The sequence below is a fragment of the Bradyrhizobium sp. CCBAU 53340 genome (assembly GCF_015291645.1).
GTDB lineage: Bacteria > Pseudomonadota > Alphaproteobacteria > Rhizobiales > Xanthobacteraceae > Bradyrhizobium.
Genome location: NZ_CP030056.1, coordinates 919505 through 977175, shown reverse-complemented (window position 1 = coordinate 977175; position 57671 = coordinate 919505). Strand labels below are relative to the sequence as shown.

Genomic DNA, 57671 nt, shown 5'->3' with positions numbered 1-57671 from the left:
CCGCTTTTTGCCAGCGGCTAGGACGGCGGGCATACTCGCCGCTGTGTCAATATTCGGCACTTTCCGCCAGAATTGACCTAGCTGGCGCACACGTGTGCTCAGCAGCACGTAAGATAGAATGCCGACCGCGGCGCCGACACCCCCGACCACGATCGCAAGAAAGGTGGCTGACGTGAACTTGGTCGGGTGGATCGAAGCAGCTGCTGGTGCAGAGAACATCTCATGCTGCGCTCGCTCAACCGGCACGAAAACGACGGCCACCTTGTCGTATGATAGTCCTTCAATGCCATTGGCGACGAGCATCTTGATTTGGGGCAACAAGGCTGAGAGGTTCGCATTGGAACCATGTCGAATGAAGACCGACGCCGAGGACGGGGTCGCATCCTGTCGCAAAAGGTCGTTCTTCGGCAAGACAACATGAACCCGGGCGGAGAGAACCCCATCGATATCATTGATTGTGCGCGACAATTCTTCGCTTAGGGCATAAACGTAACGAGCGCGCTCCTCAACTGGGGACGCAACCAGGCCGGATCCCTTGAACACCTCCCCAAGATTCTTAAACACCTGGCGCGGCAAGCCCTGGCCATTCAGCAGTTCTATCGAAACGGCCAATTGCTTTTCTTCGACCTGAATCGTGCTGCTACCGTCCTTAGCGACAACACGGACTGCATCGACACCCTTACTAAGGAGAAGGGCAAGCATCTCGTTGGCTTCACGCTCCTGAACTTTCGTATAGAGATCGGCCTTGCAGCCGGCTAGCAACAGCACAAGCGGCAATAGGAGAACGGCATGCACCTGCCTTCCAGAAGTCGCGCCGCGACCGATCTTTCTTTGCGCGAAAAGAACCATCAACCGCCGCTCAGCCCGCTGATAGCAGCTTATTCAGAGATGAACCGACGGCGCCAGCACTCTTGGAGATGAGCGAAACCTGAATGACGCCGTTGTAAACATCCCGCAGATTCTGCAACGTCGACTCGAAATTGTCGGCACCTTCTGGTTTTCCGATAACATGGACATCGACTCCGTCCAAGCGCGAGATAGGCCGCGCGGCGGGCCCAAGCTGGACGCTCTTCGAAGGGCCCGGCTCGCCGATCGAAGGGAGTCCGGTCGAAGGATATGGTTTGCCTAAGTGCGCTCCAAAAAGATTCTGCAGAATGCGATCGCCCAGTGGACCTGTCTGCGCGACTGCACGCTGAACCTCCGGTACAGGTGGCGCCAACGCGCTGTCGGCCACCAAAGAGGCGGCGCCTTGTTTCGATGCCGCCTTTGCAAGATGCTCATGAAAGTTGCCCGGCGCCGATGAACACCCCTCGGTGAGACACTCGCCGAGGTTGGCAGAGATCGGCATCGCGCCAAACATCACGGAAGGAATCATTGCTCTCGCGTCTATTAGCTGTCGTTGCCGGGAACGGCTCGGCACCCTAGCGAGCCGAGCTGACCAAAACCTGACGTGGATCAAGAGCTACGTCATCCAAAAATCACGATTGGCTTCCAATTTGCGACGAAGTTCGTCTTCCAACTTTGGAAGAGTACCAGCGCATGACCGCCTGGAATACTCAACCACACCACGAGGCTGCACACGTTGAAGAACATTCTAATTGTTGGTGTTTTCATCTCCTTGAGCGCGGTTAGGGCGCTCGGCGCCACTCTAGAGCTGCCATCCACGCCTTATACTTACACAGTTCTGGATCAGGATCTCGCGGCCGCACTGCAGGAGTTCGGCAACAATTTGAATATTCGAATCAATGTCAGCACCCATGTAAAGGGGCGGATTCGCGGGCGCATGCCGGATCTCGCGCCGCGAGATTTCCTCGAACGCGTGACCACTCTTTATAATCTTCAGTGGTACTATGACGGGCTGGTGCTGTACGTATCCGACGCGCACGAGGCGGAAAGTCGCCTGCTTGTCTTAAACCCGGTCACTTTCGATGCATTCAAGGCGGCACTCGATGCACTCAAAATTTCCGATGAACGCTACGTCGTGAGAGCCGCACCGGAAGATGGACTGGTCTTCGCTTCTGGTCCGCCTCGCTTCATCGCGCTCGTCGACCAAATGCTCAACGGCCTAGTGGCGGAGGCCCAGGCGCGACGAACTCTTACGACAACCGCAAAGCCGGCGCCCGCGTCGGTCTTGATGTTGTTTCGGGGCTCCTCAAGTACGGTTATTCGTGATGGACGACCGGAGGGACCTGTTTTGCCCGAGGCGACGCATCAAGATAACGTGGCTCACGCGCCCGGCCCAAGCCAGAGATGAATTGGACAGCAAAAGTCGCTTACAACGGCGCTCAATGCGGTCGCGGCTTTCTTTGTGAGCATGTTGAAAGCTGATGCTGTCGGCATGAGAGCCCGAGACCTAGACGGTGATGCCTTCAACTGGAAAGGTGGGCAGCATCATTCTTGCGCTGGCTACGGCTTTAGCTCCACTCAACGATCGACGATCTCAACCGTTTGAGTACATTTGCCGGCAAACGGTGACTGATCCCATAATGCTTCATGGCGCTGACGGAGCAGACGCTAACCCTCTCGTAACGGGCCGTAAGCGCGCCCACTCGCCATCGCCAGACGACGCGGCAGTATCATTTAATTTTGTTGCACGAACCCGCGCCGATCTTCCGCGGATTGCAGGCCCGAGTTCCCATTTTTGCCATCTGCCGCGTGAGGACGCGACGGAGTGGCAGACACTTTTGGGGGGATGCGGGTATTGCGCAACACCGCATTCATGTCCGTTCGCGCATTCCGCTGAGCGCCGTCAGCTTCTCGAAAGCTAACTCCCGCTACTATAAAAGGGGGTGAATATCTAGCAGGCAATGAGCCTGTTGATCGGGACCTGAGCACTGGACGCTCACTCAGCCGCCGGGAGCAGCCGCCAGGAGTTGTTGGATCTGCCCATCAACACTTGGTGTTCGTCGCGAACTCGGGCTGCACGGTGTGACAGGACGGTGGCGCAATCTCACAGCACAGGATGTATAATGTCAGTCAACAACCTATCCCTCGCCGCCAACTCGAACGTGGCTTTGTCCGGGCTTGCCCCCGGGCTCACTCCGGCGCAAGAGCTGTCAAGTTTCGAGGCGGTGCTTGCGAGCTACGCCTTAAATGACACGACCGGCGATCATTCCGCACCACAGGATTCGGCCTCGGAGTCGACTAAGAACCTGACGGAGGAGCTCATACAGCTGACGGGGAATATCGTGCCACCCGACGTTAGGGCTGCATTGGACGCAGAAGCGTATAGCCAGCCCCCGCAGTCAACCTCTGCTGCGGCCTCCACTGCGATTGCAGCGGCGCCAGTACCCAGCTCACGGATTACATGGAACAGTGGCACTCTGACTGACACCGAGTTGCAGATTGTGTCGGTGCTGAACCGTCATAAAGATAAATGCCCCCTAGATTGGAAGTCGCTCGTAGATTTGGCGACGGACCCCTCCACACCGCCGGATCTGAAGACGGCGATCGAAGCATTGCAGCAGGATCCGGAGCTCTTCTATGCGATAGGCTCACAAGGCGATGGCCGCTGCGGGGGGACAATCAAGGCAGGAGATCTCTCCGGCTTCTCCGATCATCACTCACAAGTGGCTGCATTCCAGGAGCAGCAGGCGCGGCGCTACGAGCATAACTACGTTCCGTCGGACGGCACCGGAAACGGCCAGCCCTGCGTTATGACCCAGACCGACGCACTGCGTGAGCTCTATCGCTATTCTGATAATTTGCCCAAGAACCTGAGCCTCGCGGATTTCAGGCAGATCGTTGATGGCGAGGCTAAAACGGGTAAATGCCCACCTCAGGTTCTCGCAGCCGCGAGATACTTCCTCAATCATCCAGAGGAATGGAAACAGTTGTATGGCGGCTCGGTAGATAAGGTCCACAAAGAGGACTTCTTGCAGATGGCTTCGTCATCGATGAACCTCACGCATGCCGAGTTGGATACGCTAGGTACGATCAATAAGAACCAAGCGGCTTTTTTCGGGAAGGGTGACCTGACCCGGGAGACGCTCACTAGTATGGTCGATGACAAGAGTCTCGCCCCGGACGTGCGAAAGGCGGCCTCCCAGCTGTTGTCGGATCCTCTCTTGTTCGGATTGCTGAACAACTCGATCACAGGCTACAAGACCCACCACAAGTTCTTCGACTTCGGCGGCGGCCATACGGTCGATTCCGGCAACATCAGCAGTAACGATTTCACCCATTTCTTCAGCAACATGTCCGGCGCGAACCGCACCGCTCACCAATTGAAGCAGCACGCTGTTCAGCCGGCTGCCGACCAGGCGGCCGTCAAGGACATGATGACGGGCGTGGCGGACCAGCCGGACGTCAAGTCACCCAAGAAAAACGGAGGTGCCTTCATGCACGCCTTTGATGAAGTGCTCAAGGTGGGCTCCAACGTGCTTGACTGGGCTGCGACGGCAGTTGGTGTACTCGGCTTCATTCCAGGTTTGGGGGAATTGACCGATCTCGCGTCAATGATACTCGAGAGCGAGGCGCAAGCAGCAAATCTTCTGCACACAGCCATCACAGGCGGCAACATAAAGCAGGCGCTGGAAGAAGCGGGACTCAATCTTGCGGCACAGGCGGTGGGTTGTATCGGCGGCCCGGAGGTCAAACTAGCCATGCGCGAAGGCTTGACGAAGCAGGCAATTCAAGAAGCCGCGACGGCCGGCGTCAACCTTCCGGTCTCGATGGCACAATCTTACGCGGAGGACTATTTGAACTCCCTAAAGGAGCGGATTGAGTCCGCGGACATGCAAGCTGCAGGCGTTTACAGCTAGTCAGAGTGACTTGGGGCTCTCGGCTCACAACTGCGTGGCTAGACGAGCTTGCGCAGCCCTCGTGCGGTTGGGTCTCCACTCCAAACCGGTAGGGGCTCGCAAGCTTTGCCAGCATGTTCGAGCTCCTTACCCACATCCGACGACTTTGCTTCGCCGGTTTTCACCATGGCCCGCTTTATGTTTGGCTGGACTCGACCGGTGCTTCGAGAGCAGCCCCAAATGCGGCACGTCGTCGCAACAGTTCGATAGGCGGCCGTCCGGTTCCAACAGCCGACGCTGAACTTGTCGACTTTCTTAACACCGGGACAGAACGAGATGATGTCGACGAGAAGGCACACGCCGCACTGAGATGCGCAATAGGGCAGAACGAATGAGACCAAGGGCGACCGCTCGAGGCTTGCCCTTTGCCCGCTCAGCGGGAAAGTGCTCGATGACGCTGAGGGCTTAGCAGACTTGGCGGATTTGCCTTGACGCTCTAATCGCTTCAGCACGCTTAACATTCCAGGTCGTGTTTGATCCGATCTAGGCACATCGCCGCCTGCGCTTGGCAGGGAGAAATGTCTTAATGCCTTACCTGATGGAGATGCCGCCGGCGACGGCGAGCGGGACGTTATAGCATCTCGGCCTCAAAGCCTGATGATCAACGAGACCGCCCGATCAACCGGCTTCATAACATGATCGTCTTTCTTGGTGCCAACTGTCTGATCTCCACACGTGGCCGATGCACCAATCACGTCGAATTCGTTAATCCGCCAAAACCGGTTGAATTTCTGAGATCCGTCAGCTTGTCGAAAGCTAATGCTCGCACAGTGAGGAAAGCCACGACGGCATGACCACCTTGACATAGGAGACGCCTTTAATGCGCATTCCGAGTTCAAGCGCCACTGCGCGCGTTGCTCCTGACTTCCATGCTGCTCGTGGTGACAAGAACGGCTCCCGCACACCCGACGACAATGACAATCATGGTCAATCGCCTGGTACAAGCAGCGCTGGAAATGGCACGTCAACTCCGGACAGTAGCTCGCAAGAGGCCGCGTTGCGCCAAGCATTCAACGCCGCTCTCGGAGCCGCGGCTGTCCAAATGGCAAGTAATGCAATGGCTCGTTTCCATGAGGCCATTAGCGAGGAGGATTCCTGACGCCGGATGTTGCGGCGTCGGGAAATAGGAGCCGCCAGGAGCGGCGACACCCGAACACACAGGAGAACAATATGCCTTCTAAAATTGGTGCGACTACTGCCTCGGTCGCAGGGGGGGCCGCTGGCACCGCTACGGCCGCAGTTGGTGCTGCAGCTGCTGAAGTCACCGGAGACGCCGCTTGGCACGCCCAAATCGCCGCTCTGACTGCTGAAACCACCAAAGCGACTGAGAGGGATGTGCAACTTCGCATCGTTTCAACAGAGCTCACGACGATCAAGAAGGTCGCCGACGAGCGGGTGCAGTAACGGAGGAGGTGGGACGACGTCGTCGTTCCACCTTTCTTCGCCTGCGTAAGCTGCAAAGCTCGCAACGAGCCGTACGGCTCTCTCGCTGTTCAGGAGACCGTCGACCGTGAATGAACCACACTCCCTGCATTTCGAGGTGCTGTCGGGGCTTTACTCCGGGCTGACCGGCAAATTGGGCTTTGGATCGAGCCTGATTGGTAGCGACCTGGATGCTGACTTGGTTTTCATCGAACAAGGGCTCGAACGTCATCACTTTCGTATCACCCCCCATCACAATTCGATTGAAATCGAGCCTCTTGCGCCGCAAGTAAGGATAGAGGGACAACGGGCACTTCTCCCGAACGAGCGCGTTGCTGTTTCTCTTCCCGCCGTCATCCATGCGGGCGAGATGTCCATCCGTTGTTCCATAGAGGATTCCAAACAAGCTGGCTCCATCAGCCGCTGGCTCGGATCGACCGCGGTACTCGCCTCTGTCCTGATCAGTTCCGTCGCGGTCGGCGCCGTCTCAACGAGTTTCGTCGAGACGGACAGCGCTGTTGACGTGAACGCCGACTTGCACCGTAACGTCGACGTTGCACCTAAGCTGGCGCCCAACGCTCCTGATGCTCCGACCGCCGAAGCAGCTGCCACACGGCTGCAAGAGGAAGTTGATCGAGCGGGCCTTTTTGATATCAAAGTCCGATCTGAGCCGGGTGTTGTCGCTGCTGACGGTACCGTAACGCGCGCTTCTCTCCCAAAGTGGCGGGAAGTTCAAGAATGGTTCGATCGCGATCGAAAGGACGCATATGTTCTCGTCAATGCAGTCGCCATCAGGGAGGAGAAGACGCCGTCCTCGATTTCCGTCGAAGCCGTTTGGCGAGGAAGTGAGCCATATCTGGTCATCGCTGGTCAAAAGTATTTCGTGGGCGCGCTGTTGAATAACGGATGGACCGTCAATGGGATTGAGGAACGACGTCTGCTGCTGAGCAGGAACGGCCGGCTTGTTGCCCTCCCCTATTAGAGTTTCAGCCCGCGAATAAGGAGGAAAGACTCATGACTAGGCTGTCTGAGCATTCGCTTGAGCCCGGCGCCTCTTTTGAGGAGCTCAAGGTCGACGACAACCCACCTGCTATTACGCCGGCGACTGCTAGAGCCACGGAATCCGCAATCGAGAGAACTCATGCAAATGGTGGCAAGAGCTTCGCGATTTTCCAGGATGATCCCCCGCAAGATCTGCCTGTTGTCTCCGCGATCGTAACCGCACTGGACCTTACCTCTATTGATCCCGTTTCGCGCGTCAATGTCAACGAGGCGCGCGGCGAGATTGGTGAGATCAAGCCAGGCTCAGAACTTGCTTGGCTTAATGGTCCCAGTCTCGCGGACAACCTGCTCTCCTTTGTCACGCCGCGCCTATTTCATTCGCATGTTTTGCGCCCAGAGAAGCAGGGCATTCTTCTCGAGCGTTTGGCCGATACGCTCTCGGCCGCGCCAGAGAGTTCGGTGTCTCGTGAAGACCTCGCGATTGTGCAGTTGGAGCTGCGACGGTTAATTCTGCTCCGGCAGAATGACAACGGTTTAATCAAAGGCTAGCAATGGCCGCGCCTGACGGAGAGCAACACCTCACACCTGCTCCGCCGCCACACTTATCACGTGCCGGTGAGGTTTTGCACATCACAAGAAGGGAGCGTGATTTGCTCTGCGCGCTTTCGTATGTCCATCTTGCCTGCGGTCAGAGCGCACAGAGCCTGGCTCTGTTGCAAATCGTAGCTCACGAACATTCTTACGACGTCGAGCTGCTCCGCATTCTGGTCTACGCTCTGATCTCGGAGGGCCACGGTGACGACGCATTGGCGGCACTGGACAGGTTAGACAAGCTTGACGACGACCCGTCTTCGCGCCTGCCTTTGATGGTCTTGCGCAGTCATGCGCTTCGTCAGGCCGGCCGCATGGCCGAGGCACGCGCACTCTTCAAGAGCTATGTTTCATTGCGGAGCGCTGCTCCAATCAAACAATAACAGGCTTCTCATGGCCAATACCCTGCATAGTCTCATCGTGCGCGCACCAGCTAACCCAGATTTGATGGTCGCGTTGATGCTTCTTCTGGCGATCGGAATGATGATCATGCCGATCCCGATCGTATTGATCGACATGCTGATCGGCTTCAACCTCGGCTTTGCCATACTGCTGCTGATGGTGGCCCTGTATCTCAAGACGCCGCTTGACTTTTCGTCCTTGCCAGGCGTCATCCTGATCTCGACCGTCTTTCGCCTAGCGCTTACCGTCGCGACGACGCGGTTGATTCTTGCGGAGGGGGATGCCGGCAGCATCATACATACATTCGGCGATTTCGTTATATCCGGCAATATCGCTGTTGGCATCGTCATATTCCTCATTGTGACCATGGTGCAATTCATGGTTCTCGCCAAAGGCGCAGAACGGGTCGCAGAAGTGTCGGCGCGTTTCACGCTCGACGCGCTTCCGGGCAAGCAGATGGCAATCGACGCGGAACTGCGCAACGGGCACATCGATCAGAACGAATCTCGCCGTCGGCGAGCGGCGCTGGAGCAAGAGAGCCAACTTCACGGCGCTATGGATGGCGCTATGAAATTTGTGAAGGGCGACGCCATCGCCGGGCTCATAGTTATCTGCATTAACATGCTGGGCGGCATCACAATCGGCTTGCTCTCCAAGGGCATGCCCCTGGAGGAGACGCTGCATCAATATACGATCCTCACCATAGGTGATGCGCTAATTTCGCAGATCCCGGCTCTGCTGCTGTCAATTACGGCTGCAACCATTGTCACTCGTGTCAATGGTCCTTTGCAGCTCAATCTGGGTGGCGATATTGTCAGCCAACTGACGGCCAGCACGCAAGCGCTGCGGTTGGCCGCCGGCGTCCTGATTGTGATGGGGCTCGTACCGGGTTTCCCTTTGCCTCCGTTCATCATGCTGGCCGTACTCTTCGGCGCGGCGAGCTTTGTCAATGTTGGCGTGCAGCGCGCCAAGAACGCCGCCAAGACGGAGGTCAGTAGCGCCGGTACGCCTCAAGCTCCATCGCAGGGTCAGAAACAGACCTTGCCTGCAGAGGCCCTTCCAATCGCGCTGTTCCTCGCACCAAACCTTGCAGGTGCAATCGACAAAGAGGAACTCGAGCAGGCAATCGTGCGAATATCGACACTGGTCTCATCTGATCTTGGTATCACAATTCCGCGCATACCAACCAAGATAGACCAGCTTTTACCTGAATCGCAATTCAGGGTAGACGTTGAGGGAGTGCCCGTTGGGCGAGATTTTGTGGATCCGACGCAACTCATGCTCAACGACGACGTAGCGAATATTGAATTGAGCGGTATCCCCTTTCGGCAAGACGTAGAGACAAATCGGATTTGGATCGAACAACTTCATGCGCCGGCTCTCAAAGCAGCCGGGATAGGGTATCACCGTCCGAGCGAAGTCGTCGCCTTGCGCGTCCAGTCGACATTGATGCGCTATGCACAGCGCCTGGTGGGCATTCAGGAGACCCGACAATTGCTGGGCCGAATGGAGCAGGAATATGCCGATCTGGTGAAGGAGGTGCTGCGCACGATGCCGGTTCCCCGGATCGCCGATGTCCTGCGCCGCTTACTGGACGAGGGCATCCCAATTCGCAACACTCGCTTGGTCCTGGAGGTGTTGGCAGAATGGAGTGAGCGCGAACAAAATGTTGTGTTGCTTACCGAATATGTTCGCTCCGGTCTGAAACGGCAGATCTGTCATCGCTATGCCAACGCCCACCGTGTCGTGGCAGCCTTTATCGTAGAGCGCCACACCGAGGATATCGTGCGCGGTGCGGTGCGCGACACCGCCGTGGGTCCTTATCTCGTTTTGGACGATTGCGATAGCGAGATGCTGCTTTCGCAGTTTCGCAAGATCCATTCGAGCATCGCACGCGGTCAGAGCCAACCCGTCATTCTGGGTTCGATGGATATCCGGCGTTTCGTCCGGGGTTTTCTCACCCGCAACGGGATCGACCTTCCTGTTCTTTCGTATCAGGATCTCGCTGCGGATTTTACGGTTCAGCCGATTGGATCCGTCAAGCTAGAGGCTTCACAACATAAGACTTCCCCAGGAGAGCGTCGTGACCCGATCGCCGCAACCAGCTAACAAAGGCACAGCAGTGGTCGTGAGATAGCAGTTGAATTTATGTAAAATGAATGTCTGGCGGCGGTTGTTCTCACTTGATCCGAAGTTATACTCAGCCATCCTCGCTCCGCTTGCCATTCTGCTACTCGGAGGCTGCGCGAGCTCGCCTAAGCCCAGTCCTTCATCGCAGCAAGAGACCGCTCCAGAACGCTAGGCGACAAGGATATCGATCCTGCTATGCGCGACCGCATTGCCTACGCTCTCCAAGCGGACGCTGACGAGGAGACTTTTCGCGAAACGTTGAAACAACAACCGGGCAAGGTCAATGCGGCGATTCCTCTGGCGCGTGCCCTGCTGGTGCGCAAGCGCCCGGATGAGGCGCTTGATGTCCTCGACAAGGTCTTGCTCGCGGTCCCTGCAGACCTGCGCGCCCTGAATTGCGAAGGGAGTTGTGCTTGACAGTGAAGGACGTCACCGTGAAGCACAAGCGCTATATCGGCAAGCTCTCGCAACGACCCTCGATAATCCGATGCTGCGCAACAACTTAAAGCTGTCGCTCGTACTTAATGAGAAGGCCAAAACAGGAAGCGCGAGCCTACAGCAGTTTTAGCCGCCCATCAGGGGGCGCAATCTCGCTAGCGCCGTTGCTCGCTAACGATACATTTCCTGCAGGGTTTGGTAGGTTGAGCACGGCTCAGCCTGCATCCGCTGGGGTCCTTTTTCGGCTAACGGGTTAGTCGCGAGTCAATGTGCAGATGCTCTCTTATCCCCGAGGCTTGGGATTGCGTGTGCTGGTTCTGACACTCATGTCTGTCTTCCAGCGACCTAGTGTATGCGATGGAGAGAGCATTTGCTGGTTTTTCTCTACAGCAACGCCGAAGAAACATTACGCACGACGCAAGCAATTCGCATTGCTTGTCGCACCGGCCGCCGACGAACAACTTGATGGTATGCTCAGCACGAGGTGGCTCGACATCTCTCCAGATTTGGCGTCTTCGATCGAAACGGCCGAAGACACACCATCAGATTCGCTCCTCAAACGGAAATCACTTTGGACCGTTCTGATGGTGGACATTGGCGCACACCGCGACTGGGCTGGAAACCGGCACGATGACGCGTGGCCCCCATGGCGTCAATCCGCGAATGATTCCTCCTCTCCGGATGCAAATGGAAAGCCCCGGCTCGAAGCCGGGGCTTTTGTTGAGCTATCATCGCCGCGCAACTCTCATAGACCACGGTGCGGTTGTTACCAGGGATCTCATCCGGTCAAAGCGGTCGGCTTCGACCCGCCGAGGACTCAACGTAAGCCGACAATGTCGACTTACGTTGCTCCACCGCCCGCCGCGACACGAACGCTTGCAGATCCGCGCTACATAAAGTCACCGTCCTCGTCGGAATCTGCTGCAGCTTCAGTATCACTGTCCGCTTTGGAGAGATAGCGCCGAGAACTAGTTGCACGTTGCCATTCACCATCGCTGTTTAGCTCCCACTTTCCGGACTGGGTGGGATCGAGCACCATGTCGTCCTCATCCACTTCAACGAACCCCATTGCTTGCGCGCGGGCTTTCGCTTCTGGATTAGCAGGACGCCAATTCACCAACGGTCGTTCGCCGTCTTGCCGAAGTTGGTGCTCGAGCAGAATATCGCCAGCATTCGTGACAAGCGGATGAGCCACCTGAAAGTCGACAACTGAGGTGACTTCACTTCTTCCGGGGAACTGGTCTCGCCACCTACCGCTTTCGAACTCAGTCATGCTGAATCCGCGTTCAGTCCTTTGCAGGCCGACGCTCATATTTCCTAACTGGTAGCTGTAGTATCGGGCGTCCTCGGAATCTCTTCTGACGGCGTACTTCTCGGCAACCTCTACCGTGCGCCTTGCTCTTTCAGATACAAGCTCAGAGTATTCGTGAGGATTGTTGGCGATTCGATTGATAGCTTCCCCATGATAGTTCCGCGCCTCTCTCCTGAATGTCGCTTGATCGATCTCAACCACGGGTGGCCTTGCAAGGAGGGCATATTGCGGATGCGAAGATGAGCTGCCGGCCGAATCTTGCAACTGCATTCTAGCGAACGCGTCCGCGAAGTCTTGGCTTTCGCAATTCGAATGCTCCGCATCTTGCCGATAATAAGTTTCGTTCTCGGAAAAATTGTTGATTCGACCGTACATGATGAGCACTCTCCTATGGTTCACATGTCTTGCATTGTGTCGGGCCGCTGACCAACCCACTCGTAGACCCCTAAGCTGTCCATACTCTGACACCAGCCTATAAATGGAAGGGACCTGCTGCTGCGCGGTGCTGGTCAGCGAGTACAGTTTCGGCGCCATGCCTCGGAACCGGTTGATGAGCGCCGTAACGAACAGGCCTCGCCTCCGCTAGGGCGAGGACCTTCCGAATAGAGTTGCATCATCCAAGCTCGCTCCTCCTCAGCATAGGATTAAATCAGACAATTCCCCTCTGACGATGTCGATTCGGGAGAAACAACAGGCTCTAGATCGAGATCTTACTTGGCCTGTTTGGATCGTGGTCGAGTAGCTCAGCCATTTGGCTTTCGCCCTCACAGATCCGGGCAGGCGGCTTTCCCGCACCCGGCTCTTCCCGAGAGTAACCCGCGTCATATCCGCGCCTGCGCCCAAGTGCGAGTGATGCCCGGACCGGGCAGACGGAAGTGTGTCGTCAGGGTCTCGAACTCCGACCAGCCCATGCGCCGACTTTTCTGGCTACGCCGTCTCAGACAGCGCATCCACGTCCGACGCACTTCGCGGTAGAAGCCGTTGAGCGCTGGATAATTGTGCGGCCTGCCGTAGTAGCCGTAGTGTCCACGCAGAACAGCGGCGAACCACTGGTGCTGCGTGGCCAGTGACTCGTGCATGAGCCGCCAGGCGTCCTGGCGCAACGCCGTCAGCTTGCGCGTCAGGCGTTTCCCGTCCGTCTTGTGCTTCACCATGAACCGGCCGTCCCGGGTCCGCCCGCAGTAGTGGGTGAAGCCGAGGAAGGCGAAGGTCTCGGGCCGCCGCTCGCCGCGCCGCTGACGCGAGAGGGCCTCAAACCGGCCAAACTCGATCAGCCGCGTCTTGCCCTCATGAAGCATCAGGCCAAAGCTGGCCAGCCGCACCTTGAGGGCCAAGAGCATCTCCTGCGCATCCGCCTTACTCTCGAAGCCCATGACGAAGTCGTCGGGCATAGCGCACGGTGCGACCGCGTGCATGGCGACGGCGCCATTGGTGGGCCCAGAGATCGAGGACGTAGTGCAGGAAGACGTTGGCGAGGAGCGGGCTGATGCCCGCCCCTTGCGGAGTACCCCTGTCCGTTTCTTGCTTCTCGCTGCTCTCCAGAACACCGGCCCGCAGCCACAGCCCAATGAGCCGTAGAATGCGAGGATCGGCGATCCTGTGCGCCAGCATCCGCAACAGCCACTCGTGGTCGACCGAGTCGAAGGAAGCGGCCACACACTACCCATCGCCATGATATCCCAGCTTCGGTGACGATCACGCGCAAGCGTCACGCATTCGAAGGTCAGGCGTTGGCCGTGATCGGCACCATTAGGCGGCGCGGCGTCCGCTATCTCCTCACAGTTCTGCCAGATGGCAGTCGGTCGTTGATTCCGGCGAGTTGGACCGATTGGAAGGTTGAGCCGCTTGGAGGCACGCCGCCGACCGATGACGCTGTCCACGATCTCGGCAGGCTCGGTGATTTGCTCCACTTGCGCAAGCTCGTCGACGCTCTTTGCATCGGGGGTGCCGAGTCGGCGCCGTGCAAGGAGAGTCGCCATGCAATTGAACCTGGAGTTTTTCGATCAGCCCGATGTTCCACCAAGCGCGCCAGCAGCGTGGGACCAAATCGACGAAGCCGCCCGCATGGCGGCAATCGAGATTCTGGCGCGCCTCATTGCACGCCTGCTCCCGGACGACCTGGCGATGGAGGCAAGCGATGAGTGAGCGCGTCAAGATTACGTCAAGTCATCTCTCTCGACAGGCTTTCGTCTATCTGCGCCAATCCAGCGCCGCACAGGTCGAGCACAACCGCGAATCAACCGACCGGCAATATGCGCTTGCCGGCAAAGCGCGTGACCTCGGCTGGCCCGATGAACGCATCATCGTTATCGACGAGGATCTTGGCCTCTCCGGTTTGGGCTCGGTGGCGCGTTCGGGCTTTGCCCGCCTCACCGCCGAAGTGGCGCTCGCGCGCGTGGGCCTGGTGCTCGGTCTCGAAGTCTCGCGGCTCGCGCGCAATAACGCCGAATGGTACCGCCTGATTGATCTGGCCGGATTTACCGACACGCTGATCGGCGATGCCGACGGCATCTATCATTCGGCCGTCTTCAACGATCGCCTCTTGTTGAGGCTCAAAGGCACGATGAGCGAAGCCGAACTGCACGTGCTGCGGGCTCGCCTCAACGGCGAATCCGCAACAAGGCGGCGCGGGGTGAACTGCGCCGCGGGCTGCCGGTCGGCTTCGTCTGGGGCGAGGCTGATGGCGAGGTCCGCTTCCATCCTGACGAAGCTGTCGTCATCGCCATTCGCAGTGTTTTTGCACGCTTTGCCGAGATGGGATCGGCGCGTCGCGTTTGGCTCTGGTTTCGTTCCGAGGGGCTCACGTTCCCGCTGCAGCTGCACGCCCGTGCCCAGATCCGTTGGGTCGAGGCAAGCTACACCGCCATCCACCAGGTCTTGACCAATCCCGTCTATGTCGGCGCCTATATCTATGGCAAAACGCGTCAAGAGACGATTCTCTTTAGCACTGGTGCCCGCAAGAGGCGGATTCGATTCTTGCCGCGTTCCCAATGGCAGGTTCTCATCCCCGAGCATCATCCAGGGTTCATCGACTGGCAGACCTATGAAGCAAATCAGCAACGTCTCGCCGCGAACACGCGACCCCAGCCGCACAAGGGCGGCGGCGCCGTGAGAGAGGGCAACGCCCTCCTGCAAGGTCTTGTCAGTTGCGGCCATTGCGGCCGCCGCCTGCACACCCACTATCGCGGACGCAATTCTTCGCCAGGTTATCACTGTGCTGGCAAAGTGCTGGTCGAGAACCGAGGCGTTTACTGCCTCAATATCGGCGGCGTTCAGGTCGATGACGCCATCACCCGGGCGTTCATTGCCGCGTTGGAGCCCGCCAAACTGACCGCGACACTCACCGCCGAGAGGGAGGCGACGGGAAGTCTAGTGTAGTGAACACCTAACTTTCGTGCGCTAGTGTCGGGGGCCGCGTGAGCTGTCGTTGTGTGAGTGAGCAAACTGCTCGTAGATCGAGCTAATCAGCTCAACGGGGATGATATCGAAGCGGTATGGAAATAGCGAATGCTGCCCAGTCTCCGGGTCAATGGCTTCGAGAAAGTCCGCAACCGAACAAAGTGCTTATGGCGCAAGCGGCTCATTGGCATGGAGGCTGGAAACATGTCTCCGTTGAACGTGGCGCGAAGCCATGCAAATAACGCGTGCGAAGACGTCGTATTGCGTAAGGCGTCAGGCAACGTGTCTTCGCCGCAATGTTTTTTGAGCTTGCGCTTATCTACGATACCGCGGTCGACGAGATACTGGGTAAATATTACTCGGCCGATTAGACCTTGAGCGATGCCTCGCTCTAGGTCATCAGCGACGAGGTCCCGCTCGAGAGCGCTTAGATCGGACAGAAGCCTTTGATCGACGGTATTCTTCCGATTGATGGAATCGTTTCGAAGCCAGAATTGGCCGCTCTCCATTGCGAGGCGCCCGGCGAGTTCGTCCAGCGCGGTTAGCTCGCTAGCGATGATCTTGAACGTGTGGAGTCGGTTAGCTTCCGCATCGCCTTGTGCAAGCGGCCGGCCAAAGCCGTTGTAAAGCTCGATTGTGCTCGGGCTGACGATCCACAGGAGGGGCGTGTCGTGCCCATGGCGTCGCCAGCCTCTCAAGCTCGCTCGTCGATCACGCGAAGTCAAAGGAACTTGCCGTTCGCACCAGGGACGTCGCGTTACCAACGGCCCCGAGTAGAGCAGTTGTTCAATCGGTTTCCTCTTAAGCACGCAAGATGCGCTGAAAGCGCCCTGGCGTTCACCACAAGTCGGCAGCCGACATTTATCGGAAATTGAACGGTGATGGGTTGCGCCGGCTCGCCGCGAACAGAAGCCCTGCGTCCATTCCGAAGCCGAGCTTTTGAGTGTCTGCCTTTCGCAAGAACCGTTAGTTGCGGGGATACGCAACACCCGATTGTTGCGTTTGGTAGAACAGGAAATTCCGAGAGCCTCTGCATAACTGATCAGAAATGGCGACTCTGCGCCCCAACGCCTTCTAAGCTGTTGATTTAAAAGGTAGTTCATCGCTGCGCAGGTTGCTCGACCTGCTTCGCGAGCGCTAACCGGATCTCTCGGCCGCTCGAGGGACGGAATGAGTGTCACTTCGCTGGGGACATCGCAAGGCGCGGTCGGTCGCCACAAAGCGCTCGATCATGGGAGGAATCAATTTAGGGGGCTCTGTTGGCGTCGCGCTGCGGTTCCGTGTCAGAATTTCCGCGTTGTCCGGCCTCTAACGGGGCTATTTCATGCCTGTGATGTCTGGTTGCTAAGACGGTCGCCGGACATCCACACGATGACGAGGTTGGCCGAAGCGTTGAAGGAGGTCTTATCCTAGTGTCTTGAACCAGAAGTTCGCAACATCGGGTCTTGTTTTTCCGGGGCGCTGTAACGACAGAAGCGCTCGATGGAAGCAAGGATGTCGTCGGCGGATTTGGTCCATCGGAACGGTTTCGGATCGGCGTTGTGTCGTTCGATGAATGAGGCGATGTCTGCCCTGAGGGCGGCTACGCTGCGATAGACGCCGCGCCTGATCTTCTTATCGGTAAGAAGCGCGAAGAAGCGCTCGACCTGATTGAGCCATGACGAACTGGTCGGGGTCAGGTGCACATGCCAGCGCGGCCGTTTAGCCAGCCATTTCCGGATCAGCGGAGTCTTGTGGGTGGCATAGTTATCCATGACGAGATGGACGTCGAGTTGGCGGGGCACAGCGGCCTCGATCTCGTCCAAGAACTTGCGGAACTCGGCGGCACGGTGCCGTCCGTAGCACTTGCCGATAACCCGTCCGGTCGCAATGTCGAGGGCGGCGAACAGCGATGTGGTGCCGTGTCTTTTGTAATCGTGGCTCCTTCGGGCCGGCTGGCCGGGACGCATTGGCAACATCGGCTGACTGCGGTCCAACGCCTGGATTTGCGACTTTTCGTCTACACACAGAACGATGGCGTGTGCCGGCGGCGAGACGTAAAGGCCTACGACATCGCGCACCTTGGCCACGAAGTTCGGATCGGTCGAGAGCTTGAACGTCTCCATCCGGTGCGGCTGGAGGCCGAAGGCCCGTCAGATGCGTTGTACCGTCGATACGGATAGGCCGCTCGCCTTCGCCATGTCCCGGGAGCTCCAATGAGTGGCGTTCTCAGGGCAACTCTCCAACGTTCTCACGATCACGGCTTCGATGCGGGCGTCGTCAATCGTGCGAGGCGCGCCGGAGCGCGGCTCATCATGCAGCCCGGCCACGCGCTGCTCCACAAAACGTCGTCGCCACTTGCCTACTGTGCCCCGCTCCAGGCCTAGCTTGGCCGCCACGTCCTTGTTCTGACCACCTTCCGCGCAGGTCAGCACGATCCGGGCTCTCAAAGCCAGCGCCTGCGCCGTCTTCCGCCGCTTCGTCAGCGACGTCAGTTCGGCGCGCTCGTCATCGCTCAATATCAGGGGGGCAAGTTGCTGGACCGCCATCGGAGACTCCGTCGCTGTTTGCCGCCATCTTTGGCACAGCGACGCGAATCTAATGCGAATCTACGATTGCGAACTTGTGACTCAGGACACTAGAGTTTTACTTCACCGATCTGGCGAACAGTCGTTGCAACGCGACTGCAAAAAAAGGGAGGCTGCCAACTGCGCGGGTGTGAATTGGCCGGATAGCTCTCGACTTAAGCAATGGTTTCCACGATTTCATAGCGCCGGATCAGCGGTCCGATCCCCTCGTTGAGCAGGGTCAGGACGTTCTGCGTTGTCGGAGCGAGGAGTTCAATCCGCTCGATGCGAACTGGACTCCATGAAGGCTGCTTGTCCTCATCCGAGGCGATTTCCTCGCGGAGTTCGAGAACGATCTGTCGCACCTCTTCCAGCTCTGCAAAAAAGAAACTCTGGATTCCTGTGTCTTTCCAGCGATCTTCGTTCGGCTCAATCTCGCGTGAGTAGGTATATAAGATCATGGTTCCTCGCCTGCATGGGCGGCGGCGATCAAGGTGAGACCTTAGCGACAATCAGGATGAGACTGCGCGGATGGGGACGGACCGAAGGGAGGGCGTAGCCCGACCGGAGGACCGTTCCCATCGGCGTCGCGTTTTTCGGACCGGTCTGGCGGCTGGGTGCGGCTGGTGCAAGCTGTTGATTCGTCTCGACAAGAGGGAATCGATGCCTTGCCTGGCCTTCACATCACCGACCACCAGATGAGATGGGATGGTTGCCGCCCTCCCCAGACGGCATCGTAATGTGCCAAGAACGCAGTGTTTGAACCCCGAAGCGAAGAGGACGGCAAATTGATGGATACGGTGATCGGAGTGGATCTAGCCAAGAATGTGTTTCAGCTCCACGGGGCGTCAATGGCGGGACACTTGAAATTTCGAAAGAAACTGTCGCGGCTTCAGTTTCGGAAGTTCATGGCGGGCCACCCATCGGCAGTGGTGGTGATGGAAGCCTGTGGCAGCGCCCACTATTGGGCACGGGAGATGGTCAAGCTCGGCCATGAAGTGAAACTGATCGCTCCGCAATATGTGAAGCCTTTTGTGAAACGCCAAAAGAACGACGCGGCTGATGCCGAAGCAATCGTGATCGCGGCACAGCGCCCCGAGATGCGCTTCGTCGAGCCGAAATCGGAAGAACAGCAGGCCAGGGCAGTGCTCTTTCGGGCTCGGAAGCGCCTTGTTCATCAGCGCACCGATCTGGTGAATGCGCTGCGTTCTGTTCTCTACGAATTCGGCCATATCATCCCGCAAGGAATCGAACAACTTAAACGCATTGACGCAATCCTCGAAGATCCGAACAGCGATCTACCAGAACTGGTCCGCGAGGAATGTCGGAGTCTCATTGATCAGATCGCCTACAAGACGGAGCGGATCGATGCCAAGGCAGAGCAGCTCAAGAAGTTGGCGACGCGGACGGTCACGGCGCAGCGGCTGCAGACAATGCCGGGGGTCGGCCCGCTGACCGCACTCGCGATCGAGGCTTTCGCGCCCGACATGGCGGCCTTTCGACGTGGCCGAGACTTCGCGGCTTGGCTCGGCTTGGTCCCACGGCAACATTCCTCAGGGGGAAAGGAAAGGCTCGGACGCGTTTCGAAGGAAGGACAGGCGGACATTCGCCAGTTGCTCATCGTTGGGGCGATGTCGCGGCTGAACTGGCTCGGGCGCAAGTCGATCCCTAGCGGATCCTGGCTGGCGCAGATGCTGGCGAGGAAGCCGCGCATGCTTGTGGCGATCGCCTTGGCGAACAAGATGGCTCGGACGATTTGGGCCATGCTCACCCGGAAGGAGGATTATCGGAACCCAGCGCAGGCAGTGACGGCATGACTGCATGCAGCACGAAATAGCCTGACGTTGGCGAAGGGGGTGTGAGAAGGCGACGACCCGAATGGGCGCAACGATCGAACAGATCTGGATCAGGAAACCAGCTAGAGCCAAAGAGCCGACGTGCTCGGAGATGAGAATTGGACCTGGTCCGCGGATCACCATACCGGCCAGCGGCTTCTGAAAATGCCGTAAAGGAAGGCCTGACAGAAGACCGCACTCGATCACACGCCAAAGGGTCAGAAACTTCTTGCATTGCGGGCGGCAACCACAGAAGGCTGTACATGACCTACCGACTGACATTGTCTCCCGAGGCCGCGGCGGCCAAGGCGGGGTTCTCGAAAGCGAGCGCGTATCGGATCGAGGACGATTTGCGCCTGCCATCGCAGAAGAAGGTGCCGAGAGGCCGGCGACGGTCCGATCCGCTCGTGCCCTATTGGGACGCCGAGATCGTTCCGATCCTGAAGGCTGCGCCCGGCATCCGCGTGATCGGCGTGCTGGACGAGCTGCGCCGTCGGCATCCCGACCTCAACCCCAACATCCGACGCACGCTGGAGCGGCGCATCAATGCCTGGCGGGCGCTCAATGGCCCTGAACAGGACGTGATCTTCCGCCAGGAGCACGAGCCCGGTCGTCTGGGTCTGTCCGACTTTACCGATACAAGCCCGCTCGGCATTGCCATTGCTGGTGAGACGCTCGATCACCGGCTCTACCACTTCCGGCTGGCGTTCTCCGGCTTTGAGCATGCCCATGTCGTGCTCGGCGGCGAAAGCTTCGTCGCCCTGGCCGAGGGCTTGCAGAACGCCCTGTGGGCGCTCGGCGGCGTTCCGCGGGAGCATCGCAGCGACAGCCTGTCGGCAGCATTCCGCAATCTGGCGGCCGACGCGCGGGAGGATCTGACACAGCGCTACGCCGCGCTGATGGGCCACTACGGCATGGCGCCAACGCGCAACAATGCGGGCATTGCACACGAGAACGGCTCGATCGAGAGCGCGCACGGTCATCTCAAACGAGCGCTGGAGGATGCGCTGTTGCTGCGGGGCACGCGCGACTTCATCAGTCTCGATGCCTACCGGGCTTTTGTCGACGAGATTGTCGGCCGGCGCAACGCCAACCTCGCTAAGCGGATCGCGCTCGAAAAGGAAGCACTGGCGCCACTGCCGAAAGGCCGCACGACCGACTTCGAGGAGAAGGTGATCCCGGTGACGTCGTCAGGCGGCTTCATCCTGCGGCGCGTGTTCTACACTGTGCCTTCAAGACTGATTGGCCATCGCCTGCGTGTGCGCATCTTCGACGACCGGCTCGAATGCTTCCTCGGCGTCACGCCGGTCGGGACGCTGCGGCGCGGGCGGCCTGTGTCGGAGAACCACGGCGGGCATGTCGTTGATTATCGGCACGTCATCCATGCCCTGCGGCGCAAGCCGATGGCGCTCGTCAATCTCGTCTATCGCGATCAGCTCTTCCCGCGCGCGGCTTACAAGCGCCTCTTCGAGACCTTGCGGGAGCATGGCGACGACCGGCGCGCCTGCAAGGTGACGGTCGAGCTTCTGGCTCTGGCCCATGAGCGAGCCTGCGAAGCCGAGCTCGCCGAGGCGATCGCGACCGCTCTCGATGCCGGACGGTTACCCGATCTTGCGGCATTGCGCGATCGCTTCCGACCCGAGGCGGCCTCGATCCCGAGTGTCGCCGTCAAGCTGGCGTCGCTCGACGTCTACGATGAGCTGGCCTCCGTCAGCGTCGTGTCGGCCCACTCGAACCTGGGAGGAGCAGCATGACCAGCGGAGCTACCTCCATCGATGCCGCCCGCGTCGAGCTGCTGCTCAATGAGTTGCGCCTGCCCGGCGTCAAGGCGATCTGGCCGAAGCTCGCCGCGCAGTCGGACAAGGAAGGCTGGCCCGCCGCCCGCTTCCTTGCGGCCCTTGCCGAGCACGAGGCAGCCGATCGCACCCGCCGCCGCATCGAACGACACATGGTGGAAGCGCGTTTGCCCGCCGGCAAGACGCTCGCCACGTTCGAGTTCGAGAGCGTGCCTATGCTGTCAAAGGCACAGGCGATGGCGCTCGCCGCCGGTGACGTCTGGTTGAAGACCGGCGCCAATCTGCTGCTGTTCGGTCCACCCGGCGGCGGCAAGACCCATCTCGGCGCAGCGATCGGCCTGGCTCTCGTCGAGGACGGTTGGCGCGTTCTCTTTGCACGTACCACTGATCTGGTGCAGCGGCTGCAGGTGGCCCGGCGCGAGCTGGCGCTGGAGTCCGCAATCGCCAAGCTTGACCGCTACGACCTCCTGATCCTCGACGACATCACATATGTGAGCAAGGACCAGGCGGAAACCAGCGTATTGTTCGAGCTGATCGCCTCCCGCTACGAGCGACGCTCGCTGCTGATCACGGCCAATCAGCCATTTGGCGAATGGGGGCGTATCTTCCCCGATCAGGCGATGACACTGGCGGCGATCGATCGCCTGGTGCACCACGCCACGATCCTCGAGATGAACGTCGAGAGCTACCGTCGAAAAGTTGCTCTCGATCGCAGGCGCGGTCCAGGCCGGCCGCCGGTTCACGCCACTCCAAATGAACTCGAGAAGGCGGTGACTGACGCTGGCAATGCCGCTTGATTGTCGCGCAGCGTCAATCAAGCCTTGCCAAGCCCGCAGCCAGCGTCAATTATCTTCTGACTCGGCCGCCTCGTCTCATCTTGATTGACGCGCCGCTCTCATCCTGATTGTCGCGCCATACCTGCATACCTGCGATATCCCCGCCGGTCTTATACTTTCCAATTCTGCCATGGAAGATCAAATCCCTTGTTGAGGACGATGTAGTTGTCACTCTCCGGCTCGTGCGAGTCCGATGAAGTGCGTGCACTCCGGGCGGCAAACGGGCAATGGCGCGACACCTCCAGGCCTTCAGCCATCTCGTGAGGACTTGTCGACAAGATCGGACAGCTTCAGTTGGAACTGTCGCCGTCGGAATCCCTGCAAACCGTCCCTGACGGCGAGTAAATGCGTCCAGCACTATGGCCGTATGGGCGGGGGCGATAGCCAACGACAGCTTCCGTGGCGTCGGGCGCTGCATGGTACCAATCGTTGCCCACGAGTAGTAAATTCAAATTGCAGGCTTGTGTGGCAAATATCCGGTTCAGGAGGCAGCCGCACTTGCGCTCACAGCGCCGGGGCGTCCATTCCTACGCGATTGGGTTCAAGGAACCTATTCTGTGAGTGCGTAGGGTGGACTGCCCCGGCCCAGTGAAGATCGGGCCAGTGACGCTATCAACCATCAAGATCGATAGCGAGCTAGTGCGGAGCCGATACAAAAACCCGACGCTCATCTCATTAGCACTGTGAGCGCTAGCGGTACGAGGAAAGATGTGATTAGTGCGTTTAGGCTCATAGCAATTCCAGAAAACACGCCAGCCACCTCGTCCACCTGAAATGCTCGCGCGGTGCCGATCCCGTGCGCGGCGATTCCTGCCGCAAAGCCACGAGCCCGAAAATCGGTGATGCCGGTACGGTTCATCAATCGCGTGACAACGGTCGCTCCCATGATCCCGGTGAGGATGACCGCGACTGCCGTCAGAGACGGATCCGCCTGCAGCGTTTCGCTGATGCCCATTGCGACCGCGGCCGTTACCGACTTCGGGGCAAGGGACAGGATCACCTCGCGAGGCAGGCCGGCAGCCTCCGCAAGCAGCACAATCGAGAAGACGGCCGTGACCGAGCCCGCAACGAGCGCTGCCAGCATCGGCACGATCGAGGCAAGGACAATCTTGCGATTTTCGTATAGCGGGACCGCGAGCGCGACGGTTGCCGGGCCGAGCAGGAAATGCACGAACTGCGCTCCGCCGAAATAGATCGCATACGGCGTGCCAGTTGCGAATAGAAACGCGCCGATGATCCAGACCGCGTGCAGCACGGGATTGGCAAGGGCATGACGGCGAAGCGCAAGCGACACGGCATCCGCGATTGCATAGACCAGCAAGGTGACCGTCAACCAAAGCAACGGGGATTGCGAGAGATAGACCCAGAGGGAGAACGGATTGTCCTTCACGGTGCCTCGCTGAACAGCCGACTGATAAGGCGGAACGTCAGAACCGTCGCAAGCAAAGTCACCATGACCGAGACAGCAAGGATCAATATTATAGCGAGCCCGTGCGTCGCGAGGAGATCGAGCTTTTCCACGACGCCAATGCCGGCTGGGACGAACAGGAGCGACAGATGCTTGAGCAGCCCCTTGCTTGCTGTTTCCACGCCGCTATTTCGTAGTGGGCCTCGAGCGATGCTTGAAAATCTGTCACGGGCAAGCAGCAGAATCAGCAAGAGCAGGAGCCCGAGCACGGGACCTGGCAGCGGTAGGCCGAGGCCCCGGGTGATGACTTCGCCGGCGAGTTGGCAGAGCAAGATAAGACTGAGACTTGCAAGCATGAAACACCCTGAGCGGCACATTCATATCAGGAGGAGCTACCGAAAAATTGTCCATGGCCGCGTGGTCGAGAACCGACCGCCCCTTCTTCGATTTGCTCAAGTCCGAGACGGCTTCTGACCACATCAGGTGCTCGCCCGGATCACGAACTTAGTACTGAGATATCCCTCGATTGCTTCCACCCCGCCTTACGAACCGTAGCTGGAATCCCTGATGTTTCCGAACGGGACTTCTGAAAGCGCCAAGCTAGGTATTTGATGGACACCATACCGCTTTCAAGCGGTCGGCCCCGAAGGCACAAGCCGTCGATTGGCCTCCTCGGCGACCTCGTCGTAGCTCTTGAATGCAATGATCTGGCGCGAGCGGCCAAACGACTCTTCATTCATGATACACGCCTCGGGCGAGGTCCCCGTCAGGACCGTTGACTCGACGAAGAACCCTTCGTTGCCAATGCGCTTGCCATCGGTCTGCAAGAATGCGCCGCGCTGGACTGACAGCGCCGGCAACGAAGCTCTCCATCGCATCGGCCAGCCGCGAATTGGCGAGTTGTCCCCCATTCGCGTATCCTTCTCGAACACATTTCCGACCTTGATGCGCCAAGCTTCTATCGTAGTTCGCCAAGTCGGCCCTTCTCGCCACATTTCAGACCTTTCTTGATAGGGCATTGAATTCGAGCAGCAGGCAATCCGCTATGCCTTCACCATGGCTGCGACCACCAGGAAGGAATGAACGCGTTCTCTGAGAAGCGTTCGCCGAAGTTTCGGGGTAGCTAGACGAGAAAGAGAGCTGGGGAGTAGTCATCAGAGGCCGTTGGGTCTGCACCGGCTATCGCGGCCGGACACCGGGCTTGCCAACCACAGGGAACGTAAATTCGATTCCCGCTTCAGAAAACGTCTTCCGCAACGTTTCCATCAGCTCATCAGACATCTGGGGAGTGTCATTGTACTCCTCCAGCCGCCGAATGACCGCGGAAGACACGCCCGCTCGCTCCGCTAGCTCCTTTACCGACCAGTTTAACATTCCACGCGCTGCACGCAGTTGCCTCCCCGTGACCTTTGAGGCCCCTCTTCGCTCCCGCGCGAGTATATCATGGTGTGCGTCGCTCCACGTGCCGAGCCATTCTCGAACGCCACCCTCGCTGTTCTTGAGGGGCACCGCCGCGCCCTGGTGCCAGCGATAGATGCCGTCCGGCCGGCGCAAGCGACATTCGACGTTATAAGGCTGCGCTGTCTCGACCGAGACCGCCCACTCTCTTAGAGCTGCCTCGCGGTCATCCTCATGGATGAGACCGATCCAGTCCTTGAAACGTGATCCATGATCTTCGGCAGTCTCTAGCGCATTGGAAACTGCAGTGAGGCGACCATCGCTACTGCTTGTCCATGGGAAACCCCGACAGATCTCAGCCAATGCCCTGTAGCGCTCCGCTTCTACTTTGAGCGCGTCCAAGAGATTGCGCTGTTCAGTGATATCGCGCGCGAGCCCAAGAATGCACTCTGGTTTGCCGGCCTCATCGAGCAGCGGTTCGGCCCGGCCGTGGATCCAGCGCAAAGTTCCGTTCGGACGGATGACACGAAATTCACCCTCGAGCAACGATCGATTGAGCTCCCGTGCGCCGAAACAGCGCATGCTGCTGCGGTCATCGGGATGAATCCTTTTCTCGATTTCCGCGTATGCTGGCGTAGTTCGACGCGGATCCAGCCCAAATAGCTCATAAAGGCCACGGGACCATTGCATCTGGCCGTTGCCGTCGCTGCGCCACAGTCCGACAGAGAGCTTCTCTTCCAAGAATGGAAGGACATTTGCAAGGCTGAGGCCGCTCTCGAAGTCAGGCAATGTGAGCTCCTGGCCGGACCTGGGGCCGAGTTCGGTGCATCTCGCGCGCGATCATCTTTGACGCCTCGCCCTCCTCCCGACCGCAACCAAGACGCCTCGCCCGACGGTTCACGGCAAATGACCTTGTCCTTCTTAGCAGGCAGCCACGCGGAGATTGTTTGTCGCGCCTCTATGTCCGAATGGCAGGCCAAAAACCACCACCGCCAGGTCGCCCGACCGCGCATAACCTTCCCGCTGGGCCGCCACGGCGGCGATCTGGGTTATTTCCTCATAGCCAGAGGGATCGCTGGCCACCACACTGTGTACGCCCCACAACAGGCACATGCGCCGCGCCACGTTTTCATCCTGCGTCAGAGCAAGGATCGGAACCGGCGGCCGCTTGCGCGAGATGCGGGCCGCGGTCGTCCCGCTGGCTGTGAAGCCGACGATGGCTTTGGCCTCGATGGTGGCTGCAAGATCTGCACCCGCGGCAGCGACCGCATGCGGAGGCGTATTCTCCTCGTCAACTCGTGAGGCCTCAATCAGGGACCGGTAGAGACGATGCTGCTCTGTACTCCTGATGATGCGATCCATCATGGCGACGGCCTCGATGGGATAGGCGCCGCTTGCCGATTCGGCTGACAGCATCACGGCATCGGCGCCATCATAGATGGCGGTCGCAACATCTGAGGCTTCCGCGCGCGTTGGCGTCGGCGCCGCCACCATAGAGTCGAGCATTTGGGTTGCGACGATCACGGGCTTTGCGGCCAGCCGGCAGGCGCGGACGAGTTCTTTTTGCCGGCCAGGCACGTCTTCTGGGGGGATTTCGACCCCGAGATCACCGCGCCCGACCATGAGAGCGTCTGACAACTGAATGATATCGTCGATGCGATCAAGCGCCATGGGCGTCTCGATTTTGGCGACGAGGCCCGCTGCTTCACCAATGAGGGCCCGCGCCTCGATCAGGTCTGAAGGCTTCTGAACAAATGACAGCGCAACCCAGTCGACACCGAGCTCCAGGCCGAAGGCGAGATCGGCGCGATCTTTCTTGGTGAGGGGCGAGATATCGAGCGACGCCCCCGGCAGGTTTACGCCCTTATGATCGCGGATCGGGCCGCCGACAATGACGCGCGCGACCATTTCGCGATCGCCCGGTCTTTCGACGCTCAGGCGCACACGGCCGTCGTCGATGAGCAGCTTTTGGCCTGGATGCGCAGCTGCAAATATTTCCGGATGCGGCAGAGGGATTGCCTGCTTTCCACCTCTTGCTCCGTCGAGGACAAAGCGGACGCTCTCTCCAGCATGCAGGCATAGCTTGCCCTCTTCAAGCAAGCCGATCCGGATTTTCGGGCCTTGCAGATCCTGTAGCACTCCGATGGGACGGCCGAACTCTTGCTCGAGCGCGCGGATCGCCGAAAACGCGCGCGCGTGGTCGTCTTGGCTGCCATGGCTGAAGTTCAGGCGAAAGGTATCTGTGCCTGCAAGATAGAGATCACGGATTTTGTTAGCCTCGGTTGTGGCCGGACCGAGGGTTGCGACGATCTTGGCGTGGCGCGAACGACGCATCAAAATTGAATCCTGTGCAATGGGCTACGTTAGGGATCGGCGCTCATAGCTGTTGCCAATACCGGGTTTATCACGCGCCTCGCCCGCGCCATTCCCAAGTCGACATCACGCTCCCGAAGCGGCAGCAGCTTTCTCTTGCTGCGTCGAGGAAACGATACTGTTGACGGCCCGGTACGCGAACACAATGGCTGGCCCAATGGTGATGCCTGCTCCGGGATAGATCCCACGCATCGGGGAGGTCATGTCATTGCCGCAAGCATAGAGTCCTGGAATTGGCCTTTCCTGACCGTCCAATACCTGCCCGCAAGTGTCGGTTGCCAATCCGGTTGCAGTGCCGAGCGTTGCCGGAACGATTGGGAGTGCGACGAACGGGCCGGTTTTGATTGGCCCAAGGTTTGGGTTCTTCTTGCCCACGGCCGAATCGCCGAGCGTGCGATTGAAAGCCGATTCACCGCGATTGAACAGCGGATCGCGCCCCTCAGACGCATGCGCGTTGTGTTCTTCGACAGTCTTTTGAAGCGCGGCGGACTCCAATCCCAGCTGCTTCGCAAGCTCTGGAATCGTCCGGGCGACCTTGATGTAGCCAAGGCGCGCATATTTCCCGATGCTCAAGGTCCATGGCCATGGCAGCAAATGCCCCATCCCTCTCAGCCGTACGAAGTCGTGGTCGCAGATGAAATAGAACCGCTTGTCTGCCGGATACCCACCGTTGAACATCGCCAAGCAGATGTCGTGATAGGAATTGGATTCGTTGACAAAACGCTTTCCATCTGGCCCCACGGCAATGACGCCGGGACGGCCGCGGTCGAGCCAGCCGTAGGGAACGACTTGCGAGGAACTGCCGCTCTTCAGAATCGATACGGGCGTCCAGAAGCCGGCAGAGGCAACATTGTTGTCGATTGCCGCTCCGAGCCTTGTCGCAAGAGAGATGCCGTCGCCTGTCGCATCGGGATGGGCGAGCGTGTCGTCGTGCTGGTGGGGGCCACTGAGCTCGGCTCTCAATTGCGCGTTACGCGCAAACCCGCCCGTTGCGAGGATCACCCCATGGGAAGCGCGCACGCGAATCTCGGAATCGGCCGACTTAACGACCGCGCCGGTGACGCGGCCTTCTTCCTTGATCAACTCTACGAGCGGGGATTCCGGCCATATCTCGACGCCGTACTTGCGCAGGCTCACAAGCAAGCGCGCGATCAGGGCGTTGCCTCCGCTGAGCTCGGTGCCGCGCCTGTGGCCAAGCCGGTCACGCGCGTAGCGGCTGACGCGGCGCAAGACGTGCCTGAGCGAGGCAAAGGATTGAAACGGATTGAGGAAGCTTCTCACCTCGCTCGATGAGATCATCATTCCGCCGAGCACAACGCGGATGGGATTGCCTATCAGATCGAAGTCGCTGCCAAGAAGCCGTCCGTCATAAGGCGCGGGGCTCAGTGCCCGGCCCTTATCGACTCCGCCGACCTGGCTTGAATGGTAGTCGGGGGCCGAGGCCAGCGTGAACTTGACTTCAGTCCCGTTCTCAAGGGCGGCGAGCGCAGCCGGGCCGTCCTCGAGATAGGCATCAACAAAGCCTGACCGGTAATATGTGCCAAGTTCATGTTGCAGGTAGGTCTTCGACTTCGCAAGCGAGTCGTCGATCTTCGCCGAGCGCGCTTGGTTCGAGCAAGGAACCCAGATCATTCCATTGGAGAGAGCTGTCGTGCCGCCAAGCCGCGCCGACTTTTCGCAGACAGTGACGCGCAGTCCTGCCTTTGCTGCATAGAGCGCAGCCGAAAGCCCGGCCGCACCACTACCGACCACGAGAACGTCGGTTGCCCAATTGTGCTCCGGCCTCCCCTCTCGGGCGAGTGCGACGGTCTTTCCCTTGCCTGATTGGCCCATCGGGTTATTCATTCGAGCCTCGCTGCGAGTGTTCTCTTGGAGCTGACGTCAGTGATGCCGCGGAAGCGGGACGGCTTTGAACTCCTCAGCCGCCGCCTTCACTGCCCGTTCGATCGGGATTCTTTCGATGGACGAGGCGCCAACGAAACCCACGCATTGCGTTGATCGGTACACCACGATCGTATCCTCCGGCTCCGCGATTGCACCGCCATGGCAAAGCAGGATCACATCGGAGCGCACGCTCCTTGCGGCGTCGCTGATGTCGTTGATGCGCCTGATCGCCTCTTGGATGGGCTGTCCTTCCTCATGGCCGACGAGCCCGCCTCGGGTGGCTCCTACGTGAGGGACGATGCAGTCCGCACCTGCGCCCGCCATCGCTTTGGCGTCGTCAGGGCTCGCGACATAGGCAAGCGAGAAGATGTCCTTCTTGCGCGCAGCCGCGATCATCTCGACTTCGCGTTCGAAGCCTAGTCCGACGCGCCCGCGGCGATAGCGCCATTTGTCGCCCATCGTGGAGATGGTCGGATAGTTGATTACGCCGGAGAAACCGGCCGACCAGAATTTGTCGAGCAGGGCATCAAGATCGAGCCGGAGGGGATCCCATGCCTCAATGCCGCCGATCACGGGCACCGAAGAAACGACGTTGCGGACTTCCGAGGCAAGTTCGAGCGTGCGCGCATTGGAATCGCCGATCCGGCTGGTCGGAAGTCCCATTAGGCGCGACAGCCCGGTGCTGTAGACGACCAGCATGTCCGCGCCCCCGAGCACTGCACATTTCGCAACCAGACCACAGCTGCTGCCCGCGGCAAGAATGGCTTTTCGCTCCGCCACCTGGTTTGCGATCTTGGCCAGGATTTCGGTTCGCTCAAACATTCGCATCGCCATCAGCCTTCTTGCCCAATTGCTTGAGGATCCATCTCGCAGCCGCCTCCGCAAATTCGGGATCGTTGATGTGACAGTTCAATTCGCGGACCGTAACCTTGGGCGGCAGATTGTCCTTAAGCGCATCGAGCCACGCGCGGTCCGCATCAGGATCTCGAAAGATGCCGCCGTCGCGGTCATAGTCGGAGACGCCTTTTGCCGGCCAAAGGACCATGACAGGCCCTTCTGCCAACGACAGCCGCTGGGCCGTAAGCCGGCCGATGCTCGTATTCTCGGCGAGGGTTGTGCGCATCAGCGTCGTGTACGGTGTATGGGAGTAGAATAGCCGGCCGCGAAATTGATCAGGAACGCTGGATGGCGCACCAAAATTGACCATGTCCACCGCGCCAGGCGCGATAACATGCGGTATTGATTGCTCTGCCGCTCCCTTGAGCCGATCCGGCCCGGCGCTCGCGGTGCCACCCACGATTTCGTCGGCGAGTTCGGTTGTGGTCAGATCAATCACAGCATCGAATTCGCCGGCCGCGATCAGCTGCTCCATCTTGCGGCCGCCCGCCCCGTTTGCAGGAAAGACGATCGCGTCGACCCCGGCCTTGCCGAGGCGCCCAACGCACTGAGTTGCCGCCGGCGTCGTCACTCCGAAGGCCGTGATCGCAACGATCTTCGTCTTTCGCGCAGCTTTGGCGGGCGCATAGCGCATGGCGGCGATGGCCTGTCCTGCATTCTGCAAGACCCGCTCGGTAAACGCATTGATCCCGAAGAGATCGACCAATGTCGGATAGAGCATGATGTCGTTGTGGACCGCCAATTCGGCGAGAAGTGCTGGCCTTGCGCTGCTCACGAGCAGCTTGGGAAAGCCATAAGGCAAATCAGATACGACTTCGCCGAACACCGCACTCCCCTTCCCACCGGCGACCCCGACGATCGCGCCGATGGCCCCTGATGCCAGCAGATCGCGAACTTTCCCGCGTGTTGTTGCGGCGATTTCTTTCAAGAGCTCGGCGGGCGAGGCGACGCGAACGCTATGACCGCCTGCTTGATTCGTCCGGGGCGCAATCTTCGAGGTGCCGACGTCAATCAGGACGGTCTTGCGGCCACACTTACAGATGATATCGGCCAAGTAGGAGACTTCGCGGCCCTTGGTATCGAGCGTAGCCACAATCGCGACTGCGTTCGAAAGCTCGGACAGGCTACCATCCCGGACCGCCCCCTGGCCGTCCGTGCAATGGTGAGACACGATTTTTCTCCTAGATCATTCTGACCAACGCGAGGTCTAGACCGAGCGGGATCGGCGTATAAGACCGCAAAGCGTCTAAGTGGGTAAGATTGGGTAGCCTCCTCCCGAAGTTCGAGCTACGTGCGCGCGGGCTTTTCAAGTGTACGCATACGACGAAGGCCGCCTGATTGACGCATGCGCGCGAGCACGGCGAGTTCTACGATGGCGTTGCGTGAAGGTCAGGCGGCTTGCTGATCGGCGGACTTGCCGGCTTGGTGCAGGAGCTTCCATTCCCAGGGCAGCAGTTCGCGCAGACGCGAGGTGGGAAGATCGGCGATCCGGGCGAGGACGTCGGCGAGCCAAGCCTTGGGATCGACGTCGTTGAGGCGACAGGTCGTGATCATCGTCAGCATGATAGCGGCACGGTCGGCGCCACGTTGGCTGCCAGCGAAGGTCCAGTTGCGCCTTCCCAAGGCAATGCCTCTCAATGCACGCTCAGCGCAATTGTTGGTCAAGCAGATCCTGCCATCGTCGAGGAAGCGGACGAAGTCGTCCCAGCGCTTGAGCATGTAGTTCATGGGCTTCAGGACCTCGGCGGAGCGGGAGAGGCTTTCTCGCTCGCGGAGCAGCCAGGCGTGCATGTCGTCGAGCAGCGGCTTGCTCCGCTCCTGGCGCACAGCACGCCGCTCGTCGGCACCACGGCCGTTGATGGCGCGCTCGATCTCGAACAGGGCGTCAAGACGCCTGACCGCCTCCAGCGCGATCGGGGAGACCGGTTTGCCCTTGCCTTCCCGGGCGGCTTTCTCGATGTCAGCCAGCTCGAAGAATCCCCGCCGCGCATGGGCCAGGCAAAATGCCGGCGTGATCGGCATTGCTTTCCTTTTTGGATCGAACAACGGCTCGAAGCCGCCATAGCAATCCGCCTGCAGAATGCCGGCGAAGGCGGCCAGATGCCTCTGAGGATGTTCGCCCCGTCGGTTGCCCGAGGCATAATAGACCGCCGCCGGCGGCGCAGGCCCGGCGAACGGCCGGTCATCCCGCACATACGTCCAGATCCGGCCGGTCGTGCATTTGCCCTTCGCCAGGATCCGGATGGTGGGGTGAGTAGGCCGGAGGGATTTCACCTCCAGCCTCTCGCAGAACCGGGCGTGAGACTCTCGCCTCACCCGGCTCCCATCAGGCAATCTTGCCGCCATCGCCGAGTTGCCAATGCACAAAGAGCCTGCGGTTCTCACGCGCGATCTTCTCCAGGAAGAGACGCGCGCGTCCTAAACGGTGATGGAAGCGCTTGTACTTTCGCTTCAACCAAATACCTAACGTCTGGTTGATGTAGCGCGCCAGCGGATAAAGCGCTGAGCGGGTGTATTGCCCATAATAAGCGATCCACCCCCTAACCATCGGGTTTAGCTCGCGAGCAATATCGTCCAGCGTCACCTCGGCTCGCCTGCGAAGTTTCAAGCCTCGGACCTTCGCCCGCATGGCGTTCAGCGCTGGTTTGCTGACCGCCGGGGTGAACCCACAGAACATCTTCTGCGAATGCGGCCCCAGGACCGATCGTGGCCGGAAGCAATAACCGAGAAAGTCAAACATGACCGTCTCGCTTTTACCTCGGCGTCGATCATCCTTGCAGTAGACGATCCTCGTCTTCGTAGGATGCAATTCCAGATGGCACTCCGCCAGCCGAGCCTGGAGCGCTTCGCGAACGCTTTGCGCCTCCATCTCATTCCGATAATGTACCAACCCGTCATCCGCATACCGACACCACCTGAGATCGGGGAACGTCCGCGCCATCCAGAGATCAAATGCATAGTGCATGAAGAGGTTGGCGAGGATCGGGCTCACCACGCCCCCTTGTGGGGTGCCGCGGCTTCGCTCGATTATCGTTCCATCCTCTTGCACCATCGGCGCTGTCAGCCATCGTTCGATGTAGAGCAGCGCCCATGCGCACGTCACATGTTTCCGGACGGCCCGTAGCAACAACTCGTGGTCGATATTGTCGAACAATCCTTTGATGTCGAACTCTAGAAACCAATCATACTTCCAGCACCGCTGTCGCGTGACGCCTACGGCATCGAGAGCCGATTTTCCGGGTCTGTAGCCATAGGAATCCGCCAGAAAGATTGCGTCAAGAGCCGGCTCAATCAGTTGTTTAACAACTGTCTGTGCCACGCGGTCCGCCACGGTGGGCACCCCGAGGATCCTCTGGCCTCCACTCTTCTTTGGAATGGAGACAGCCCGAACAGGCGGCGGGAAGTAAGCGCCTGAACTCATTCGATTCCAAATCTTGTAGAGATTTCCCTTCAAGTCGGACTCGAACTGCTCAATCGTCACTCCGTCGACACCGGCTGCGCCACCATTGGATCGCACCTGCAGATATGCTTCGTACACCTCTCTCTTGTCGATGTTGAACGGCTTGCTCGGCTGGTTCATCGACGTCCTCCTGTTGCCAGTTGCGACGATGGCCAGCCCACCTGATCCGATCCCTTCGCTCCGGCCCCATTACGAGCCTTCGTCGCTAATACGGATCGGTCCGTCCCAGTGCTCCGCGTCGGTAATCTCGCCTCGCGGTCTTCTCCGCTTGTGCTTCTCCCTTTCCATCGGAGCGACTGGTTCCTGCAGTTCCGCGGCAGCGCCTGCATCCGATTCACGCCCCCTCAACGCCGGTCGCCGCCCGCCCGGTCATCAGGCTCCCGGCGGGCTCATCCCAGAGGGACGACACACCTCTGGTTTTGACGACGATTTCCACGTTACGACGGTTCATCGGCGGGTTCATTTTCATTCGTCTCTCGGACGCGTATCCGTTCGGGTCTCCCCCGACCGTTAGCTTCAACGCTCACGACCGCGCCTCTTAAGCGAAGCCGCTTGAAGTGATTTGAGACCTACTCCTGAAAGTCGATCCCGAGGGGCCTACCCTCATCGCTGCCACAGCTTGCGCGCACAGATTTTCAGATCATTTTGATCATCCTTTCTGTGTGCTTCTGCAGAACACTGTCATCGCCGTGCAGCCGCTCGGCGGCGAGGACATGGCGCTCAATCAGCTGGAACAACGGCATGACGGCGAAGGTTCCGTGGCCGACCTGGTCGGCCAGCGTCGACAGCGGCAGGTCGATCCGCTCAGCCTTGAAGCGCACGCTCTGGCGATTGAGCGGGATATGCATGCCGAACTTGTCGAACAGCATTGTCGCCAGCAATTGCGGACCGATGAAGCCGCGCGGCGTGGCATGGAACGGTGCCGGCGGCTGGCTTATCTTCTCGCAATCACGGCAGGTGAACTTCTCGCGTACCGTCTCGATGACCTTAAAGCGACGCGGAATCTCCTCCAGCGTCTTGGTCACATCCTCGCCTAGCTTCGCAAGGCGCGATCCACCGCAGCAGGCGCAGGTCGTTGGAGCCTCGATAACGACGCGCTCACGTTCGATGTCGTCCGGCCACGGCTTGCGCACCGGCCGCTTACGCGTGAAGGCGCTTACGCTCTGGGTTTTTGCGGCGGCAGCCTGCGCAGCCAGCTCATTCTCGGTCGCCGTGGTGGCGAGTTCTTCGAGCTCCAATTCCAACTGCTCGAGTAGCCGCGCCGTGCGCTCGGAGCGCAGCCCGTGCAGTTCGCGTTTGAGCTTCTCGATCCGTAGCTCAAGATGAGCGATCAGCACCTCGCTGTCCGACAGCTCCGCCCGCGCGTTGGCGGCATCCGCGACTGCCACATCGCGTTCAGCCTGCAACGCCTCGCGCTCGGCCAGCAGCGCAAGGTAGGCGCTCGCGAGATCCGACGGAAGATCGTCCGGCTTCGATGTCATGAAGCCATTGAATCAGATCAAGCCGCAGATTCAAACCAAAAACGGCTATCCGACACGCGTCGGACGATGAGTTTCTTGAGGGTTGCGCCAATCGATTCCGGACAACAGGTAGCTCATCTGAGCCGATGAGATCGTCACCGCTTCGCCCGCAACCGATGGCCAGACGAACCTTCCTCTCTCAAGTCTCTTAGTGAACAGGCATGCTCCCTGGCCATGGTGAGTCGGCCCCGGGAGTTGCACCCGGAGCCGCTCTCCGAACCGTACGTGACGCTCTCACGTCATACGGCTCTCAACAAGTAACGAAGCAGAACCTAACATCGTCCAATGAGCGAACAGCTTCGGCCTACGGCAGCGGATCAGCCTGAGCCTGGTGGAGGCCCTGACTTTTCCATTCTTCAGCCCTTTGTATTTGCGTCGCGCCCAGCGGTTTAGAGATTCGTCGACGTATCGATACAGGTTATGCATTTCTGACCGCCCATATCTGCCGTAGTACTGCATCCATCCACGAAGGACGGGGTTCAGTTCCAAGGCGATTGCGTCGATTTCCGTCTGCGAGCGAAGCCTGAGCCGGAGCTGCCGGATCGTCATCCGCATAGACTTCATTGCCGCCCTGCTGACCGCTGGCGAGAACGTACAGAAGTTTTCTTTCTTCTGATGGTTTCTTGCCCTGCGCGGTCGAAAGGTAAATCCCAGAAAGTCAAATGACTGACTGGCATGGCTACCCGGGCGATTGCTATCTTTGCAGTAGACGATCTTGGTCTTGTCGGGATGCATTTCGAGTTCGCATTCCCTGAACCTCGCCTGCAGCGCCGCCTTGATGGCTTCCGCTTCAGCCTTGGTTCGGCAATGTACGAGCCCGTCGTCCGCGTATCGACACCACGGTGACTGCGGGAAGTTTCGCGCCATCCATATATCGAACGCATAATGCAAGAACAAATTGGCAAGGACGGGACTGATCACGCCGCCTTGGGGTGTACCCCGGTCGCGAGCGGTGATCGCTCCGTCTTTGCCTTGCATCGGCGCTGTTAGCCAGCGTTCGATGTAGAGCAGAGCCCATTCGTCTTGCACATGCTTCCTGACGGCTTTCATAAGCAACTGGTGGCTGATATTGTCGAACAGGCCTTTGATGTCGAACTCCAGCACCCAGTCCATCTTCCAGCACCGTTGCCGGGTGATGCCGACGGCGTCCAGCGCGGCTTTTCCGGGCCGGTAGCCGTAGGAATCGGGAAGGAAGATTTTCTCGAGTACTTGTTCAATCTGAAGCTTGACGACCGTCTGCGCCACGCGATCTGCTACTGTCGGCACGCCTAGAATGCGTTGTCCGCCGTTCTTCTTGGGAATGGGGACAGCCCGAACGGCAGGTGGAAAGTAGCTGCCAGAAGACATTCGATTCCAGACCTTGTAAAGGTTGCCCTTGAAGTCCTTCTCAAAAGCTTCGAGCGATACCTTATCCACGCCGGCCGCGCCCGCATTGGCTTTGACCAGTTTGTAGGCCTTCATCACTGTCTGCTTGTCGATATCGTACTGCTTACGTCCGGTTACACTCACATGTCCTCCTGCTCATCACAGTTGCATATGGGCGCAACCCACTTGTTTCGGCCCCTTCGCTCCAGTTCCATTACAGCACCTTCATCACTACTACGAGCCGATCCGCCCCAGTGTTGTGCTTCGGTACTCTCGTCTCGCGGTGTGTGCCGCTTGAACTTCTCCCTTGGCATCACAACGACTGGTTCCTGCAGTTCTCTACAAGAGCCTGTATCCAGATCGCGTCCCCTAAACGCCGGTCGCCATCCGCGCAGTAATCCAGGCGTCTCACGGATTGATCTCAGGGATGGCACGCGCCCCTGATTTTGGCGACGCCTTAGTAATTTTCGACGCGTCATCGGAAGATTTGCTTTCGCTCGCCTTCTGGATACTTACCTGCCCCGTAAACCCGGGACTTTTGCAACACTTGCTGATGACCGCGCCTTTTAAACGAAGCCACAGTGTCGTGGTTTTGCACCTGCGCCTGGAACGCCGATGCAGGAGGGCCGTCCTCCATCTCTCATAAAGCTGTACGCATCAAATTCGGTTATTCACCTCCTTCATGCTCTGCAGCACACCGTGCCAGATCACCTTCACAAGATCGCTGCGGCGACCGCGGAAGACGAACAAATGACCGCTGAGCGGTTCTTTGCGCAGCACCTCCTGAACTTGGAGGGCCAGCGACAGGAAGCCTCTGCGCATATCCGTGTAGCCTGTCGCCAGCCACACTCGCACATTCCCTGGTACAGCAATCATCGGCGTCCAAGCACATCGAGGACCCGCGCCAGCGCCTCCGGATCGACGTGCGCATCCACCCGGATGCACCGTCGGTTGCCGAGATCGATCTCTATCAATCCAGTACGTGCGGCTGCCGCCGAGCGAACTCGGCCATCAACCGTAGGCAAAAGCTTCGCAGTTTCTTCAGCCGAGGCCGCTACGGCGGCGATCTGCACCGGCGTAAAAGATGGTGCAACTTGTTCCGATGTCCGTGCTTGTCGACGCCAGGTAAACACCAGGCTGGCCGCTACTCCGTTGCGCCGCGCGACTTCAGTTACCTTCGCGCCCGGTACTAGCGTCTCCTCGACAATCCGTGCCTTGTCGTCCTGCGACCAACGCCGCCGCCGCTCAAGCCCGCCCAAAACTTCGACCCGCATCGCCTGATGACCTTAAAGCTAGACTTAAGGTCACACGCTTCGCGAATTACCACCCGTCACGCAAGACGGTCCTCGTCGGAGGCGTACTTTCAAGTGGACGAGAATGTCGGCTCGCTTCGAACGCAGAATGGGGCCCAGCGCGCCTGTGAGCCCGTAGCGGGCGCGTCAAGTTGCTGAGGTCAAGTCAGCAAACTCCGCTGCTGGAGTTTTCCAAACAGCCGCTCAAATCTAGGGAGAAGTCAGCCGAACCGGTCTACGATTAGCGTCGGCCGTCAAAGCAATCTGGAACGCGCCACTTAAGGCGCGAGGTAGCGCAGAAGTTCCGGATTCGTGCGGATATCGGCTGCAGCGCCTTGTAGTGCGATACGGCCGCGATCAAGGACATAGGCCTTGCTCGCCACGCGCAACGCGAGATCGAGGTGCTGTTCGACGATGATGACCGCGATTTCCTTGGCGAGTTCAATGAGACGTTCGGTAATCTCTTCGATGACGCCGATCCAGACGCCCTCGGTCGGCTCATCCAGCAGCAGCAGCTTTGGGTTCCCCAGGAGGGCGCGCCCGATCGCTAACATCTTACGCTCGCCACCAGAAAGCGTACCAGCCGCCTGGTCCAGGCGGTGGCCGAGCTTGGGAAAGATCGCCAGGACCCGATCGATCGCCGAAGCGTCGGTGTTGAAGAGGGAGCCCATTGCAAGATTATCCCGCACTGAAAGGCGTGAGAACACTGAGTGCTCTTGCGGCACATAGCCGATGCCGGCGCGCACGCGTTGCTCGGTCTGGAGCCGATTGAAATCGTGGCCATCGAAGACTACCTCGCCTCTCCAGCTTGGTAGCTCGCCAACGATAGCTTTCATAAGCGTGGTCTTGCCTGCACCGTTGCGCCCAAGCACGGCGGTACCACCACGCCACGGAATGTCGAGGCTCAGGTCAAACAGCACCTGGCTGCGACCATAACCGGCGTCGAGATGTCTTATGTCGAGAAAGCGTTGTTCAAGCACGGCGCAAATAGATCTCCTGGACACTTTTGTCAGCCTGGATCTCAGCGACGCTTCCTGTCGCCAGCACACGGCCCTGGTCGAGGACGGTGAGGCGGTCGCAAATGTCGCGGATGAAATCGAGATCGTGCTCGACGATAACGAGGGAGCAGTGCTCCTTTATTGGTCGCAACAGTTCGCCAGTGACGCGACGCTCCTCCAGGCTCATGCCTCCGGTAGGCTCGTCCAGCAGCAGGAGCCGGGGTTTTCCCGCGAGCGCCATCGCAATCTCCAGCCATTGCTGCTGGCCATGGGATAGCGCTGCTGCTGCATCGAACGCACGATCGGCAAGACGAAACTGGGTGAGCATCATCATGACCTGGTCGTGCAGCTGTCTGCGGCTGCGCGAGAACACAAGATCAAAAAGAGAGCAGTGCCCCTGCAGGGCAAGGAGGATGTTGTCGTAGAGGGTGAGGGATGGCAGAACCGATGTGATTTGGAACTTCAGGCTCATGCCAGCGCGCGCGCGCTCGGTGGGGGTGAATGTGGTAATATCAGTGTTGATGAATCGGACTTTGCCTTGCGTCGGTACCTCCGCCCCCGCGATGCACTTCATCAGCGTGCTTTTCCCCGAGCCGTTCGGCCCGATCAACCCGTGGAACTCGTTCTCGCGGACGGTGAGCGCCGCACCGTCGACTGCCGTGAGCTTGCCGAAGATCTTTCGAATGCCTGCAGCTTCAAGAAGCGGCATGATGCTGCGCCCTCTTCTTGTCTTGCGCTTTGGCGGCGAAACTGCCTACCCGCTCGCGCTCCGTCAACACCAGGCTGATAAGCCCAAGCGGCCGAAAAAGGATTACCAGGAGCAGGAGCACGCCCAGGATGATCGGCCAGATATCGCGGTAATTGTCCGACAGCCAGAAGGAGAGACCTTCGACAATCGCCGTACCGATCACCGCACCGATCAGCGTGCCGGAACCGCCGAACAGAACGTAGAGCACGACTTGCGTGGAGACGACAACGCCAATCATATTGGGCCACACAAAACCCTCGTGGAAGGCATAGAGGCTGCCGCTCAGGCCTGCGATGGCGCCACCGATCGCGAACACTATGGCTTTTAGATGCTGTGTCCGGTAGCCGAAAAAGGCAATGCGTTGCTCGTTCTCGCGGAGGCCTGCGAGTGCAAGACCGAACTGCGAGCGCACCAGGAAACGGCATGCAACGTAGACGATGACAAGAAGCCCTAGTGCCAGATAGTAAAAGTTCGACCCTTCCGATAATTCGTAGGAGCCGAGCGTCATCGGCGGAATCGAGGGAATGCCGTTCTGGCCGCCGAGATAGTACCAGCCACGCGCGAGGCGATCCGCCGCATAGGCACCGGTGAGCGTACCGAGCGAAACGAAGATCATGCTGGCCGGATGCCGTCCGAGTAGGAGGAACCCACCAAGTAGCAGCGCGAATACGAGGCCAATCAGCGTGCCCGCCGGCAGTACCAAAAGGATTGAGGTGATATCGAGGTCGCGCGCAAGCAGCGCAACGCCGTAGCCTGCGGAGCCGAAGAAGAGGGCCTGCCCAAAGCTCATGATTCCGGCATAGCCCCAGACCAGATCGAACGAGAGAGCGAAGAGCGCCAGGATCACAACGCGAGTGGCAAACACCGTAAGATAGTCGTGAAGCATCACCGGAAGGACTAGTGCTCCAATCAGCACTAGTCCTTCGATGATGAGCAGGACACGTCGTGCACGACTGACCTGTCCTGCAAAGGCGATTTCAGCCATGTCAGCCGTCGCACAATTCACTTCTAGCGTGGGCACCGATGGCCTCTCTACCGCGCTTGTCGCTTTCACAGTGATTCGTCAACATTGCCCGGGATCGACAAGCCCATTGCTGCGTTGCACGACTTGAAAAACCCCGCTCTTGCACACGGCCGTGTACATGTTCATCTTACAGTGCCGCTTGCCCGGCACCATCTCGGCGGGGCCGCCCGGACCCTCCGCGATCTTTGCGTGATCGAGCGTCGCAGCAACCGACTCGCGATCGACCTTTCCGGCCTCTTTGACGGCAGCTTCCCAAAGTTTCAGCCCGCGATATGTACTGGGAGCGGCACTGCTCGCGGCAAATAGAGAATCGCCTGGATAGTCCTTATCATAGGCAGCCTGAATTCTGGCGGAGACCGGGTCATCTTTGGCGACGGCTTTGTAATAATCGAGACAACTCGCAAGCCCTTCCATCTCATTGACCGGATGGAGGCTGAGATAATTCTCGTCCTCGTTGACGGCAGCAAGCCGTCCGCCGTTCTTCAGATAGCCCGCTTCATAGAGCTGTTTGAACAAAGGACCGACGCCGGGTGGAATAACGGTGTTAAAGACGGTGTCGGCCTTGTTGGACATGATCGCGTGGACAGTGGCGGAGAAATCCACTTGGTCTAAAGGATAATACTCCTCGAACACGACCTCGCCGCCATTGGCTTCGATTAACTTGCGAGCATATGCATTCAGGTTACGCGGCCAAATGTAGTTGGAACCTGGAAGGGCAAATCTCTTGCCGCCGTTCTTGATCAGCCACGGGATAAATGTGTCGCATTGCTGCGCCGGTGTGGCGCCGCTGCAGAACAGGTATGGCGTGCATTCCCCCCCTTCATAAAATTGCGGATAGATATAGAGCGTCTTGCCCCGAGAAACGATCACATCCTTGATCGCATTGCGCATTGAGCTCGCGAGGCCGCCTAGGACCATGTCCACCTTGTCCCGCTGGATCAGCTTGCGCACGTTGCCTACAGCGACCGATTCATTGGAGGCGGTGTCTTCGATGTACAGCTCGATCGGCCGGCCCAAAAGACCACCTGAATTGTTGATCTCCTTGATGACCATTTTGGCGACGTTGGCATCCGCCTTTCCGGCAAAGCCGATCGGGCCGGTCAGATCGATCGCGATGCCGACCTTGATGGGACCTTCGGCCGCATTGGCCCAGTCGGGACGGATCACCCAGCTACTCGCTCCTGTGGCGATTGCACCGGCCGTGAAGGCAAAGTTCGAAAGGAAACGACGGCGTGTGAAATTGAGTCGATCAACAGCCATATGACTACACTCCCCCTTGCGCGATGAGGCCTTGCGGCCGACACTTGATGAAAACAATGGCAAGCAAGAAGACGAGCACATCGGCGAGGACCGGAGGGATAACCCAGGGCAGCGCCGCGCTGAGAGCGCCGATGATACCGGCTCCTGCCACTGGGCCCATAAAGGAGCCGACACCGCCAAGCATGACGGCGACAAATCCCTGGATCAGAAAGCGAATTCCGAGATCTGCAAACAGATCGAACACCGGCACGATAAGCGCCCCGGCGAGCCCGGCCAAAGCTGCGCCGAAGGCAAAGGTGGTGCCATAGATGAAATTCGTCGAAACCCCGGAGGCGCGCGCTAGCGCCGGATTTTCCAGGGTCGCCCGAACGCGCAAGCCGAAGCTTGTGCGGGACAGGAGCAGAAAGCAGCCCCCCATCACCAAAGCCGTGATCACGAGAATCGTAAAGCGCCAAGCTGAGATGTGTATCGTGGCGATATCTATGGATCCACCGATAGGCTCCGGAACCGTCAGATAAAACCCGCCAATTAGGCCCCGCACAGACTCCCGGATGATAAGACCGAGCGCATAGGTGCCGAGCATTGCAACGATCGGTGCGGCATAGAAGCGGCGGATGATGAGCGCTTCGAGTACGAAACCCAGCAATCCGACTAAGATCGGTGCCGCCGCCATACCGAGCCAAACCGGGAGACCATGACTATAGGCGAGATAAGTAATATAAGCGCCGAGCAGGACGAACTCACCCTGGGCAAAGTTGAAGATGCCCATCATGCTCGCGATGATTCCTAGCCCAAGCACGATCAACACGATAATCGCACCGAAGCTCAGGATCTCGAATGCCGCCATGAATGCACTAGTCATATGCCGCGATCCAGTCGCACTATCGTCTCGGCCTCACATCTTCTTCCAGTCGCCTATCTGTTCGAAGGCATGGGCGGCGCGGTAGATGGTGGATTCCTCGAAGTGGCGACCGACCAGCATTAGGCCCACTGGCAGGCCGTCGACCATTCCGCAGGGCAGCGACATAGCTGGATGATGCGTAATGTCGAATGGCGCGGTGTTGGTGAACATCTCAATCGCGCGCGTGAAGTAGTCCTCGCGACTGGCATTGGATGGCGGCAGCGGGGTTGCCTTCATCGGCGTCGTCGGCATGAGGAGGAGATCATAGCTCTCGAGAGCTTTGTCATATGCCGTAGCGAGGCGGCGGGAGATGTTGAGCGCCTTGCCGTAAAACCTGGACCCGAAGGTGTTGTTGATATAGGTCCCCCACAACATAAACAGCTTGTTAGTCTCGGACAATGAGTCCGCCTTCTGCCGCCACCCGCGATGGAAATCCATCAGGGAGGTTGGATAAAGATCGCCTCGGCTGAGACCATAGCCGTCACCGAACATCATGGTCTGGACAGCCCCCTCAGTTCCGATGGGGGTCCAGATCGCCGCGCCTAGAAGGTGCATCGGAATCGAGACGATCTCTACGGTCGCGCCGAGATCTTTGAAGCGCTTTGCGGCCTCACGCACGCTTTCGTTCACGGCAGCTTCTGCGGACGGCTGCTCGAAGCCCTCCTTGAGGATACCAATCTTCATCCCTTTGATGCCCGCACCCAAGGCCTTGGTGTATTCATCCACCTTCGGAGCCTTGATGCGCGAATCGTAGCCGTCGTCGCCGGCGATCACCTCGAGTAGCAGGGCGTTGTCGGCCACCGTTGCCGTAATCGGCCCGGTGTGGTCGATAAAGATCTCAATCGGCATTATTCCTGTATAGGGAACGAGACCCCAAGTCGGCTTCATACCGTACGTGCCGCAGAATGAGGATGGCATTCGGATCGAACCGCCCTGATCGCCGCCGATCGCAATGTCGACCTCGCGTAGTGCGACCACAACCCCGCTTCCGGAGGAAGAACCGCCGGCCGAATAGCCCATCTTGTGTGGATTGTGGACCGGGCCAGTCGCGTTGGTGTGGCTGCCGCCAGAGAGACAGAAGGCTTCGCAGTGAACCTTGCCCACAATTTCGGCGCCAGCATCAAGCATGCGTGTAACGATGGTGGCGTCAAAATCGGGTACGTAGCCTTCGAGGGTGGCCGAGCCATTCATCATAGGCACTCCGGCCAACATAATGTTGTCCTTCAAGGCAACGGTCTTGCCTTTCAGTTTTCCGCTGCCGGCGCCTTTGATGTTGGTTTTGCGGTACCAAGCATTGCGAGTGTTTTCGTCTGGCGATGGCCGATAGCCGGGCGTCCGCGGATATTTGACCACGGGCAACTCGTCGGGCATCGCGGCAACGAGATTGTATGCGTCCAGCGAGCCCCGCATCAAACCGCGGAACGAGGCGACATCTTCGTCGGTCAACGAAAGACCACACTGCTTGGCAACTTCGAGAAGCTGGGTGGGAGTCGGAAGGGAAACTGACACGCGGCTCTCCTGAAAGGTTGATCCCGTCATTGGGACACGCGGCGTTCTTCTGTCGTGGCCGCTTATCAGATTAGCCGTAGGTAAAGCGCAGCAGGGCGCTCGGCCCCAGAAGGTGCGCAACGCAAGTTGGGTAATATTGGGTAAAACGACGCTGAATGCGTCTGCCAGTGCAGGCGTTTCGCCGATCTGTCCTGCCTCGCCGGCTTGTCTTTGAGCCCTTAGGTCTTTTTGACGGGCTGGTAAGGCGACAAGTGAACCGGTCTCGTCACCTTAGAGTTGAAATATGGCACGGATCTGACAATGCAGCGGATTACATCAGAGGCCTAAGCATTTCAAAGTAACAACCAGCCAATTTCGGCGATCACGCGCTTCCCCTAACTGGCGCGAACTGCCGCGCGCCAAGCTCACGATCGTACGCGCATTCGCCACCACCTTAATCCACCTAAAGGGGGGTGGTAGATGAATGATGGTGTAAAATCTTCCAGGAGGCATCATGACGGCGCAGCACAAACGTAAATCGGGCGGGTGTCGCCACTTGCAGATCATGCCGCGTTTCAGAAAAGACATAATTTCCGACGGCCATAACAATGTCAGCCGCCAAGCTGACGCAATGACATACGTCAAATTTTACCCTTGCGGTGCCATGGAAGTAGGTGCGTATTTCTGCGACACCGATGTAGAGCGTGGAACTAGACGTACCGTGAAGCAAGGCATCATCTGCGTATAACGCAACAAGATACTCCGGCTTGCCAGAGTTGAACGCTCGCGCCCAAGCTTCCAAGAAGGCACGCACATCCAGCACAACTTTGTCGTTGTTCACGATGAACGCCTCTTCAGCGGAGAAATGGCGACCGGAAGCGATAAGAGTGGGTTGGCCTTACCATCTGATATAAGGAAACCTCTTGCATATGCACTGCATTTTTGATCCGTTCGTTCATGCTTCCGACTGCGCGCTCATCCACGATCTTGTTGAGGTCGCTGCTTGTCAGCGGAGCGCAACGTTTTTTGCAAGCTCGCCTCCTCTATGCAGCTTGTCGGTCATTATGTTCTCATTGCGAGCCAGCAGTACCTTCGCCACCCCGTCCGGGTCCACACCAAATTGGTGATGGGGCCGCAAAAGAATTGGCGCGAACTCAACAAGTACGGACCGAGTTCAGAAGTGTTCGCAGAGGATCAGGGGCAGCGACGTGAAGTCGCTGCTTCGAGCCCTTGATCGCCGCGTATACGACGCAGCCCTGATACACCGGCTTATCTTCCCTCAGCTCGCCGCCAGGTGCTGGGACTGGTGCCAGTGCTGCGCTTAAATTCACGGCTGAAGTGATAGACGTCACAAAAACCGCAGCGTTCGGCGATTGCGCCGAGCCCAGCGTCACTTTCCAAGAGCAGCTTTTGCGCCATCATGATCCGCTCTCGAATCAACAAGCGCCTTGGGCTGATCTGCAGATGCCCTTGAAATAGCCGCCGCGTCTGTGCGGCGCTGAGGCCAGTGACCGAGGCGAGTTCATCGGCGTGCCAGGATCGCTCCGGGGACTGCCGCATCTTTAAAATGATGGCTCGCAATGGGGCCGGGAGACGGGATTCACCGTGCTTCGAGGAAGGTGCTGCGATGAGGTGAAGCAGTTCCGCCACGAGGCAGTTAAGTGCCAAATCGACGTTATCATCCCTGGCGCGCAAGACATCAAATAGTCTTGCGAACCACCGTTCGATCTCGTTCGGCACTGATATCGTTGCTAGCGTTGCTCCGGTGCCGAACACCTTTCGCCGAATGGCCGCACAGTCGGGCCCGTCGATCCGCACCCACAGAACAGTCCAGGGATCATTTTCATCCGGCCAGTGCGCATGCGACGTTTCGTTGGCAATCCAGATCAACTGACCGCGCTCAACAGTCGATGTCCTGCCTTCGCTGACTACAAAGCCGCGCCCAGCGGAGCAGTATAGAATGTCCTGGCCCGGATAATTGTCTCGAGCGATGTGATGATCACGTGCGGTGATGGCCTTGCCCGCCCTAAGTACCGTAAAGGCGCATCGGGTCCAGGCAGCATCAGGGAGGACGTACTGATGGCTCTCAGGAAAAAGTGTGCGCTGCGGCAAGCCGGCCATGCGCGTTTTATATAAATTGAAGCGTGCTTTGTCCATTCCCGCTGGGGCTTTCTGCATCTAGGCTCGATGTCAATGACTAACAAATGAGCTCGTGATCAGGCTCCCGGATGCACGTTTTGTATCCATAGAGATCGCTGAGGGAGCTCAGGGAGGACCGGTGCCGATGCTCACGGCCCACGAAACTGCGCCACCGCGCGCAGGGCCCTTGTGGCGACGTGGTGGAGGCATTCCACGCCACGCCTTGATCTCAGGCACTTTCAGGGGAGGAATTGATGAGTAAACCGAGAATTACCGTCGTCGGCAGCTTCGCCGTAGGACTGACCATTCGCGCTCCGAACATCCCGGTCTTCGGGGTCACGATGTTAGGCAGCAGTTTCGATATGGGCCCGGGCGGAAAAGGTTCGAATCAGGCTGTTGCCACTGCGCGGCTCGGGGCGGACTCGTCGCTGGTTGCGATCATCGGCAAAGACCAATTCGCAGATATTGGCATTGATCTGTACAAGGCCGAGGGCGTCGATACGGCGCATGTCAAGCAGATCACCGAGAAGCCGACGGCGGTTGGCTTCATCATCCTCAATGAGCGAGGCGAGAACTTCATTATCATGGATTATGGCGCCACAAACGCCATGGATCCGGCTTTTGTCGATCGCGCCGAGAGCCGCATTCGCGAGAGCGACCTCGTCATGGCGGTCCTGGAGCCGCCGGTCGAGGTGGCTATGCGGGCGATGGAGCTCGGTCGCAAATACGGTAAGAAAACCATTCTCAATCCGGCGCCGGCCGCACCGCTGCCGGATGAAATCTTCCCGTTGGTCGATTTCCTGACGCCGAATGAAAGCGAACTTCGCATCCTGCTCGGTCTGCGCCCGGATGATCCGCGGCCCTCGCGCGAGCTGGTCGATCTGTTGCGCAAGCGCGGGGCCGCCAACGTGATCGTGACGCTTGGCGACCGTGGTGTACTGATCGTCACCGACAAGGTCGATACCACCATTCCGGCTGCAGTGGTCGACGTAGTGGACACGACGGGTGCTGGCGACGCGTTCAATTCCGGCTTCGCCGTGGCTCTGGCGGAAGGGCGGGATGTGATCGAGGCCGCGCGCTTCGGGGTGTGCTGCGGTGCCCTGGTCTGCACAAAGCTAGGGGTCATTCCCGGCATGGCGAGGCGCGCCGCAGCAGACGAGATGTATCGCACAATGCGCGCCTCGGCTGCAGAATGAGAGAGCAACAAGAAATCAATGCGCCTTGGGCGCGAACAGTGAGAACTGGAACGATATGCCGCGGATTTACGATTGGGCGGCGCGCGAGGCCGAGCGCACGGTGACGGTGGCCGACCTGCGCGCTTCCCGAAAGTCGGGCAAGCGCTACACTCAGGTCACTGCCGAGACCGCCGAGGAGGCAGCGGCCGCGGAGCAGGCCGGCATTGAAATGCTGGTGACCCGCGCCCGCAACGTGGAAGCCGTACGGAGGGGCTCAAAGCACCTCTTCGTCACCGCCGCGTTGGGCTTTGCCGATGCTGTAACACAGGACGACATCCTTCGTACCGCCTTGAAGGCGCTAAGCGACGGGGCCGATGCGGTGATCACCGCACGCGGCATGGCGACCGTCTCAATGCTCGCGGCCGAGGATATTCCGGTTGTCGGTCACTTGGGCCTCGTTCCCAGAAAATCGACCTGGCTCGGAAGGCTTCGCGCCTTCGGCAAATATGCGGAGGAAGCCTTGGCACTCTTCCAGCGCTTCCGACGTCTAGAAGAAGCCGGCGCTTTTGCGGTGGAATGCGAGGTCATCCCAGCCCGGGTCATGTCGGAAATTCGCCGGCGGATCGGACTGGTGACCGTCTCGCTCGGCTCCGGACCGGATGCTGACGTGATCTTTCTATTCACCGAGGACATATGCGGTGGCGAAGGCCGGCGGCCCCGGCACGCTCGGGTCTATGGAGATCTTCAGGCCCTGCAGGAGCGCATCAAACAGGAGCGCGTGAAAGCTCTCAGCGCATTCCGTGCTGACGTCACCGCAAATGGCTTTCCAGGCCCGCAGGAAATATCGGACATCGCCGACGATGAATATGCGGCCTTCGTGTCGAGACTAAAAGACTCGGGCTTTGGCGATTGATCTAAAGCTCTTGCGACGGCGACGAGAGCTGATCTCAATCAGCCGGCGAAGGATCTAACACACGAGCTGTCTGCCTTGAAGCGGCAATGGAGTGCAATATGGACGAAGCATTGTACGGCACGCGCGATAAGCGGGGCAATTGGGTACCAAAGAAGAAGCCCGAACGTGCGCCGATTTTTGTCTGGCCGGTGCAACCGCTGAAAATACTGCGCTGGTTACCGGGCTATCTCCTGCCCTGGAATACGGTCTATTTCCTGATCTCTCTTGTATCGTGGACTTATCTCACTCCATCGCTCGATACGATGCGAGAACTCCACGCCGACTGGATACTGCTCATTCTGCTTCGTAACACCGCTTTGACTCTCCTCCTCTACGGCACCTTCCATTTCATTCTTTATATCGAGCGGCGTCAGCAGACGGCGTTTAAATACAATGCAAAGTGGCCGGATGCGCACAACCCGACCTTCATGTTCGGAAGTCAGACGGCCGAGAACATATTCTGGACCATGTGCAGCGCCGTGCCTGTATGGAGTGCATATGAGGCGCTCACCTGGTGGATGTACGCGAACGACCGCTTGCCTTACGTCGATTTCGCAGCGCATCCGCTATATTGTGCTGCACTCGTGCTGGTGATGCCGGCGTGGCGCGAACTGCACTTTTACCTCATTCACCGCCTCATCCATATTGGGCCGCTGTACCATCTCATCCACAAGGTCCACCACAAGAACGTCAATCCGGGGCCGTGGTCCGGCCTCTCGGCGTCGACACTGGAACACATCGCTTACTTCTCAGGGGTATTGATTCATTTCGTTCTTCCGTCCCATCCGCTGCACGCAATGTTTCAGCTGATGCACGCGGGACTGTCCCCCGCAAAGTCACATACCGGTTTCGACCGCGTGGTCGTGGATGATGCGAAGGCGATCAGCACCGACAACTTCTACCATTACCTGCACCACAAGTATTTCGAGGTGAACTACGGTGAACGCCGCATCCCGCTCGACGAGTGGTTCGGCACGGCTCACGACGGCTCTCCAGAGGCCGACGAGAGAATGTATAAGCGCATAAAGGCCAAGAAGTGGGTGCGCGGCGGTTAGCGCCGAAGCGGGGAGGCTCCGAAGGCCTGTCACGTTGAGGCAGCCCTTGCGCCGCAACGGTACTGGCGCACGCTGCGCGACTGAGCCACAGCCGATTGATCGCCGCCAGTTGAAGATTGAGGACTAGATATGACTAAACAAGCTGAATGGGTGGCGGCCTGCGCTGCGGACGCTTTGAGGCCTGAAGAGGTTCGCCGCCTCGATCACGGCGGCCGCACGTTTGTGATTGTTCGCTCGCCCGAGGGCGATTACTTCGCGATGGACGGCCACTGCTCACACGAGAAGGTCCATCTTGCGGATGGCATTGTCGATGGCGGAATTATCGAATGCCCGAAACACTTCGGCACCTTCGACTATCGAACGGGCGAGTCGCGTGCGCTGCCCGCATGCGTCGACTTGCAGAGTTACGAGGTAAAAATCGAGAATGGCATTGTTATGGTCAAGGTCTGAGCGGGTGAGAGCTGCGGATGACCTCACAGCGTTTACTTGTCTTGCAGTCCCTCTGGGCCATGGAGCGGCGGCAGCCTGACGGTTTCGAACGTTCTCTCGATGAAAACCTGGCGATGATACAGCAAGCGGGGTTCGACGGGATCTCTACGTCCTGCAATGATCCAGGACGCGTCAACCTGATCGCACGCGCTTTGAACGGTTCCGGGCTTGCAGTCGAGGGCATGTGCTTCCCGCAGACGATCGATCACTTGAAGTCTGCCATCGACCTCGCCAAGCAGATCAACGTTCTGCATCTCAACGTCCAGCCAGACATCCGTCCGCGCAGGGTCAGCGATTGTATCCCGCTGCTGGATGGCTGGATCAGGGTGGCGGAAGAGGCAGGCATGCCGATCTACTTCGAAACGCATCGCAACAGGATGACCACGGATCTCCTCTTTACTCTCGATCTGATGGACGAGGTGCCCGGGATGCGGATCCTTGCCGATTTGTCGCACATCCTGCTGGGTCGGGAGTTCTGGTATCCCATCTCGGACGAGGATGAAGCGCTGGTGCGGCAGGTGCTCGATCGCGCTTGGGCGTTTCATGGACGGGTTGCATCTCGCGAGCAAATTCAGGTTGAGATCACGTTTCCTCAGCACAGGATATGGCTGGATCTGTTCCTGGGGTGGTGGAAATACGGGTTCCGAAGCTGGCGAAAGCGCGCAGGCACGGGTGCCTGCCTTAGTTTTACCTGCGAACTTGGCCCGCAGCCCTATGCGATCACCGATCGGCAAGGCAAGGACACGACGGATCGTTGGGAGGAAGCTCTTCTTCTTAGGTCCCTAGTCCGTGACCTCTTCGATAGCGTGGCCAGTGAGGAGCAGGCTCTGCCTGCAAGAGGGGTGGCCATTTGAGTACTCATTCGACGATTGCCATTGTTGGCGCCGGCGAAGCTGGCACGGCAGCCGCCCTGGCGCTGCGCGAGCGCGGCTGGGAAGAGAGCGTGGTGTTGATCGGCAACGAAAGCAGTCTCCCGTATGAGCGCCCTCCTCTCTCCAAAGCAGTTCTGGTCGATGAGACGAGGCCTGGGCCGAAGACGATTGTGACGTCAGAGCGGCTTTCCGAATTGAAGATCGATTATCGCCACGGCTGTGAGGTGGTCTCGATTGATCGCACGGCCAGCATGGTGATTCTCTCGAATGGGGCCAAGATAGGCTATCATCGCCTCCTCTTGGCCACTGGCGCTCGTCCGCGTGACCTGAACGTGCCAATTGCTGAGGGATCAAGGGTCGCAACGCTTAGGTCGTATGAGGATGCCACACGCCTTCGCGAGTTAATCGGCCAAGGCTGCGAGATGGCTGTGATCGGCGGCGGCTTTATCGGGCTCGAGGTTGCTGCGAGCTCGATCTTGCGAGGCGCTTCGGTCATCGTCTTCGAAGCAGGATCGCGCATACTTTCCCGGGCAGTGCCAGTTGGCATAGCTGAACTGATCAGGGCCAAGCACGAGCGTTCTGGGGTACGGATCGAGACAACGGCAGTCGTTGAACGTATCGAGCTTTGTGAAGGACGCTCCTGCGTGGTACTGGCCGGGGGCCAAAGACATCTTGCCGATCTCGTGATCGTGGGGGTCGGTGCAACCCCCAACGTCGAACTGGCGCAAGCGGCGGGGCTCGCTGTCGACAACGGCATCGCGCTTGACGAAATGCTGGCCACATCGGATCCGCGCGTATTCGCAGCGGGGGACTGCTGTTCCTTTCCACATCGCCTTTACGGAAAGCGGATCAGGCTGGAAGCTTGGCGCAACGCGCAGCGGCAAGGGGTGATTGCGGCGGCGAATATGGTGGGCGAGGATCGTCCGTATGACGATCTCCCCTGGTTCTGGTCGGACCAATACGATGAGACTTTGCAAATGGTCGGCCTCTGCTGCGGCGGAGAAATCCCGGTCGTCAGAAGCCTAGGCCCGAGGGGCCAACTTCTATTCTCCCTTGTCGACGGCGGGCGCCTCGTGGCTGCTTGTGGGTTTGGAAGCCTCGGCGCCGTTGCGAAGGAAATCCGAGTTGCAGAGACGATCATTAGGCGGGAACTGAAGGTCGAGGCAGAGGCGCTCGCTAATCCGGCGCTGAACTTGAAGCAGCTTCTTTAGTGACTACTGCCGCGGCGCAGGTCACCCGGCAAGCAAGTCACCTGGCAAAAGGACATGCGCCACGCGGGCTACCGAATGCTCGCCCATTGGGCGTAGCGGCAATCCCTCGTCAGAGGCTGGATGCGGCGTTTGTCGAGCCAGGACGACCGTTGAGAAGGCTCGATCGATAGATCAACTTCGGGCCGGCGCGCCAGCGCTCCACTGTGCGCCAATATCCCTGCAAGCAAACGCAGACTACTTTGATACCGCGCTGAACATCATGCGCTGCTTTTCGGGACCTGGCGGCATCACGCTGGGAGCCCGATTGAATGTAGCAAGACCTACCTCGTTGAGCAAATACACTATCCCAATTTCAGATTGATATAATGCAATAATCATGAGAAGCTCTCAAGTGAAGCAATGGTGAGAACCCGCTTTCAGGTGGAACCATCCTGCATTTTCACGAGGAGCTTTGATGAGCATAGACTGGGAAGAAGCGATCGCACGTATGATGCGGCGGATCGAGAATACAGCTCAACAAGTTGGCGACGCCTATCCACATTGGGCAGATCCGGAGAGCGGCACCTGGACGACAACTTCAAACGGAGACTGGACCGGCGGCTATTGGCTGGGGATGCTTTGGCTTGCCTCGCGGAGTAACGGCGGCGAGCGCTTCAGAGATCTTGCAGAACGAGGTTGCGAGCGTCTTGAACCGCGCGTCTCGGCCGATACCGCGTTCAAGGCTGCGACCTTCTATTACGGGGCCGGACTGGGTTCGCTGCTCACCGGAAGTCACCGCGCGCGGACGCTCGGCCTTGCGGCGGCACGAGATCTGAAGCAACGCTACAACCATCACCTTGGTCTTGTGCCCCTTGGCGCGAATGCCGAGGAGGGCGCTGACGTGGGAGCCACTGCAAGCAGCGTCGACAGTTTGGTCGTCTCATTGCTGCTGTTTTGGGCCGCTCGAACTCTAGACGACCGCGCGATGCGCGAAGTGGCTGCCAATCATACGGATAAAGTTCTGACCGTCCATCAGCGTGAGGACGGATCCTTCATCCAGTCCTCCTCCCTCGATCCCGAGACCGGCAAGGTTCTCCGACGCTACACACACAAGGGCTTCAGCGAGAACAGCGTTTGGGCAAGAGCACAGGCGTGGGGCGTGGTGTGCTCGACGATCAGCTACTTTTCCGGCGGCGGAGAGGAGCGATGGCGTCAAGCCGCCATGAACGGGGCCGACTGGTGGCTCGCCCATGTGCCAGATGATTGCGTGTCGTACTGGGATTTTGACGCTCCTAAAGCGCCCAACGTCGAGCGGGACACTGCGGCGACCGCTTTTATGGCATCGGCTCTTCTAAAATTGAGCTCGATTGCGCCGACTGACAGTAAGCGGCGGCAATACCGTAGCGCCGGAGAACGCACCGCTTTGGCGCTGGTCGAACGATATCTCACTCCGGTTCATAAGAACGATAGCCGTCCAGCCGGCATGCTGGTGGAAGGATGCTTCAACAAGCGCGGGGATTCGAGAGCCGAGGACTACGTCAGTAATGCCGAATTGATCTTTGGTAGCTACTACTTGTTCGAGGCGCTTCATTTGCTAACCGGCAGGTTGCGGCCTGAAGAAATCTAAAATGGCACTCGCTGCTGGCGAAGGCCAGCGGCGAGCGCTCTCTGTGTCACTCTCGCGTTACCCCGGCCGAAATCCTTAAAGCGGCTTGGAACGGACCTAGGGGCGCATTTGACGGCTGGAGAGATCAAGGGTTTCTTGTTCAGCCGCTGTTCCACTGAGACCATTGCCTTTCCAGAGGGGAGCCGCCGATCGGCCGGACCTCTCTGGAGTGCCCTAACAAGACTGTTATCACTCGCCTACATAGATGCAGCCGCGCTTTTTAGCGATCTGATATACGACCACGCTGAGCAAAGCGACGAGCGACCCGTAGATTGGGAACATCCATGCCATGTCCTCGCGTTGCAACCATACCAGCAGGTAGGGCGTGGTACCGCCGAAAATTGTCACACCGATTGCGTAACCAAGGGCGACGCCTGTCGTTCTCACTGTGCGCGGCATCAAGGTTGTGGCTATGAAGTTGTAGAGAGCCATATTGCAGCCCACCATGGCCCCGCCAACCAGCATCACCATGGCGTAGGTCAGAAGGCTTTGGTGTGAATAGAGCAGCGTCAGGAAGAATGCTGGGATGAGCAGAAGGCGCATCAAGATGAACGCGCGCGAGGGCTTTATCTTGTCTGCAAACGCACCGATGGCAGGTGAAAAGACCATCCAGCAAAATCCCATGAGGGTCAGGATGCCGTACACCCACGTGCTGTTTTCCTTGAAAACACCATTGGCGATGTTGGGCAGGCCCACGTTGTACGTGTAGTTGGCGAGCTGCACCGAGCCGATCACCAAAATCACGGCCAGAAGCGACAGTCGCACATTCCAGAGCGCCTTCCAAACGCCGCCGGTGGTTTTCTGAACGCGCGACATCTCGTCATGATGCATAGCGCGGGCGATCAATGTTTCCGGGATTGCTTGGCGCAGGAAGAAGATGAGGACGCCAAGCAGGCCTCCGACCGCAAACGGCACTCGCCAAGCCCACTCGCGCATGACCTCGGGGGCGACGGCCGCGCTCACCAGAAAAGCGACGAGGCTTGCTCCGATCGAACCCAACATGATGAATGTACCGTTGATCAAGCCGAGATACCGCCCCTCCTCACCTGGTGGTGCCAACTCGATGGCGATTGCATTGGCGACGCCCGCCTCTGCGCCAGTGGCAAGCCCTTGCATCAGTCGAAGAATGACCAGCGCTGCAGTGGCAAGGGTCCCGATGTCCTTATGAGCCGGCAAGATCGCAATCAGGAACGAAGATAGCGCCATGACCGTAACAGCGATCATCATGACGCGTTTATGGCTGATGCGATCTGCGATAGGACCAAGCAAAGCCGCTCCCAGAGGCCGCGCAATGAATCCGGCTCCAAATACGGCAAATGCTCCCAGCAGCGAAACGACCGGGTCATTTGAAGGGAAGAAGTGGGGAGATAGAAAAGCCGCCATGAAGCCGTAGACTTGCCAGTCATACCACTCCAGCGCGACGCCTCCGCCCAGACCAATAGTCATTGATCTCGTTGCAACTTGCTTCTCGGGCTGAATGAAATCGATAGAAGGTTGGGCCATTGTTTGCATGGGTCTGCTTCCGCTCATTGGGTAAGACTGCTTAAGCCTTGCGCGGCAAGCGCGAATGCGCGCCGGCCTGTCGCTTGTTGGCCTGCTCAAGGCGCTGAGATTTCTGGCGGCACGCCCGTAAATGGACGCTGGCGCGATCGAAGGCAGCTGATCGGGCTTCCTTCATTCCAATCGTCTGTGTAACAGCCCGCGGGCGGGCTTATGTCCCAACTCCATGGTCCCTCCTGTAGCAATGCGCCCTTCTGCGGGACGCTTAAGTTTTTCGATTCAAGGCAGGCGGACAAACTCCTCCGCGCTGAGACGTCCGCTCGGCTTGGCGAGGCGAACGTTTCCTACTTTTCCGCGCAAACGATGCGAGCTGATCGAGTATCTGCTTACGTAAGCCGAACTGACCTGGAAAAGGTGAATGATGAGATCGTCTCGGGGCCGCCGCTTGGATCACAAGGACTTGCGCGGAAAGACAAAGGGGCTCGCGCGAGCGCGAGAGGGATGGTTGTAAAGGGCGCGGGCTGGCGAGAAGCTTGGCATGGACTGCAATATCGCCAGCCCAGCCGCTCCTCCCATGAAACCAGTAAATCGCCTCCACCGCTTCGTCTCCCATGACGGCCGGCATCTCTGTGCACTAGCCCAATATCGAGCGAGACCATCACAATGACGGGCCAATGTCAAGCAATAGACTATCTCAAATACAATTAGGATATATCAATCTGGTAGCCATCATTCTAGCTGAAGGATTGATACATCTATACGACTGAAATCGCTCATGAAATATTGGCACCCCCGATTAGCCAAGCACATTGACCTATCTCAATTTGAATGTCAGTCTGGCTTTGCCGCAATCAGCGCGGCTGGCTCTCACCTGGAATGGATCTCGTGCGCCTCATCCAATTTGTATCTCTGAACGGTTCTCGTCATGTCGCTGCGCTCCAGGCGGGCGACGGGGTCCCTGTGCTCGTGAACAATCGGACAAGTGTACGCGAATTAGCCTTGGAGGCAGCCCGCTCCCGGCTATCGCTTGCCGAATGCGTCCAAAGGTGCGGCTTCGGAGAGAAGGTCGATTACGATGCGATCATCCGCGAGAAGCGGCTGTTGCCGCCTCTCGACCACGCTGATCCTTCGCGTTGCATGATCGCGGTGACTGGACTTACGCACCTCGGTAGCGCCGAGTCGCGCGACGCCATGCACGCGAAATTGGCCGCAGGCGAACTTTCCGATTCAATGCGGATGTTCAAGCTTGGCCTGGACGGTGGAAAGCCTCCGCCGGGATCCATCGGGGTCCAGCCAGAGTGGGCCTATAAGGGTGATGGCTCCTGGGCAGTCGCACCTGAGCAACCCCTCACGTTGCCGTCCTATGCTGAAGACGGGGGCGAGGAGGCCGAAATTGTAGGGCTTTACGTCATTGGCGAGGGAGGCGACGTACTGCGTGTCGGCTTCTGCCTCGGCAACGAATACTCCGATCATGTGATGGAGCAGCGAAACTACCTCTACCTTGCTCATTCAAAGCTGCGCCAGTGCTCCTATGGTCCCGAACTCCTCGTGGGCGATCTTCCGGACGAGGTATCCGGAACGGTCCGCGTCTTGCGAGCTGGCGAAGCGATCTGGTCCGGAAGCTTTATCTCGGGCGAGAACAACATGTCTCATTCCATTGAGAATCTTGAGCACCATCACTTCAAATACCGCGCGTTTCGTCGGCCCGGCGACGTCCACGTCTATTTCTTCGGCGCGAGCGCCTTAAGCTTTTCGGCCGGCGTCAAGCTGCGCGGCGGTGACGCTTTCGAGATCGAATCTCCGGCTTTCGGGCGGCCATTGCGCAACTCGCTCATCGAGGAAAAGCAAACAGAGATCGTGAGGGTGCGGCCGCTATGAGCTTGATCTGGTGGACCAAAAATTGGGATAGCGAAAGCGCGGTATTCTGAGATAAGCAATCAAAATGCAGAAATGGCACCCTCACCTGCGGGCTGGCACCGCTCCCCTGTTCGTCCGGCTCGTCGAGGCCATCGAACACGACATCGCGGCAGGAACTCTTGCGGCAGGAACAAGGCTGCCTACCCAGCGTGATTTGGCAGAGGAGATCGGCCTCAGCGTCGGAACGGT

Annotated in this window: 53 protein-coding genes and 5 pseudogenes (2 of these 58 running past the window's edge); 24 read left to right on the top strand and 34 right to left on the bottom strand. The window is 58.8% G+C overall.

The features are described from left to right. Positions 1 to 849: the 5' portion of a type III secretion system inner membrane ring lipoprotein SctJ gene (sctJ, locus tag XH89_RS41095; RefSeq protein ID WP_128929719.1), read on the bottom strand. Its footprint begins 18 nt before the window's first position; only the first 849 of its 867 coding nucleotides appear in the window; it begins with the start codon at positions 847 to 849; the stop codon falls past the left edge of the window. Between the two features lie 10 nt (positions 850 to 859). After that, positions 860 to 1375: a nodulation protein NolB gene (locus XH89_RS41090; protein ID WP_232995593.1), complete on the bottom strand. Its 516-nt coding sequence runs from the start codon at positions 1373 to 1375 to the stop codon at positions 860 to 862. Positions 1376 to 1582: 207 nt separating this feature from the next. Between XH89_RS41090 and XH89_RS41085 the strand changes: the two genes are divergently transcribed. The 8 genes from XH89_RS41085 (at position 1583) to XH89_RS41800 (ending at position 10766) form a co-directional block, all read left to right on the top strand. Beyond that, complete coding sequence (locus tag XH89_RS41085) at positions 1583 to 2254, top strand: nodulation protein NolW (RefSeq protein WP_128929720.1); 672 nt, start codon at positions 1583 to 1585, stop codon at positions 2252 to 2254. Between the two features lie 715 nt (positions 2255 to 2969). Then, positions 2970 to 4763: an HrpF/NolX family T3SS translocon protein gene (locus XH89_RS41080; protein ID WP_128929721.1), complete on the top strand. Its 1794-nt coding sequence runs from the start codon at positions 2970 to 2972 to the stop codon at positions 4761 to 4763. Between the two features lie 1209 nt (positions 4764 to 5972). Continuing rightward, entirely contained in the window at positions 5973 to 6206 is a 234-nt protein-coding gene (locus tag XH89_RS41075) for a hypothetical protein (protein WP_128929722.1), read from the top strand. 106 nt (positions 6207 to 6312) lie between these two features. After that, a complete protein-coding gene (locus XH89_RS41070) occupies positions 6313 to 7206 on the top strand; it encodes a hypothetical protein (RefSeq protein WP_128955094.1) in 894 nt (297 codons plus the stop codon). Between the two features lie 32 nt (positions 7207 to 7238). Continuing rightward, positions 7239 to 7775 carry a hypothetical protein gene (locus tag XH89_RS41065; protein WP_128929724.1) on the top strand — a complete coding sequence of 179 codons (537 nt, stop codon included), beginning with the start codon at positions 7239 to 7241 and terminating at the stop codon, positions 7773 to 7775. Positions 7776 to 7777: 2 nt separating this feature from the next. Further along, positions 7778 to 8200 (top strand): histidine kinase, encoded by a 423-nt coding sequence (locus XH89_RS41060; RefSeq protein WP_128929725.1) that lies wholly within the window; start codon positions 7778 to 7780, stop codon positions 8198 to 8200. Between the two features lie 10 nt (positions 8201 to 8210). Continuing rightward, a complete protein-coding gene (gene sctV / locus XH89_RS41055; protein WP_128929726.1) occupies positions 8211 to 10328 on the top strand; it encodes a type III secretion system export apparatus subunit SctV in 2118 nt (705 codons plus the stop codon). A gap of 216 nt (positions 10329 to 10544) precedes the next feature. After that, positions 10545 to 10766, top strand: coding sequence for a tetratricopeptide repeat protein (locus tag XH89_RS41800; RefSeq protein WP_232995594.1), 222 nt, complete (start codon positions 10545 to 10547; stop codon positions 10764 to 10766). Between the two features lie 910 nt (positions 10767 to 11676). Here the strand turns inward: XH89_RS41800 and XH89_RS41045 are convergent. From XH89_RS41045 to XH89_RS41795, 3 genes are all read right to left on the bottom strand, one after another. After that, positions 11677 to 12474, bottom strand: a complete 798-nt coding sequence (locus XH89_RS41045; RefSeq protein ID WP_276575808.1) for an effector protein NopP — start codon at positions 12472 to 12474, stop codon at positions 11677 to 11679. Between the two features lie 446 nt (positions 12475 to 12920). Then, complete coding sequence (locus XH89_RS41040) at positions 12921 to 13490, bottom strand: maturase (protein ID WP_232995595.1); 570 nt, start codon at positions 13488 to 13490, stop codon at positions 12921 to 12923. Further along, the gene (locus XH89_RS41795; protein ID WP_232995652.1) at positions 13456 to 13710 is read right to left on the bottom strand and encodes a hypothetical protein; all 255 of its coding nucleotides are present in this window, start codon (positions 13708 to 13710) and stop codon (positions 13456 to 13458) included. The genes XH89_RS41040 and XH89_RS41795 overlap by 35 nt, the downstream gene beginning before the upstream one ends. A 366-nt stretch (positions 13711 to 14076) precedes the next feature. Between XH89_RS41795 and XH89_RS41035 the strand changes: the two genes are divergently transcribed. The 4 genes and pseudogenes from XH89_RS41035 to XH89_RS41780 all read left to right on the top strand — a co-directional run bounded on the left by XH89_RS41035 (position 14077) and on the right by XH89_RS41780 (position 15477). After that, the gene (locus XH89_RS41035) at positions 14077 to 14244 is read left to right on the top strand and encodes a DUF2309 domain-containing protein (protein WP_164933827.1); all 168 of its coding nucleotides are present in this window, start codon (positions 14077 to 14079) and stop codon (positions 14242 to 14244) included. Then, a complete protein-coding gene (locus XH89_RS41790; protein WP_232995596.1) occupies positions 14237 to 14980 on the top strand; it encodes a recombinase family protein in 744 nt (247 codons plus the stop codon). The genes XH89_RS41035 and XH89_RS41790 overlap by 8 nt, the downstream gene beginning before the upstream one ends. Continuing rightward, positions 14881 to 15111, top strand: a pseudogene (locus XH89_RS41785) (recombinase family protein); the annotation flags it as partial. The gene XH89_RS41790 and the pseudogene XH89_RS41785, both read left to right, overlap by 100 nt. A gap of 96 nt (positions 15112 to 15207) precedes the next feature. Then, positions 15208 to 15477, top strand: coding sequence for a zinc ribbon domain-containing protein (locus XH89_RS41780; protein WP_232995653.1), 270 nt, complete (start codon positions 15208 to 15210; stop codon positions 15475 to 15477). 86 nt (positions 15478 to 15563) lie between these two features. Here the strand turns inward: XH89_RS41780 and XH89_RS41025 are convergent, their stop codons facing one another. The 4 genes and pseudogenes from XH89_RS41025 to XH89_RS41010 form a co-directional block, all read right to left on the bottom strand. Beyond that, entirely contained in the window at positions 15564 to 16196 is a 633-nt protein-coding gene (locus XH89_RS41025; protein WP_128929727.1) for a hypothetical protein, read from the bottom strand. A 439-nt stretch (positions 16197 to 16635) separates the two neighbouring features. Further along, positions 16636 to 16785, bottom strand: coding sequence for a DUF2274 domain-containing protein (locus XH89_RS41020; protein ID WP_232995654.1), 150 nt, complete (start codon positions 16783 to 16785; stop codon positions 16636 to 16638). Between the two features lie 122 nt (positions 16786 to 16907). Further along, a pseudogene (locus XH89_RS41015) lies at positions 16908 to 18026 on the bottom strand (IS630 family transposase). Positions 18027 to 18220: 194 nt separating this feature from the next. Continuing rightward, positions 18221 to 18505 carry a hypothetical protein gene (locus XH89_RS41010; RefSeq protein ID WP_128929728.1) on the bottom strand — a complete coding sequence of 95 codons (285 nt, stop codon included), beginning with the start codon at positions 18503 to 18505 and terminating at the stop codon, positions 18221 to 18223. Between the two features lie 330 nt (positions 18506 to 18835). Between XH89_RS41010 and XH89_RS41005 the strand changes: the two genes are divergently transcribed. The 3 genes from XH89_RS41005 to istB all read left to right on the top strand — a co-directional run bounded on the left by XH89_RS41005 (position 18836) and on the right by istB (position 22472). Then, positions 18836 to 19861: an IS110 family transposase gene (locus XH89_RS41005; RefSeq protein WP_164934317.1), complete on the top strand. Its 1026-nt coding sequence runs from the start codon at positions 18836 to 18838 to the stop codon at positions 19859 to 19861. 281 nt (positions 19862 to 20142) lie between these two features. Continuing rightward, positions 20143 to 21633 (top strand): IS21 family transposase, encoded by a 1491-nt coding sequence (istA, locus tag XH89_RS41000; protein WP_128929730.1) that lies wholly within the window; start codon positions 20143 to 20145, stop codon positions 21631 to 21633. Further along, the gene (istB, locus tag XH89_RS40995; protein WP_128955095.1) at positions 21630 to 22472 is read left to right on the top strand and encodes an IS21-like element helper ATPase IstB; all 843 of its coding nucleotides are present in this window, start codon (positions 21630 to 21632) and stop codon (positions 22470 to 22472) included. Before istA ends, istB begins: the two co-directional genes overlap by 4 nt. Positions 22473 to 23178: 706 nt before the next feature. Here the strand turns inward: istB and XH89_RS40990 are convergent. The 24 genes and pseudogenes from XH89_RS40990 to XH89_RS40880 all read right to left on the bottom strand — a co-directional run bounded on the left by XH89_RS40990 (position 23179) and on the right by XH89_RS40880 (position 46705). Then, positions 23179 to 23901, bottom strand: a complete 723-nt coding sequence (locus XH89_RS40990) for an LrgB family protein (RefSeq protein WP_128929732.1) — start codon at positions 23899 to 23901, stop codon at positions 23179 to 23181. Then, on the bottom strand, positions 23898 to 24275 hold the full coding sequence (locus tag XH89_RS40985; protein ID WP_128929733.1) for a CidA/LrgA family protein: 378 nt from the start codon (positions 24273 to 24275) through the stop codon (positions 23898 to 23900). Before XH89_RS40985 ends, XH89_RS40990 begins: the two co-directional genes overlap by 4 nt. Before the next feature lie 273 nt (positions 24276 to 24548). Then, positions 24549 to 24830: an aldehyde dehydrogenase family protein gene (locus XH89_RS40980; RefSeq protein WP_164934311.1), complete on the bottom strand. Its 282-nt coding sequence runs from the start codon at positions 24828 to 24830 to the stop codon at positions 24549 to 24551. 268 nt (positions 24831 to 25098) lie between these two features. Next, positions 25099 to 26106 carry a PAS domain-containing protein gene (locus XH89_RS40975; protein WP_128929735.1) on the bottom strand — a complete coding sequence of 336 codons (1008 nt, stop codon included), beginning with the start codon at positions 26104 to 26106 and terminating at the stop codon, positions 25099 to 25101. Positions 26107 to 26238: 132 nt separating this feature from the next. Further along, positions 26239 to 27651 (bottom strand): pyruvate kinase, encoded by a 1413-nt coding sequence (pyk, locus tag XH89_RS40970; RefSeq protein WP_128929736.1) that lies wholly within the window; start codon positions 27649 to 27651, stop codon positions 26239 to 26241. Positions 27652 to 27756: 105 nt separating this feature from the next. Then, positions 27757 to 29535 carry an FAD-dependent oxidoreductase gene (locus tag XH89_RS40965; RefSeq protein WP_128929737.1) on the bottom strand — a complete coding sequence of 593 codons (1779 nt, stop codon included), beginning with the start codon at positions 29533 to 29535 and terminating at the stop codon, positions 27757 to 27759. 36 nt (positions 29536 to 29571) lie between these two features. Further along, positions 29572 to 30396, bottom strand: a complete 825-nt coding sequence (locus XH89_RS40960) for a phosphoenolpyruvate hydrolase family protein (protein WP_237867295.1) — start codon at positions 30394 to 30396, stop codon at positions 29572 to 29574. Continuing rightward, the gene (locus tag XH89_RS40955; protein ID WP_232995598.1) at positions 30389 to 31642 is read right to left on the bottom strand and encodes a Tm-1-like ATP-binding domain-containing protein; all 1254 of its coding nucleotides are present in this window, start codon (positions 31640 to 31642) and stop codon (positions 30389 to 30391) included. The genes XH89_RS40960 and XH89_RS40955 overlap by 8 nt, the downstream gene beginning before the upstream one ends. A 218-nt stretch (positions 31643 to 31860) precedes the next feature. Continuing rightward, positions 31861 to 32718 (bottom strand): annotated as a pseudogene (locus XH89_RS40950) (IS66 family transposase); the annotation flags it as partial. Positions 32719 to 32797: 79 nt separating this feature from the next. After that, a complete protein-coding gene (gene ltrA / locus XH89_RS40945; RefSeq protein ID WP_128955096.1) occupies positions 32798 to 34051 on the bottom strand; it encodes a group II intron reverse transcriptase/maturase in 1254 nt (417 codons plus the stop codon). A 214-nt stretch (positions 34052 to 34265) separates the two neighbouring features. After that, positions 34266 to 34400 carry a hypothetical protein gene (locus XH89_RS41975; protein ID WP_256436599.1) on the bottom strand — a complete coding sequence of 45 codons (135 nt, stop codon included), beginning with the start codon at positions 34398 to 34400 and terminating at the stop codon, positions 34266 to 34268. Positions 34401 to 34602: 202 nt separating this feature from the next. Beyond that, a pseudogene (locus XH89_RS40940) lies at positions 34603 to 35412 on the bottom strand (IS66 family transposase zinc-finger binding domain-containing protein); the annotation flags it as partial. 45 nt (positions 35413 to 35457) lie between these two features. Continuing rightward, positions 35458 to 35652 (bottom strand): IS66 family insertion sequence element accessory protein TnpB, encoded by a 195-nt coding sequence (tnpB, locus tag XH89_RS40935; RefSeq protein WP_128929738.1) that lies wholly within the window; start codon positions 35650 to 35652, stop codon positions 35458 to 35460. A 33-nt stretch (positions 35653 to 35685) separates the two neighbouring features. Further along, positions 35686 to 36912, bottom strand: coding sequence for a group II intron reverse transcriptase/maturase (gene ltrA, locus XH89_RS40930; protein WP_128929739.1), 1227 nt, complete (start codon positions 36910 to 36912; stop codon positions 35686 to 35688). A gap of 606 nt (positions 36913 to 37518) precedes the next feature. Then, positions 37519 to 37692, bottom strand: a pseudogene (gene tnpB, locus XH89_RS40925) (IS66 family insertion sequence element accessory protein TnpB); the annotation flags it as partial. Then, positions 37689 to 38090, bottom strand: coding sequence for a transposase (locus XH89_RS40920; RefSeq protein ID WP_128929741.1), 402 nt, complete (start codon positions 38088 to 38090; stop codon positions 37689 to 37691). The pseudogene tnpB (XH89_RS40925) and the gene XH89_RS40920, both read right to left, overlap by 4 nt. A gap of 296 nt (positions 38091 to 38386) precedes the next feature. Beyond that, positions 38387 to 39088 carry an ABC transporter ATP-binding protein gene (locus tag XH89_RS40915; RefSeq protein ID WP_128929742.1) on the bottom strand — a complete coding sequence of 234 codons (702 nt, stop codon included), beginning with the start codon at positions 39086 to 39088 and terminating at the stop codon, positions 38387 to 38389. After that, the gene (locus tag XH89_RS40910) at positions 39081 to 39815 is read right to left on the bottom strand and encodes an ABC transporter ATP-binding protein (protein ID WP_128929743.1); all 735 of its coding nucleotides are present in this window, start codon (positions 39813 to 39815) and stop codon (positions 39081 to 39083) included. The genes XH89_RS40915 and XH89_RS40910 overlap by 8 nt, the downstream gene beginning before the upstream one ends. Further along, a complete protein-coding gene (locus XH89_RS40905) occupies positions 39802 to 40839 on the bottom strand; it encodes a branched-chain amino acid ABC transporter permease (protein WP_128929744.1) in 1038 nt (345 codons plus the stop codon). Before XH89_RS40905 ends, XH89_RS40910 begins: the two co-directional genes overlap by 14 nt. A 78-nt stretch (positions 40840 to 40917) precedes the next feature. Next, positions 40918 to 42138: a substrate-binding protein gene (locus XH89_RS40900; protein WP_128929745.1), complete on the bottom strand. Its 1221-nt coding sequence runs from the start codon at positions 42136 to 42138 to the stop codon at positions 40918 to 40920. Between the two features lie 4 nt (positions 42139 to 42142). Further along, a complete protein-coding gene (locus XH89_RS40895; RefSeq protein WP_128929746.1) occupies positions 42143 to 43000 on the bottom strand; it encodes a branched-chain amino acid ABC transporter permease in 858 nt (285 codons plus the stop codon). 33 nt (positions 43001 to 43033) lie between these two features. After that, a complete protein-coding gene (locus XH89_RS40890) occupies positions 43034 to 44548 on the bottom strand; it encodes an amidase (RefSeq protein WP_128929747.1) in 1515 nt (504 codons plus the stop codon). 442 nt (positions 44549 to 44990) lie between these two features. Beyond that, positions 44991 to 45368 carry a nuclear transport factor 2 family protein gene (locus tag XH89_RS40885; protein ID WP_128929748.1) on the bottom strand — a complete coding sequence of 126 codons (378 nt, stop codon included), beginning with the start codon at positions 45366 to 45368 and terminating at the stop codon, positions 44991 to 44993. Positions 45369 to 45796: 428 nt separating this feature from the next. Further along, positions 45797 to 46705: an AraC family transcriptional regulator gene (locus XH89_RS40880; protein ID WP_232995599.1), complete on the bottom strand. Its 909-nt coding sequence runs from the start codon at positions 46703 to 46705 to the stop codon at positions 45797 to 45799. Between the two features lie 215 nt (positions 46706 to 46920). Between XH89_RS40880 and XH89_RS40875 the strand changes: the two genes are divergently transcribed. The 7 genes from XH89_RS40875 (at position 46921) to XH89_RS40845 (ending at position 54026) form a co-directional block, all read left to right on the top strand. Continuing rightward, on the top strand, positions 46921 to 47862 hold the full coding sequence (locus tag XH89_RS40875; RefSeq protein WP_128929749.1) for a ribokinase: 942 nt from the start codon (positions 46921 to 46923) through the stop codon (positions 47860 to 47862). A 25-nt stretch (positions 47863 to 47887) separates the two neighbouring features. Further along, entirely contained in the window at positions 47888 to 48754 is an 867-nt protein-coding gene (locus tag XH89_RS40870; RefSeq protein WP_232995600.1) for a 3-methyl-2-oxobutanoate hydroxymethyltransferase, read from the top strand. 98 nt (positions 48755 to 48852) lie between these two features. Further along, complete coding sequence (locus tag XH89_RS40865) at positions 48853 to 49848, top strand: sterol desaturase family protein (protein WP_128929750.1); 996 nt, start codon at positions 48853 to 48855, stop codon at positions 49846 to 49848. A 129-nt stretch (positions 49849 to 49977) separates the two neighbouring features. Beyond that, complete coding sequence (locus XH89_RS40860; protein WP_128929751.1) at positions 49978 to 50298, top strand: Rieske 2Fe-2S domain-containing protein; 321 nt, start codon at positions 49978 to 49980, stop codon at positions 50296 to 50298. 17 nt (positions 50299 to 50315) lie between these two features. Beyond that, on the top strand, positions 50316 to 51191 hold the full coding sequence (locus tag XH89_RS40855; protein WP_128955097.1) for a sugar phosphate isomerase/epimerase: 876 nt from the start codon (positions 50316 to 50318) through the stop codon (positions 51189 to 51191). Then, a complete protein-coding gene (locus XH89_RS40850) occupies positions 51188 to 52420 on the top strand; it encodes an NAD(P)/FAD-dependent oxidoreductase (protein WP_128929753.1) in 1233 nt (410 codons plus the stop codon). Before XH89_RS40855 ends, XH89_RS40850 begins: the two co-directional genes overlap by 4 nt. Positions 52421 to 52874: 454 nt before the next feature. Continuing rightward, entirely contained in the window at positions 52875 to 54026 is a 1152-nt protein-coding gene (locus XH89_RS40845) for a glycoside hydrolase family 88 protein (protein ID WP_128929754.1), read from the top strand. Between the two features lie 228 nt (positions 54027 to 54254). On the opposite strand, the gene XH89_RS40840 is transcribed toward XH89_RS40845, so the two are convergent. Next, positions 54255 to 55577, bottom strand: coding sequence for an MFS transporter (locus tag XH89_RS40840; protein ID WP_164934143.1), 1323 nt, complete (start codon positions 55575 to 55577; stop codon positions 54255 to 54257). An 873-nt stretch (positions 55578 to 56450) separates the two neighbouring features. On the opposite strand from XH89_RS40840, the gene araD1 reads away from it, so the two are divergent. Both araD1 and XH89_RS40830 read left to right on the top strand, forming a co-directional pair. Next, positions 56451 to 57443 (top strand): AraD1 family protein, encoded by a 993-nt coding sequence (araD1, locus tag XH89_RS40835; protein WP_128930170.1) that lies wholly within the window; start codon positions 56451 to 56453, stop codon positions 57441 to 57443. A gap of 64 nt (positions 57444 to 57507) precedes the next feature. Next, positions 57508 to 57671 carry the 5' portion of a PLP-dependent aminotransferase family protein gene (locus XH89_RS40830; protein WP_128929756.1) on the top strand. The gene runs 1192 nt beyond the window's last position, so only the first 164 of its 1356 coding nucleotides appear in the window; it begins with the start codon at positions 57508 to 57510; its stop codon lies off the right edge, out of view.

What these genes read in the sequence shown, in the direction of transcription:
- XH89_RS41790 (WP_232995596.1), top strand. Translation starts at nt 14,237, where the DNA reads ATGAGTGAGCGCGTCAAGATTACGTCAAGTCATCTCTCTCGACAGGCT.
- XH89_RS41800 (WP_232995594.1), top strand. Translation starts at nt 10,545, where the DNA reads ATGCGCGACCGCATTGCCTACGCTCTCCAAGCGGACGCTGACGAGGAG.
- XH89_RS41045 (WP_276575808.1), bottom strand. Translation starts at nt 12,474, where the DNA reads ATGTACGGTCGAATCAACAATTTTTCCGAGAACGAAACTTATTATCGG.
- XH89_RS41065 (WP_128929724.1), top strand. Translation starts at nt 7,239, where the DNA reads ATGACTAGGCTGTCTGAGCATTCGCTTGAGCCCGGCGCCTCTTTTGAG.
- XH89_RS41035 (WP_164933827.1), top strand. Translation starts at nt 14,077, where the DNA reads ATGCAATTGAACCTGGAGTTTTTCGATCAGCCCGATGTTCCACCAAGC.
- XH89_RS40985 (WP_128929733.1), bottom strand. Translation starts at nt 24,275, where the DNA reads ATGCTTGCAAGTCTCAGTCTTATCTTGCTCTGCCAACTCGCCGGCGAA.
- XH89_RS40855 (WP_128955097.1), top strand. Translation starts at nt 50,316, where the DNA reads ATGACCTCACAGCGTTTACTTGTCTTGCAGTCCCTCTGGGCCATGGAG.
- istA (WP_128929730.1), top strand. Translation starts at nt 20,143, where the DNA reads ATGACCTACCGACTGACATTGTCTCCCGAGGCCGCGGCGGCCAAGGCG.
- XH89_RS40860 (WP_128929751.1), top strand. Translation starts at nt 49,978, where the DNA reads ATGACTAAACAAGCTGAATGGGTGGCGGCCTGCGCTGCGGACGCTTTG.
- XH89_RS41975 (WP_256436599.1), bottom strand. Translation starts at nt 34,400, where the DNA reads ATGAAAATGAACCCGCCGATGAACCGTCGTAACGTGGAAATCGTCGTC.
- XH89_RS40910 (WP_128929743.1), bottom strand. Translation starts at nt 39,815, where the DNA reads ATGCCGCTTCTTGAAGCTGCAGGCATTCGAAAGATCTTCGGCAAGCTC.
- XH89_RS40880 (WP_232995599.1), bottom strand. Translation starts at nt 46,705, where the DNA reads ATGCAGAAAGCCCCAGCGGGAATGGACAAAGCACGCTTCAATTTATAT.
- XH89_RS40895 (WP_128929746.1), bottom strand. Translation starts at nt 43,000, where the DNA reads ATGACTAGTGCATTCATGGCGGCATTCGAGATCCTGAGCTTCGGTGCG.
- XH89_RS41060 (WP_128929725.1), top strand. Translation starts at nt 7,778, where the DNA reads ATGGCCGCGCCTGACGGAGAGCAACACCTCACACCTGCTCCGCCGCCA.
- sctV (WP_128929726.1), top strand. Translation starts at nt 8,211, where the DNA reads ATGGCCAATACCCTGCATAGTCTCATCGTGCGCGCACCAGCTAACCCA.
- XH89_RS40920 (WP_128929741.1), bottom strand. Translation starts at nt 38,090, where the DNA reads ATGCGGGTCGAAGTTTTGGGCGGGCTTGAGCGGCGGCGGCGTTGGTCG.
- XH89_RS41010 (WP_128929728.1), bottom strand. Translation starts at nt 18,505, where the DNA reads ATGATCTTATATACCTACTCACGCGAGATTGAGCCGAACGAAGATCGC.
- XH89_RS40875 (WP_128929749.1), top strand. Translation starts at nt 46,921, where the DNA reads ATGAGTAAACCGAGAATTACCGTCGTCGGCAGCTTCGCCGTAGGACTG.
- XH89_RS40840 (WP_164934143.1), bottom strand. Translation starts at nt 55,577, where the DNA reads ATGCAAACAATGGCCCAACCTTCTATCGATTTCATTCAGCCCGAGAAG.
- ltrA (WP_128955096.1), bottom strand. Translation starts at nt 34,051, where the DNA reads ATGAACCAGCCGAGCAAGCCGTTCAACATCGACAAGAGAGAGGTGTAC.
- XH89_RS41795 (WP_232995652.1), bottom strand. Translation starts at nt 13,710, where the DNA reads ATGCTGGCGCACAGGATCGCCGATCCTCGCATTCTACGGCTCATTGGG.
- XH89_RS40845 (WP_128929754.1), top strand. Translation starts at nt 52,875, where the DNA reads ATGAGCATAGACTGGGAAGAAGCGATCGCACGTATGATGCGGCGGATC.
- XH89_RS41040 (WP_232995595.1), bottom strand. Translation starts at nt 13,490, where the DNA reads ATGCCCGACGACTTCGTCATGGGCTTCGAGAGTAAGGCGGATGCGCAG.
- XH89_RS41090 (WP_232995593.1), bottom strand. Translation starts at nt 1,375, where the DNA reads ATGATTCCTTCCGTGATGTTTGGCGCGATGCCGATCTCTGCCAACCTC.
- pyk (WP_128929736.1), bottom strand. Translation starts at nt 27,651, where the DNA reads ATGCGTCGTTCGCGCCACGCCAAGATCGTCGCAACCCTCGGTCCGGCC.
- XH89_RS40960 (WP_237867295.1), bottom strand. Translation starts at nt 30,396, where the DNA reads ATGTTTGAGCGAACCGAAATCCTGGCCAAGATCGCAAACCAGGTGGCG.
- XH89_RS41005 (WP_164934317.1), top strand. Translation starts at nt 18,836, where the DNA reads ATGGATACGGTGATCGGAGTGGATCTAGCCAAGAATGTGTTTCAGCTC.
- XH89_RS41080 (WP_128929721.1), top strand. Translation starts at nt 2,970, where the DNA reads ATGTCAGTCAACAACCTATCCCTCGCCGCCAACTCGAACGTGGCTTTG.
- ltrA (WP_128929739.1), bottom strand. Translation starts at nt 36,912, where the DNA reads ATGAAGGCCTACAAACTGGTCAAAGCCAATGCGGGCGCGGCCGGCGTG.
- XH89_RS40900 (WP_128929745.1), bottom strand. Translation starts at nt 42,138, where the DNA reads ATGGCTGTTGATCGACTCAATTTCACACGCCGTCGTTTCCTTTCGAAC.
- XH89_RS41075 (WP_128929722.1), top strand. Translation starts at nt 5,973, where the DNA reads ATGCCTTCTAAAATTGGTGCGACTACTGCCTCGGTCGCAGGGGGGGCC.
- XH89_RS40905 (WP_128929744.1), bottom strand. Translation starts at nt 40,839, where the DNA reads ATGGCTGAAATCGCCTTTGCAGGACAGGTCAGTCGTGCACGACGTGTC.
- XH89_RS40865 (WP_128929750.1), top strand. Translation starts at nt 48,853, where the DNA reads ATGGACGAAGCATTGTACGGCACGCGCGATAAGCGGGGCAATTGGGTA.
- XH89_RS40980 (WP_164934311.1), bottom strand. Translation starts at nt 24,830, where the DNA reads ATGGGGGACAACTCGCCAATTCGCGGCTGGCCGATGCGATGGAGAGCT.
- istB (WP_128955095.1), top strand. Translation starts at nt 21,630, where the DNA reads ATGACCAGCGGAGCTACCTCCATCGATGCCGCCCGCGTCGAGCTGCTG.
- XH89_RS40965 (WP_128929737.1), bottom strand. Translation starts at nt 29,535, where the DNA reads ATGAATAACCCGATGGGCCAATCAGGCAAGGGAAAGACCGTCGCACTC.